This is a genomic window from Mucilaginibacter sp. P2_A5, from assembly GCF_056404995.1.
In genome coordinates, this window is sequence record NZ_JBFUCY010000034.1 from 1 (window position 1) to 57671 (window position 57671).

General features: G+C 44.2%; 37 protein-coding genes and 1 pseudogene (1 of these 38 running past the window's edge). 21 read left to right on the forward strand and 17 right to left on the reverse strand.

Annotated elements, in window-relative coordinates:
* Positions 1-274: pseudogene (locus AC1DXF_RS24110) on the forward strand (hypothetical protein); the annotation flags it as partial.
* Positions 275-538: 264 nt separating this feature from the next.
* On the opposite strand, the gene AC1DXF_RS24115 reads toward AC1DXF_RS24110, so the two are convergent.
* From AC1DXF_RS24115 to AC1DXF_RS24130, 4 genes are all read right to left on the reverse strand, one after another.
* Positions 539-1393 (reverse strand): universal stress protein, encoded by an 855-nt coding sequence (locus AC1DXF_RS24115; RefSeq protein ID WP_477451261.1) that lies wholly within the window; start codon positions 1391-1393, stop codon positions 539-541.
* Between the two features lie 157 nt (positions 1394-1550).
* Positions 1551-3497 (reverse strand): amylosucrase, encoded by a 1947-nt coding sequence (locus AC1DXF_RS24120; RefSeq protein ID WP_477451262.1) that lies wholly within the window; start codon positions 3495-3497, stop codon positions 1551-1553.
* A gap of 51 nt (positions 3498-3548) precedes the next feature.
* On the reverse strand, positions 3549-4901 hold the full coding sequence (locus AC1DXF_RS24125) for an MFS transporter (RefSeq protein ID WP_477451263.1): 1353 nt from the start codon (positions 4899-4901) through the stop codon (positions 3549-3551).
* Positions 4902-4944: 43 nt separating this feature from the next.
* Positions 4945-5715: a DUF6377 domain-containing protein gene (locus AC1DXF_RS24130; protein WP_477451264.1), complete on the reverse strand. Its 771-nt coding sequence runs from the start codon at positions 5713-5715 to the stop codon at positions 4945-4947.
* 270 nt (positions 5716-5985) lie between these two features.
* Between AC1DXF_RS24130 and AC1DXF_RS24135 the strand changes: the two genes are divergently transcribed.
* The 6 genes from AC1DXF_RS24135 to AC1DXF_RS24160 all read left to right on the forward strand — a co-directional run bounded on the left by AC1DXF_RS24135 (position 5986) and on the right by AC1DXF_RS24160 (position 20679).
* Positions 5986-7029: a LacI family DNA-binding transcriptional regulator gene (locus AC1DXF_RS24135; RefSeq protein WP_477451265.1), complete on the forward strand. Its 1044-nt coding sequence runs from the start codon at positions 5986-5988 to the stop codon at positions 7027-7029.
* 250 nt (positions 7030-7279) lie between these two features.
* Complete coding sequence (locus tag AC1DXF_RS24140; RefSeq protein ID WP_477451266.1) at positions 7280-8890, forward strand: DUF6377 domain-containing protein; 1611 nt, start codon at positions 7280-7282, stop codon at positions 8888-8890.
* A 500-nt stretch (positions 8891-9390) separates the two neighbouring features.
* Positions 9391-12405 (forward strand): SusC/RagA family TonB-linked outer membrane protein, encoded by a 3015-nt coding sequence (locus AC1DXF_RS24145; RefSeq protein WP_477451267.1) that lies wholly within the window; start codon positions 9391-9393, stop codon positions 12403-12405.
* A 12-nt stretch (positions 12406-12417) separates the two neighbouring features.
* Positions 12418-13956: a RagB/SusD family nutrient uptake outer membrane protein gene (locus tag AC1DXF_RS24150; protein WP_477451268.1), complete on the forward strand. Its 1539-nt coding sequence runs from the start codon at positions 12418-12420 to the stop codon at positions 13954-13956.
* Between the two features lie 73 nt (positions 13957-14029).
* Complete coding sequence (locus tag AC1DXF_RS24155; RefSeq protein WP_477451269.1) at positions 14030-17332, forward strand: VCBS repeat-containing protein; 3303 nt, start codon at positions 14030-14032, stop codon at positions 17330-17332.
* A gap of 41 nt (positions 17333-17373) precedes the next feature.
* Positions 17374-20679 (forward strand): FG-GAP repeat domain-containing protein, encoded by a 3306-nt coding sequence (locus tag AC1DXF_RS24160; RefSeq protein WP_477451270.1) that lies wholly within the window; start codon positions 17374-17376, stop codon positions 20677-20679.
* Between the two features lie 7 nt (positions 20680-20686).
* On the opposite strand, the gene AC1DXF_RS24165 is transcribed toward AC1DXF_RS24160, so the two are convergent.
* The gene (locus AC1DXF_RS24165; RefSeq protein WP_477451271.1) at positions 20687-21616 is read right to left on the reverse strand and encodes a GyrI-like domain-containing protein; all 930 of its coding nucleotides are present in this window, start codon (positions 21614-21616) and stop codon (positions 20687-20689) included.
* Between the two features lie 233 nt (positions 21617-21849).
* On the opposite strand from AC1DXF_RS24165, the gene AC1DXF_RS24170 reads away from it, so the two are divergent.
* Together AC1DXF_RS24170 and AC1DXF_RS24175 are read left to right on the forward strand one after the other, a co-directional pair.
* Positions 21850-23175, forward strand: coding sequence for a vanadium-dependent haloperoxidase (locus AC1DXF_RS24170; RefSeq protein ID WP_477451272.1), 1326 nt, complete (start codon positions 21850-21852; stop codon positions 23173-23175).
* Between the two features lie 17 nt (positions 23176-23192).
* On the forward strand, positions 23193-25232 hold the full coding sequence (locus AC1DXF_RS24175; RefSeq protein ID WP_477451273.1) for a glycosyl hydrolase family 95 catalytic domain-containing protein: 2040 nt from the start codon (positions 23193-23195) through the stop codon (positions 25230-25232).
* 292 nt (positions 25233-25524) lie between these two features.
* On the opposite strand, the gene treA is transcribed toward AC1DXF_RS24175, so the two are convergent.
* Positions 25525-27117, reverse strand: a complete 1593-nt coding sequence (gene treA / locus AC1DXF_RS24180; protein WP_477451274.1) for an alpha,alpha-trehalase TreA — start codon at positions 27115-27117, stop codon at positions 25525-25527.
* A 210-nt stretch (positions 27118-27327) separates the two neighbouring features.
* Between treA and AC1DXF_RS24185 the strand changes: the two genes are divergently transcribed.
* The 4 genes from AC1DXF_RS24185 (at position 27328) to AC1DXF_RS24200 (ending at position 31517) form a co-directional block, all read left to right on the forward strand.
* A complete protein-coding gene (locus tag AC1DXF_RS24185; protein WP_477451275.1) occupies positions 27328-29061 on the forward strand; it encodes a glycoside hydrolase family 13 protein in 1734 nt (577 codons plus the stop codon).
* A gap of 296 nt (positions 29062-29357) precedes the next feature.
* Positions 29358-29828, forward strand: coding sequence for a carboxymuconolactone decarboxylase family protein (locus AC1DXF_RS24190; protein ID WP_477451276.1), 471 nt, complete (start codon positions 29358-29360; stop codon positions 29826-29828).
* Positions 29829-29883: 55 nt separating this feature from the next.
* Positions 29884-30225, forward strand: a complete 342-nt coding sequence (locus AC1DXF_RS24195; RefSeq protein ID WP_477451277.1) for a YciI family protein — start codon at positions 29884-29886, stop codon at positions 30223-30225.
* Positions 30226-30281: 56 nt separating this feature from the next.
* Positions 30282-31517 (forward strand): RNA polymerase sigma factor, encoded by a 1236-nt coding sequence (locus tag AC1DXF_RS24200; RefSeq protein ID WP_477451278.1) that lies wholly within the window; start codon positions 30282-30284, stop codon positions 31515-31517.
* A gap of 292 nt (positions 31518-31809) precedes the next feature.
* Here the strand turns inward: AC1DXF_RS24200 and AC1DXF_RS24205 are convergent, their stop codons facing one another.
* The 5 genes from AC1DXF_RS24205 to AC1DXF_RS24225 all read right to left on the reverse strand — a co-directional run bounded on the left by AC1DXF_RS24205 (position 31810) and on the right by AC1DXF_RS24225 (position 35539).
* The gene (locus tag AC1DXF_RS24205; protein ID WP_477451279.1) at positions 31810-32421 is read right to left on the reverse strand and encodes a hypothetical protein; all 612 of its coding nucleotides are present in this window, start codon (positions 32419-32421) and stop codon (positions 31810-31812) included.
* Positions 32422-32496: 75 nt separating this feature from the next.
* Positions 32497-32853 carry a VOC family protein gene (locus AC1DXF_RS24210; protein WP_477451280.1) on the reverse strand — a complete coding sequence of 119 codons (357 nt, stop codon included), beginning with the start codon at positions 32851-32853 and terminating at the stop codon, positions 32497-32499.
* Positions 32854-32919: 66 nt separating this feature from the next.
* Positions 32920-33381, reverse strand: coding sequence for a VOC family protein (locus AC1DXF_RS24215; RefSeq protein ID WP_477451281.1), 462 nt, complete (start codon positions 33379-33381; stop codon positions 32920-32922).
* Positions 33382-33674: 293 nt separating this feature from the next.
* Positions 33675-34361 (reverse strand): DUF2461 domain-containing protein, encoded by a 687-nt coding sequence (locus AC1DXF_RS24220; RefSeq protein WP_477451282.1) that lies wholly within the window; start codon positions 34359-34361, stop codon positions 33675-33677.
* 14 nt (positions 34362-34375) lie between these two features.
* Complete coding sequence (locus tag AC1DXF_RS24225; RefSeq protein ID WP_477451283.1) at positions 34376-35539, reverse strand: metallophosphoesterase; 1164 nt, start codon at positions 35537-35539, stop codon at positions 34376-34378.
* A gap of 597 nt (positions 35540-36136) precedes the next feature.
* On the opposite strand from AC1DXF_RS24225, the gene AC1DXF_RS24230 reads away from it, so the two are divergent.
* Both AC1DXF_RS24230 and AC1DXF_RS24235 read left to right on the forward strand, forming a co-directional pair.
* A complete protein-coding gene (locus AC1DXF_RS24230) occupies positions 36137-36658 on the forward strand; it encodes a hypothetical protein (RefSeq protein ID WP_477451284.1) in 522 nt (173 codons plus the stop codon).
* A 3-nt stretch (positions 36659-36661) separates the two neighbouring features.
* Positions 36662-37015 carry a hypothetical protein gene (locus tag AC1DXF_RS24235; RefSeq protein ID WP_477451285.1) on the forward strand — a complete coding sequence of 118 codons (354 nt, stop codon included), beginning with the start codon at positions 36662-36664 and terminating at the stop codon, positions 37013-37015.
* Between the two features lie 154 nt (positions 37016-37169).
* Here AC1DXF_RS24235 and AC1DXF_RS24240 read toward each other — a convergent pair whose 3' ends face one another.
* The gene (locus tag AC1DXF_RS24240; RefSeq protein WP_477451286.1) at positions 37170-37778 is read right to left on the reverse strand and encodes an alpha-ketoglutarate-dependent dioxygenase AlkB family protein; all 609 of its coding nucleotides are present in this window, start codon (positions 37776-37778) and stop codon (positions 37170-37172) included.
* 102 nt (positions 37779-37880) lie between these two features.
* Between AC1DXF_RS24240 and AC1DXF_RS24245 the strand changes: the two genes are divergently transcribed.
* From AC1DXF_RS24245 to AC1DXF_RS24270, 6 genes are all read left to right on the forward strand, one after another.
* Complete coding sequence (locus AC1DXF_RS24245; protein WP_477451287.1) at positions 37881-38258, forward strand: hypothetical protein; 378 nt, start codon at positions 37881-37883, stop codon at positions 38256-38258.
* A 5-nt stretch (positions 38259-38263) separates the two neighbouring features.
* Positions 38264-38992: an ImuA family protein gene (locus AC1DXF_RS24250; RefSeq protein WP_477451288.1), complete on the forward strand. Its 729-nt coding sequence runs from the start codon at positions 38264-38266 to the stop codon at positions 38990-38992.
* On the forward strand, positions 38985-40487 hold the full coding sequence (locus AC1DXF_RS24255; RefSeq protein ID WP_477451289.1) for a Y-family DNA polymerase: 1503 nt from the start codon (positions 38985-38987) through the stop codon (positions 40485-40487). Before AC1DXF_RS24250 ends, AC1DXF_RS24255 begins: the two co-directional genes overlap by 8 nt.
* Positions 40488-40489: 2 nt before the next feature.
* The gene (locus tag AC1DXF_RS24260) at positions 40490-43672 is read left to right on the forward strand and encodes an error-prone DNA polymerase (protein WP_477451290.1); all 3183 of its coding nucleotides are present in this window, start codon (positions 40490-40492) and stop codon (positions 43670-43672) included.
* A gap of 162 nt (positions 43673-43834) precedes the next feature.
* Positions 43835-45856, forward strand: coding sequence for an HRDC domain-containing protein (locus AC1DXF_RS24265; RefSeq protein ID WP_477451291.1), 2022 nt, complete (start codon positions 43835-43837; stop codon positions 45854-45856).
* A 517-nt stretch (positions 45857-46373) separates the two neighbouring features.
* Positions 46374-48683, forward strand: coding sequence for a glycoside hydrolase family 3 N-terminal domain-containing protein (locus AC1DXF_RS24270; protein WP_477451292.1), 2310 nt, complete (start codon positions 46374-46376; stop codon positions 48681-48683).
* A 349-nt stretch (positions 48684-49032) separates the two neighbouring features.
* On the opposite strand, the gene AC1DXF_RS24275 is transcribed toward AC1DXF_RS24270, so the two are convergent.
* From AC1DXF_RS24275 to AC1DXF_RS24295, 5 genes are all read right to left on the reverse strand, one after another.
* Positions 49033-50424: a Gfo/Idh/MocA family protein gene (locus tag AC1DXF_RS24275; RefSeq protein WP_477451293.1), complete on the reverse strand. Its 1392-nt coding sequence runs from the start codon at positions 50422-50424 to the stop codon at positions 49033-49035.
* A 299-nt stretch (positions 50425-50723) separates the two neighbouring features.
* Positions 50724-51539 carry a glycerophosphodiester phosphodiesterase family protein gene (locus AC1DXF_RS24280; RefSeq protein ID WP_477451294.1) on the reverse strand — a complete coding sequence of 272 codons (816 nt, stop codon included), beginning with the start codon at positions 51537-51539 and terminating at the stop codon, positions 50724-50726.
* Positions 51540-51601: 62 nt separating this feature from the next.
* The gene (locus tag AC1DXF_RS24285) at positions 51602-54349 is read right to left on the reverse strand and encodes a hypothetical protein (RefSeq protein ID WP_477451295.1); all 2748 of its coding nucleotides are present in this window, start codon (positions 54347-54349) and stop codon (positions 51602-51604) included.
* 71 nt (positions 54350-54420) lie between these two features.
* On the reverse strand, positions 54421-55995 hold the full coding sequence (locus AC1DXF_RS24290) for a SusD/RagB family nutrient-binding outer membrane lipoprotein (RefSeq protein ID WP_477451296.1): 1575 nt from the start codon (positions 55993-55995) through the stop codon (positions 54421-54423).
* Between the two features lie 13 nt (positions 55996-56008).
* Positions 56009-57671, reverse strand: the 3' portion of a protein-coding gene (locus AC1DXF_RS24295) for a carboxypeptidase-like regulatory domain-containing protein (protein ID WP_477451297.1). 1652 nt of this gene lie beyond the right edge of the window; only the last 1663 of its 3315 coding nucleotides appear in the window; its start codon lies off the right edge, out of view — the gene reads right to left on this strand; its stop codon occupies positions 56009-56011.

Genomic DNA, 57671 nt, shown 5'->3' on the forward strand with positions numbered 1-57671 from the left:
CCAGTGCGCTCAATCACTATTGAAAAGTAAAGATAGTGCCATCGGTAGTTTTATGAGAAAGCTTCGCGGCCGGAAAGATTCGGGAATAGCCATAAAAGCAGGTGCCAGAAAGCTGGCTATAGCCTATTACAATACATTAACCAAAGGAACCGCGTACGTGGAGGAGGGAACTAAGCGTTATGAAGAGCAACTAAAGAAAAGAGAGATGGCATCATTGAAAAGATTAGCTAAAAAGCACAATGTGCAACTGATTGAAAATCAAACTGCTGCATAATGTGTCAATGGCAGTAAGTTTTATTTGCGCACAAATAATGGCATTGCAGATGACAAATTTTGGCATTGATAATCAGTTAGTTATAAATGTGTCAATGGCAGGAACGAAGGATCTATCAGCAGTGCATGACCGATAGAAAAGTTCGCGAATAGATACTTCGTTCCTCAGCATGACAACCCCTTTTTTCGATGTCATTCCTTATAAGATACGGACAATCCCCGCCTTACAGGGTGGCAAGCATAAAACCAAATAGCCCCATCCCAATTATGCCTGGAAAACCAGTAAAGGAACAGACAGGTGGGCAACCATTTTTTTTGTATGACTTAAGTTAAGAATATCGCTGATAACGCTATAAGGGCCATGGTTCATGGCCAGGATATCTACCTGCCCATGCTCACATAGCCAGGCAAGGCCTTTTTCGGCATTGGTGTCCTCCAGCGCACGGTAATAAATGTGGGGATAATCGGCTTTGTTAGATAGCTCGGTCATCAACAGGTCTGTCAATGGTTGCATAACTGCAGTATCGTGCTTGCCGGTATAAACATGCGTCAGCAGAATCTCGGCTTTGAGCGGCCTGGCCAATGCTATTAATTCATATATTGATTTAAGGTCTTTCCCGATTTTGTTAAAATCAGTAGCAAAGGCAATCTTTTTCACCATTTGCACAGGCGCCTGCGGCGGCACGATTAACAGTGGTTTTTTGGCAGCGTCAATTAGGGCACCGGAATGATTTCCTAACAAAAAACTACTTAAAGAGCTGTTACTATGTTGCCCTATCACAACCAGGCCAACATTGGCAGATGCGCTGTGGGTGTTCACTACATTGGTAACAAGGCCTGCTTCATTTACATAACCCACTTCGGGCCTGAAGCTATCGGTTTGGTCAGTAAGTTCGAGATGGGCTTTCAGGCGTTGTAACTCATCGGTACTGTCATCTATCAGCAATTCGCTTTCTTCCGCCATGCAGCTTGTAAACCCGGTTTGCGGCATTTCTGCCGGTACAATTACCGCATTGCACAGTAATACTTTAGCTCTCATCTGTTTGGCCAGGTAATAGCCGTATTTGACAGCATGCCTTGCATTGGCCGAAAAATCGGTAGGAATTAATAATGTTTTCATTTTTTGCCGTTTTAACCGGGAGTAAAATTGGCTAAAATAGCCGGCCAAAAGTATGACGATGGTCACGGCACAAAATGATATGCGCTACAAAATCAAAAGGAGTAACGGGTGAAACATGGTTCACCCAATAACTATCAAAAATATTGATGGATCGGGGTTATAAAACCTCCATTAAATGAAAACCAAAGGGCTCGATGATCAGGTATCCGCCACTACCGGCTATGTCGTATTCATTGCCGGTCCAATGGTCGGTTAACGGTGTTGTAGTACCCTCATTTAACCCGAAAGCCGCCCATGCAAGATAGCACACCTCGTTACTGAAATTAAATACCCCGTAAAAGGTTTTGTTTTCATAAGTCCTGGCGTAGCCTGCCACATGAATGTTATATGGCTTAAACCAATGCAGGTTATTATGATCGGCCACGGCGGATATTTTTTTGCGGATGGTGATTAACTTTTGGGTGCCCGAAAAAATAATATTTTCAACTGTTCCTGGGGTGTTTATAAGCTCGTTTTTGTGCCAGTCAATTACCGGGCGGTGCATCCACCGGTTATCGTAACTTTTAGCTTCATCGGTTAAATAGGAGTAGTCGTTAGTATAGCCGGCCTCATCGCCATAAAAAATCATGGGTATGCCGCCAAGAAAAAAGCTGTGCGCCTGCATCAGTAAAATTTTTTGAATGGCCGTGTTTATTGCACCTGCATCGTTACGTTGTATGGCCTTTTCAAGGCCGCATAATGAAGCCAGCGAACCGCTGATGCGGGCATCGCCTGTTTGGGGGTTAGCCGAAAATAAAGCACCTGCCGACGGGCTCGACACAAAATTGCCTGTATAATAATCCTGCAAAAACCGGCGATGGCGATAGGGATCGTAGCCCGCCTTCCTGATCATTTCATCATCGTAACCTAAGCCAATATCGTCATGGCACCTGGTATAGGTAATCCATGAGGCGCCGTATGGTTTTTGTAACAACTGGTTTTGGGCGGCAAGCATTACACGGGTATCGCCGGTGGCCAGCATATCCCATTGCAGCGCCATTTGGGTGGCGTTGTAGGCAAAGTCGCACTCTTTAGCGGCAAACCGGCCATTGCCAAAGTATTTCATGATCTCGCCGGGGGCCACAATGGCTTCACCAAGCAGGGCCATCCCCGGCGAGGCTACCAATACGCATTGCTTAATAAGGCGCAATAATACATGGGCCTGCGGCAGGTTTTGGCAATTGGTGCCCAATTGCTTCCAGATAAAAGCGGGCGCGTCAATCCGCAGGAGATCTACACCCAGGTTTGCGTAAAAAAGTACGATATCAAGCATCTCCAGGAACACAGCGGGGTTGGTATAATTTAAATCCCACTGGTAGTGATGGAAAACGGTCATTACCCATTTATTACACTCCGGTACGTAAGTAAAGTTCCCGGGCGAACTTTCCGGGAAAATTTCGGGCATGCTTTGGTCGTATTGATCGGGAATTGCCCTGTCATCAAACATGTAAAAATAGTCCTGGTATTTGGGATCACCATTTTTTGCCTTTAACGCCCATTCATGTTGGTTGGATGTATGGTTAAGCACAATATCCGTCATGAGGTACATTTGTTTGGCGTCCATTTGTTTGCGCAGCCGTTTTAAATCGGCTAATGACCCAAACCGCTCATCTATCTTTCTGAAATCGGATACCGCGTACCCGCCATCACTTGCGGCGGGCGGGCTTTCAAATAGGGGCATCAGGTGCAAAAAGTTTACGCCGAGTTTTTCAAAATAGGCCAGTTTACCGCCCAGGTTGCTCAATGTGCCGCAAAACCTATCTACATACAGGCTCATCCCGGTAATTTGGTTACTTAAAAACCAGTTGCCCTTTGCAGCTTTTGCCTCGTCTTTATTTTTAAACGCCGCCGGTCTTTTTGAATAGGCTTTGATGATATTTAAGAACAGTTGTTCAAATACAGGTGCAGCGGCCGCGTGGCTGCCGTAAATCTCCTGATAAAGATCTTGTATGGTATCGGCGCTGGTCATCAGCCGTATGTAAAATGCATTGTCGGTACCGGCAATGTCAATATTGTATTGGCTTAAAATGCTGTTAACCCGCTGATGTAATTGATGGTTGTACACGATTATAAATTTTTATCCAAAAATGAGTTGATAAAACAGGTTATTCACTAGTTAATGTACTGCTCCTGCGGGTACTATTACCTCGTCTGTTATTCTATCTTTTTTAATGCGTATGGTTGCTGCGGCTGCAATTAATAACAATACCCCCGCAAAAGTGATGGCATTTAAGGGGTTATCGCCCAGGAAATTTTTATAAATAAAACCAAAACTGATGGTTTGTAATATCATAGGCACAACAATCATCATGTTGATGATGCCCATGTAAACGCCATACCGCTCTTTGGGGATGCTGCCTATTACCATAATGTAGGGTACGCCCATCATACTGGCCCAGGCTATACCAAAGCCTACCATTGGTGCAAATAGCAAATTTCTGTCGGTAAGGTGCGGGAATATCAGCAAGGCGGCACCGGCCATGAGCAGGCAGCCAATATGCACATATTTTGCGCTGAACTTGTGCGCGAGCCAAACCAGGCCGAATGCCGAACAAAAGGTAACTATATTATAAAATCCGTTTACTTTACCGGCCCATACTACGGCCTGCTCATACAATTCTTTGTTACCATCGGGCGTGGTATGAAATACCGATTTAGCTATGCTTAACGATACAAACTGCCAGTAACAAAACATGGCATACCATTGAAACAGGTATACCAATGCCAGTTTCCACATAATGCCGGGCATATCTTTAATGGCCGCAAAAATTTCTTTTACGGGTTCAAAAAGGCCTTTCTTTCTACCCCTTAGCTCGGCCAGCTCAGCTTCGGTAGGAGGGATCTCGGGCGTAGTGGTAACCGACCAGACAACTGAAACAATAGAACAGATGGCGCCAATAAAAAACGACCCGAAAACCCAGTAGGGAATGCCCGATTGCCCATCACTGGTTTTTGTACTGCCCTGGATGATATTTTTGAAAAAGCCAAGCGATAAGTTGGCCAGGGTAATCCCAAGGCCGGTAAAAAAGCTTTGCGTTAAAAAGCCAAAGGCCCGTTGTTTTTCGGGCAGTTTATCGGCTATAAAAGCCCGGTAAGGTTCCATGGCGGTATTATTGGCGGCATCTAATATCCACAGTAAACCAACGGCCATCCATAGCGCCCGGCTAAAGGGGAACGCAAACAGGCAAAGGCTGCAAAAAATGGCGCCTATTAAAAAGAAAGGCTTACGGCGGCCCCAGCGCGGGTGCCATGTTCTGTCGCTCAGTGCGCCAATAAGCGGCTGGATGAGCAAACCGGTCATTGGCCCTGCTAAATTCAGCAGCGGGAGGTCTTCGGGCCTGGCGTGCAGAAACGTATATAATGGATTTATAGCAGTTTGCTGAAGCCCGAAGCTATACTGGATGCCAAAAAAACCGACATTCATGTTAATGATTTGCCAGAAACTTAAACGGGGCTTTAAAATGGACATGGATGGTTGTTAAATTGTGATAAGTTAAGAAAGTATAGCATATTTAAGCTGATTTCACATAACGGCCGGCTTCATCAAATGAAGCTTTAAACAAAGTAACCCCATCCGCGTCATCGGCAGGTATATTAAGCCGGGCCTTAACGCGCATTTTATAAACATAGATGGTATTGGCCGAGTATTCTAAAATGCCGGCTATGGTTTCGCAATCGGTAATGCCGAGTTTCATGAGGGCAAAAATTCGGAGTTCGGTATTTAACTGCCCGATGCGTTTGGGCCATATCTGGTCTTCCTTTTTCAGCATCGCGTTAAATTCCATAACAAAATTAGGGAAGGCTTTTAAAAAATACTTGTCAAAGTCGCGGCAAAGCGATTTGCGTTCGTATTTAACGTCTATGTCATCAAAACAGGGAAGTATATCGCGGTAGTTTTTTACAGCTAAGTGGCGTTTTACGCTCCTGTGCAGTTTTTCAAATTTGGTAATATAGTTTGATACCAGGCAAACAAAGTGCCCTATATGATCGGCCTTGCTTTGCCCGTTCTGCTCTATTATTTCATTTAAACTAAGCAAGCGCGATTGCTGCTCCGTTATAATATTCTGCTGAAACTTTATTTGTTTTGATAATGCATAAGCTCTTAGTATACAGGCAGCCGATACCAATACCGATATTGCCAGGGCTATAGCGATGCCGGCATTTATTTGCGGCACATGAAACATAAGTTTTGGAATATCTTTTAAAAAAGATGTTCCGCTTATCTCTAAAAGATGCGTGTAGCAAAAAAATACAAAAACGGCGGCAGTATGGTGTATGCTCATCTCTTTGGTAATTTTGACTGGCAAAAAAGGAAACCGGGTTATAATTGGTAATACTTTTTAAAAGTAGGCTTTAGCTTTCATGTTTTATACGCACTACAAGCAAAATAAGATTTGCAACTGCCTGCAAACGTTTGCGATAATGTTTGTTGTTGAAAAATAGTTAAGTAACACCTGGCTTAAGCGTTGGCTAAATAGAGCGATAAACTGAATATGGTTATTGTTTAACAGGATATTAGCAATAAGCAGCACTGTTTAAAAGCAGGCGCATGAATGGTAACAAAAAAATATACTACTTTTAATAACCGATTACCAACAACCAATGCCATGCCCGATATAACTTTAAAAAAACTTGCCGAAATGCTTAATTTAAGTATCTCAACGGTTTCGCGGGCACTTAAAGACCATCCTGACATCTCAAAAGAAACCAGGCAGAAGGTTAAAGAACTTGCTGCCGTTGCCGAATATGAACCTAACACCTACGCAATTAACCTTAGGACCAACCAAAGCAGGGAATTGGCGGTAATTATACCAACAATAGCCAACGATTTTTATCAATCGTTCATCAGCTCGCTCGAAGAGGAGGCGCGGTTGTATGGGTATTCGTTAATTATGCTGCAATCTGGCGACGATCCGCTTATTGAGCAGCAAAATCTTAAAAGGTGCAGGCAGGGGAGGGTTTCGGGTATATTTATTTCGATAACTACTAAAACTACAGATATCAGTAGCTTTTTTAAACAAGGCGACCATCCAATCCCCATTATTTTTTTTGATAAGGTGCCCGCGGTTGAAAATTGTATTAAAATATGTGTTGATGATATGATGGCAGCAACCATAGCTGCCAAAACACTGGCGATTAAAAATAAAGAGAATATTTTGGGCATTTTTGGAAACGTGGAATTGTCTATTACCAAAAAAAGGCTGAATGCGTTTACCAAAACATTGCAGGAGGTTAACCCAGAAGCCAGGTTAACCATTCATCACGCGGGCTCAATAAATGAGGCTTTTGATGTTGTAATGAATACTTTACCCCAGCAACAGCCAGATGCTGTTTTTTGCATGAGCGATGAGGTGCTGATAGGGGTAATGAAGGCTATACAAACGTTGCAGTTACGTGTACCCGGCGATATAGGTATTATAGCTATAAGCGAGGGCCAGGTACCTACATTTTATTATCCGCAAATTACCTTTATTGAAACTAGTGGCTTTAAGCTGGCAAAAAGCGCTTTTGTAAAAATGATGGCCTGCATAGCCGGAAGTACCGGTATGCAGGAGATGAAAATTAACTCCATCCTTGTAGAAGGCGGCTCGCTTTAATATAATACCCAACAGTTCCCCCATTGTTTAATTATGTTAATAAAGTAAGCCATAAAGACTGCTCCTTTATATATCTTTGAGATATAAACCCGTAATTTCAAACTCTTAGCAGTAAAATTTAAAACGCTTCTTTAAATGGAAGCCAACCGGCTCTTTTAATTGGTTAATGATTAATATAAGCATGGAGTTTACCAGGGTATTGTTTATAAACGGTTCGCCAATTTGTTTTAAACCTTTGAATTATATAAGCATGAAGTATTTTTTCTGTTTTTTATTGTTATTAGCGTCTTTTTCAACATTTGCATCTGATACAACAAATAATTTACTTGAAGAATTAAAAACGGAGATAGGGAAAAAGGGTACTTATGAACATACAAAACAACTGCGGATTAACAGGCTGAAATTATACAGGTCAAGGCTGTCCCAGGACGATTATGACAGACAGTTTTCTGCATTGAACAGCATTTATAGCGAATACAAAGGGTACCAGTTTGATTCGGCCTATGTTTATGTTGATAAGATGATAGCTTTAAGTAAGCAACGGGGCGATAAGCAGGGAGAATATTACAGCTATGTAAAAATGGCATTTATCCTGCTGTCATCGGGCATGTTTCATGAAGCTTTTGATTATCTGCATAAGGTTGATGTTAAGGTTTTGGAGAACCCGGCCAAAATTGATTATTATTTTTTTTTGGGCAGGTGTTATTACGATATAGCTAACTATAGCAACGACAAGTATTTTACGCCTGGTTACATTACAGTGGGCAATAAATCTATCGATTCGGCAATATCCTTCTGCGGCGATGACTTTGTGAGCCGTAATTACCTGCTGGGTTTACAAAAACTGCAGGAACGTAACTACGTTCAGGGTAAAGTTTGGTTTGGTAAACTGCTCGAAAAAGATATGGTGATAACCATGCACTTAAGGGCAATGGTTTCCTGCTCCCTGGGGATGATTTATTTACAGGAAAATCAAAAAGAGGAGGGTATTAACCTGATGATCCAATCGGCCATAGCCGATATTAAATCTTCTACCCGTGAAACGGTTGCGCTTTATACCCTGGCCGATCTTTTATATAAGGAAGGAAATATAAAAGACGCTTATAGTTTTATACAATTGGCCAAAGGAGATGCTGATTTTTATGGTGCAAGGCAACGAAAAATACAAATAGGATCAATACTGCCAATTATTGCCGCGGCCGAACTCAACAATTCCGAACATCAAAAGAACCGCTTCCTGATCCTGCTGCTTACATTAACTGCCCTGGCATTGTTGGTGGTATTTTTCCTGGTGATGATTGTAAAACAGCTTAAAAAACTAAAAACTAAGGAAAAGATAATTGAAGGAAAAAATGCACAGCTTAACGATATAAACGGCAAGCTCCTGGTAGACGCCAAAATTAAGGAAGAATACATCGGGCAGTTTTTTAAAGCCATATCCGGTTATATATTAAAACTCGAAAACCTGAAGGTATCTATAGAAGCTAAAATTTCGATGAAAAAGTATGACGCCATCACGCCGATCATCCATCATATAGATATTAAAAAAGAGCGCGAAAATTTATATTATAGTTTCGATCACATTTTTGTGAAGATATTTCCAAACTTTATCAACGTATTTAATAGCCTTTTTGACGAGAAAGACCAGATTTGGCCCCAGGAGGATGAATTATTGAATACCGATTTAAGAATATTTGCACTTATCAGAATGGGCATTTCTGATAACGATACTATTGCCAAAATATTAGAATATTCTGTTAATACCATCTACGTTTACAAAATGCGTATCAAGGCGAAATCGTTGCACCCCGAGCAATTTGAGCAACGCATCATGAATATCAAAGCATTTGACCTTAATTAAATTGGGGGCGCCGGAATTGGCGTTTGCAAAGTTTAGAAAGCATTTTCCAGATAATTTAGTATCACAAATTGTTAAAATAAGGGTAATAAAAGCTTTATATTTTTATCGATGTCGTTTTTTTTAAATAGCTGATAATTAGTATTTTAATTTATAAAGGCATCGTTTTTTTTTATATAAATTTAAAATTATCCACATTTTACCATTCTTATGTCCTGCATCACTTTTTTCTACTGCTTTAATAACTAAATTGCATAAGATTTTTAGGTGTAATATCATAAACCATTACATTTTCAGTAGCCAGTATTGTTAGTTAAGTTCTTCGGTAAGCCGTTTTTTTGGTGTTTTGACCCAGGTGATTTAACTTTTATTTAAGTATTTTTTTCGTTAAATTTCATGAAAAAATATTTAAGATACGCTGGCTGCTGCGAACGTGGAAGGTTATTTTATCTGCCAAAGTCTAAACCAGTTAATTAAACCAATTCAACTAAATCTCAGTAATTATGCAATTTAAACACTTACTCAAAGTATGTTTCTTTGCTGTTGTGGTATTTTTTTCAGTGCCTGTTCTGGCGCAGAACAAAACTATTACCGGTAAAGTAACCGACAAAAAAGACGGCTCCTCGCTAATTGGAGTCTCGGTAGTGGCAGCCACAGGAACAGCCGGAGGCACGGTAACCGATGTGGATGGTAATTATCGCATTACAGTTGCCGGTAACGTTACCGCGCTGAAATTCACTTATGTAGGGTATATCACCCAAACGGTAAATATTGACGGCCGTACAGTCATTAATATGAGCCTGGATGGCTCAAGCAAGGCCTTAAATGAAGTAGTGGTAATAGGCTACGGAAGTCAAAAGGTGAAAGATGCGACAGGCTCGGTGGCATCATTAGGCACCAAGGATTTTAACAAGGGCGTTATTGCAACTCCGGAGCAGTTGCTGCAAGGCCGCGTAGCCGGCGTACAGGTGACACCCGCAAGCGGCGAGCCCGGTGCCGGTGCTACCATTAACATCCGTGGTGCAAGTTCCATTCGTTCAAGTAACAATCCTTTATATGTGGTAGACGGTGTACCGCTTGATAACGGTGGAACCGCCGGCGGTTATGATAGTGGTGCAGGTAGTTCTTCGGCACGTAACCCGCTGGCATTTATTAATCCTGCCGATATTGAAAACATCAGTATATTAAAAGACGCTTCTGCCGCAGCGATTTACGGTGCTCGTGGTGCAAATGGTGTTATTTTGATTACCACCCGTAAGGGGCGCAAAGGTTCGGGCATTCAGTTCGGGGCAAGCACCAGTTTGGCAAATGCAGCTAAACGTTATGATTTGCTTGGCCGTGACGCGTTCCTGAAAGCGGTAGCCGCTGTAGGCGCCGATGCTACTGCTGTTGATTTCAAGGGTAGTACAGATTGGCAGGACCAGATATTAAGAACTGCCGTATCTCAAAATTATAATATTGCCTTTGGCGGCGCTAACAATACCGGGAATTACAGATTTTCTGCCGGGTACGACGATCAGCAGGGTATTGTTAAGAACACAGATCTTAAGCGTTTTAATGCACGCATCAACGCTTCGCAATCTGTTTTTAGTGGCAGGGTTAAATTTGATCTGCAATCATCGTATTCAAATGTAAAAGATCAGTTTGCACCCATTACCAACAATGCAGGTTTTAACGGTAGCTTGATAGGTGCGGCCCTTCAAACCAATCCAACCATGCCGGTTTATGATGATCAGGGCAGGTATTTTAACCTGAACGGATATGATGGCAATGGTTTTCCTAACGGTAATAGCTTCAGAAATCCGGTTTCGATGTTAAACCAGATCGACGATAAGGACAATATTAACCGTTTCCTGAACAACTTAACGCTTACCATTAAATTATTTGAAGGCCTTTCATATAAGGGAAACATTGGTGTCGACGTATCAAGGGGTTTAAGAAAAACATTCTATGATCCACGAATAGTTGGCTTTACTGATCAATCAAATATCAGGGACTTTAATGTTCCATCGGCAACAGGCAATGGCCGGGGTATTTTGCAGCACACCGAGTTGACGAGTGCCACCACAGAACATACCTTAAATTATGATAAGAAATTTGCAGATAACAGCAGTTTAACTGCTTTGGTAGCCTATTCGTACTCTAATTATAAAAATTATAGCCGGAATGATTTGGGATGGGGCACCGCTACGCCAGGTCAGTATGTGAAAAACTATAACGAATTTAAAAATCATTTGGCTTATCCGGTAGGCGATAGCAGCAGCTATAAATTGCAATCTATTTTCGCCCGTGTCAATTACTCTTATAAAGACAAATACATTTTCTCTGGTATTATCAGGAGGGATGGATCAAGTCGCTTTGGTAATAATAATAAATACGGTAATTTTCCGGCTGGAGGCTTTAAATGGCGTATCAGCAATGAAAGTTTCGCGCCGAAAAATTTATTTGATGATTTAAGCTTAAGGTTAAACTACGGGCAAACAGGTAACCAGGAGTTTCCGTCATATGCTTCGCTTGCATTAAGGCAGCTTAACTACTACGGCACCTCAAGCACTCCGCTTAACGCAGCAAATCCTGATTTGAAATGGGAAACTCAGACAGCTTATGGCGCGGGTATCGACTTTACCATGTTAAACGGCAGATTAAGCGGTACAATTGACTATTTCAATAAATCGCAAAAAAATCTGTTGTTCCTGCAGGATTTGGCTCAACCGGCAGCAAATACCCGGTATTGGGTTAACCTTCCCGGTAACGTGCGTAACACAGGTTTGGAAGTTGGCTTACTGTTCCAGGCTATCCAGGGTAAAAAGTTTAGCTGGGATATTAATTATAACATGACTTTTGTTAAAAACCGCATCGAGAATTTCGGAAACCGTAACGTAATTACCGGTAACATTGACGGCCAGGGTTTATCAGGCGCTTACGCACAATTCTTTGGAAATGGTTATCCACTGTATGAATTTAATGTAGCGCAATACAACGGCTTAGATGCCAACGGCTTTGGTATATACCCTGACGGTATTGACGCTGCTACCCCGCATGGTAGCCCGCTTCCAACATTCCTTGCCGGTATCAATAACACGTTTAACTATGGCAACTGGAGTTTAAGCTTTTTCATAAACGCACAAACCGGCTTTTATATCTACAATAACACAGCCAACGCCTTCTTTTACAAAGGCAACCTGGTTAGTGGCCGTAACGTGACCACAGCGGTTGCTGCAACAAACGAAAATCCGCTAAACTCTGGCGAGGTGTCATCCCGTTTCCTTGAAAAAGGCGATTTCATTAGGATGAGCAACGCATCTTTAGGTTACACCTTTCCTGTAAAAGGAATGGCAATCAAAACCTTGCGTGTAGGACTAACCGGCCAAAACATATTCCTGATTACCGGTTACAGCGGTCTTGATCCGGAGATTAACACCAATAAAGAAAGAAACGGTGTGCCGTCACGTGGTATAGATTACACATCATATCCAAGCGCACGTACGTTCACATTAAGTTTAAATGCGAGTTTTTAATATAAAATTAGTATGAAAAAAATTACATCAATAGCAGTTACCTGTAGTATCCTACTTTTGAGTACTATGGGCTGCAAAAAGTTAGACGAGACCGTTTACGGTTCAAAGTCTATTGACAATGGCGGAGCGGCAAGTGCTGCCGACCTTAACGGCGTTTATTCACAGTTATTTGGGCAAGCGGATCAGGCAAATACATATGCCCTGCAAGAGCACCCGACAGATGAAATGATGGGGCCTACACGTGGCACAGATTGGGGTGACTTTGGTACATGGCGTAAACTGCATACCCATACCTGGACACCTTCACACAACCAGGTTAATGATACCTGGGACCAATTGAATATTGGCGTGTTTCGTGCTACACAGGTTTTTTCGAGAGCAACAACAGATCAAATAAAAGCTGAAGCAAGCTTTCTGCGCGCCTATTTTATGTTCCAGATAGTGGATTTGTATGGTCAGGCTCCATTTCGCGATCCCGATGCATCAAATTCATCTATCCCTAAAGTTTATACTCGTTCTCAGGCAACAGATTTCATCATAGCCGATCTTGTGTTCGCTGAGTCGAAATTAGGTGCATCTGCAAATATTGGTATAGCAAGTAAAGCCGCTGCTGACGCTCTTTTAGCTAAGGTTTATCTAAATAAAGCGGTATACACAGCCACTACAGTTGGCGGGCCTTTTACTTTTGCAAAGGCCGATATGGATAAAGTTATTGAGTATGCAAACAAAGTTACTGCTGCCGGTTATTCATTGGAACCAGCCGGTAAGTATTTCCAGGATTTTGCCTGGGATAATACTACCCAGTCGCACGAAAATATCTTTGGTATCTATAACACAGCAGACAAAGTACAAGGCTCGGCCAAAAATCGTTGGAAGATGGGCTTGCATTATAACCAAACACCCGATGGATGGAATGGGTTTACTACGCTGGCCGATTTTTACAAATCATTTGAAACCACAGACGAGCGCAGAGGTGTTGATTACCCCGGCCTTACCGACAAAGTTGGTTTAAAGGCAGGGTTTGCTGTTGGTCAGCAATACGGACCTAAAGGCGTAGCCTTGAAACAACGTGGTGGTAAACCGCTTGTTTTTACACCTGATGTCAATCTTAACTTTTCAACAGAAGCACAAGGTATTAGGGTATTTAAATATTTCCCACATCCAAATGCTGATGGAACGGTAACTGATAGCGGCGAAGACAATGACTATGTAATATTGCGTTATGCCGATGTTATGCTTGAAAAAGCAGAAGCCATTATGCGCGGCGGTTCCGATCCAAACGCGCAAACAGCCTTGGCTATTGTAAATGCTATTCGCCTTCCACGTGGTGCTTCTCCATTGGCCAGCGTTGATGCTGCGGCTATGCTGGCCGAACGCGGCCGTGAACTTTATTACGAAGGCTGGAGAAGGAATGACCTGATCCGCTTTGAAAAATTCAATGATCCGGTTGATCAGCGTCCTTTAAAGACTGATAAATCACGGACTTTATACCCTATCCCTCAGCGTGCTGTGGATACCAACCCTAACCTTAAACAAAATCCAGGTTATTAATATATTGGGGTTTATTTGATTTATAACAGAACGTAGCGGAAATTTTCCGCTACGTTTGTTTTTTGTTGATGATATGATGCTATTAAAAAAGTGGTCCTTTGTTTTTGCCGGAATTGCATTATTATGGAGTTGTAATGGTGGCAAAAAAAATACGTTGTTTTCTTTACAACCCAACGATGAAACAGGCATAACTTTTATAAACCAGTTAACCGACCAGGACCGTACCAATGTGTTTAGCTACCGCAATTATTATAACGGCGGCGGGGTTGCCATTGGCGATGTTAATAACGATGGACTTAATGATGTTTACCTCACCTCAAATATGGGCGGTAACCAGCTTTTTATAAACAAGGGCAACTGGAAATTTGAAAACGTTACGGCTAAAGCAGGGGTAAAGGGCACCAAATACTGGAGCACCGGCGCAACCATGGTTGATATTAATGGCGATGGCTGGCTGGATATTTATGTTTGCCATAGCGGCAATGCCCGCGGTAATGAAAAAGGGAACGAATTATTCATTAACCAGCACGATGGTACGTTTAAAGAAGAGGCCGAAAAATATGGCCTGGTAGATAATGGTTTATCAACCCAGGCCATATTTTTTGACTATGATAACGATGGCGACCTGGATTGCTTTGTACTGAATAACTCGTTCAGGCCAATTGGCTCTTTCGATTTTAGCAAAAACCTGCGCGAGGTGGTTGACCCACTGGGTGGCGCGCGTTTGTACCGCAATGATGGCGGCCATTTTATCAATGTAACACAACAAGCCGGTATATTTTCAAGCGATATAGGTTTTGGCCTTGGGGTATCCGTGGCCGATGTTAACCAGGATGGCTACCCGGATATTTATGTATCAAACGATTTTTTTGAACGTGATTACCTCTATATCAACCAAAAAAACGGAACTTTTAAAGAAGATATCCAGAACGAGATGGGCCACCTGAGCGTGGCATCAATGGGGTCGGACATTGCCGATATTAATAACGATGGGCAGTATGATATTTTTACCACCGAGATGCTACCCGAAGGCGATAAACGCCTCAAACAAATGACCTCGTTTGAATCGTACGATGTGATTAAGGCCAAACAGCACGATGGCTATTATAACCAGTACATGCAAAACTGCCTGCAGGTAAATAATGGCGATGGCACCTTTTCCGAAACCGCATTTTACTCGGGCATAGCCGCTACCGACTGGAGCTGGGGCGCGTTGATGTTTGATATGGATAACGACGGCTGGAAAGATATTTTTATCTCCAACGGAATTTACAAAGACCTTACCGACCAGGATTATATCGAATTTTTGGGCAACCGCGATAACATGGCCAAGATAGCCGAAGGGCGTGAAAAGTTTGATTTTAAGGGTTTTACCGATAAAATGGTATCAACGCCTTTGTCGAATTACGCTTATCTTAATAACCATAACCTCACATTCAGCAATAAAGCTGCCGATTTTGGTTTGGATAAACCTTCCTTCAGCAACGGTGCCGCCTATGCCGACCTGGATAACGATGGCGATAATGACCTGGTGGTTAATAACGTAAACATGCCCGTATATGTTTATAAAAGTAATGCCGAAAAAAACGGCAATCACCGTATTCAACTAAAGCTAAAAGGTACCGGGTTAAATACCTTTGGTGTGGGCACAACCATCAAAGCCTTTATGAGAGGCAGCGCACTTATTTATTACAACCAGCCCACCCGTGGTTTTCAAAGCTGTATATCGCCCAATTTGCTTACTATTGGTATAGGTAAGTATAAACAGGTCGATTCGCTCCAGGTAATCTGGCCGGGCGGTAAATATCAGCTCATTAAAAATGTTAAAGGCGATAGCGTTTATACCTGCAAACAGTCCGATGCAAATCTAAATTATAACTGGAACAAGCCGGTAATCAAATCATTATTATCCGATGTAACCAAAGCCGTGTTTGATAGCATCCCCAAACACAAGGAAGATGATTTTATCGATTTTGATAACGAGCGGCTGATGCTGCAAATGCTATCTACCCCAAACCCTTACATGGCAAGCGCCGATGTAAATGGCGATGGCTTGACTGATTTTTATTTTGGGAGTTCCAAAAACGGAGCAGCGGCCCTCTACATACAACAAAAAAACGGCAGCTTTAAACAAACCATCCCCGGTGATTTGGCTAAACAAAGCTACCTTGAAAATGCTGGTGCCGTATTTGCTGATTTTGATGGTGATGGCGATCAGGACCTCATCATAGGGGTAGGGGGCAATGCCGATGAAGCAGGTACGCCTATATATTTCCCCCGGTTTTATGAAAACGATGGTAAAGGGAACTTTCACCATGATTTCGGCCGTACATTACATGCAGCGGTTAATGCGTCAATGATCGTATCGGCAGATTATGATGGCGATGGCCACCCCGATTTGTTTATTGGCGGCAGGAGTGTGCCCGGGCTTTACGGCTGTTCGCCACCATCGTATGTTTTTCATAACGACGGTAAGGGGCACTTTACCGATGTATCTGCTTCGGTATTAGGCAAGGATACCAAACTGGGCATGGTTACATCGGCCAAATGGGCCGACCTGGATAAAGATGGCTATCCCGACCTTGTTGTAGCCGGTAACTGGATGGGTATCCGCATTTTCAGGAACAACAAGGGCAAGTTTACCGAAGATACCCAATTAGCCAATTACAAGGGCTGGTGGAGTAGCCTGGAAGTAGCCGATGTAGATGGCGATGGCCATTTGGATATTATCGGCGGCAACATCGGGTTAAACTCCAAATTCAGGGCATCGTTTACCGGGCCAATGAAGATTTATATTAAAGATTTTGATAACAATGGTACAAAGGAATGTGTGACATCTATGTACCGGAGTGATGATATCAGCTACGTTTTTCATATGAAGCCCGATTTGGTTGGCCAGTTGCCAATATTAAAAAAACGCTTTTTACAATACGTTGATTATGCCGGAAAACCGTTTAACGAGGTATTTACCCCCGAAATGCTGGATGGCGCCGAAACCCATGAAATGAATTTTTTAGCATCAGCAGTATTTTTAAATGATGGTAAAAAGTTTACCTGTAAATTGCTTCCTGCCGATGCGCAACTATCTATGGTGAACACTATTTTGTGCGATGATATTGGTAATACCGGCGCTACTAAAATAGTTTTAGCCGGCAATTTTTATGGCTTTAAACCCGAGGTGGGGCGGCTTGATGCCAACCGCGGCCTGGTTTACCAATACACAAAAAACGGGTTTATTTATTTGCCGCCATCAAAAACGGGATTTGATTTACGCGGGCAGGTTCGCTCGTCATTAATGATCAAAAACCCGCAGGGAGGTAAATATTACCTGTTTGGTATCAATGATGAGGCGCTTAAGGCCTATAAACTACCTTAATATCCGAAATGTCGTTACGTACAATATTCATATCCTTGCCGATGAGGTTTTTTTTATTAAGCTGTTTTATTGGTATCGTTTTTTTACCTGCCTGCAAACCCAAAAAGGCGGGCGAGAGCGTTTTTAAATTATTACCTGCTAATGAAACCGGGTTGAATTTTGTAAACAAAAATATCGTTTCCGATTCTGTTAACATTCTTGATTACCTGTATTTCTACAACGGTGCGGGGGTAGCAGCAGCCGATTTTAACAATGACGGTTTGCAGGATCTGTATTTTGTATCTAACCAGGGCTCCGATAAACTCTACCTGAACAAAGGCGGTTTAAAGTTTGAAGACATTACTGCAAAAGCGGGAGTTACCGGTACGGGCAACTGGAAAACCGGGGTAACGGTTGTTGATATCAACGGCGATGGACTGAAAGATATTTATGTATCAGTAGTTTCGGGCTATAAAGGGTTTAAAGGTAAAAATCAGCTTTACATCAACAACGGCAACCTTACGTTTACCGAAAGTGCCGCCAAATACGGGCTCGATTTTGCGGGCTTTTCAACCCAGGTTTCTTTTTTTGATTATGATAAGGATGGCGACCTGGATATGTTCCTGCTCACCTCATCGGTACATAGTAATGATACCTATGGCGATTCTACCTTAAGGTTTAAATACAGCCATGACGCGGGCGACCATCTTTTCAGGAATGATAACGGCCACTTTACCGATGTTACTACCAAATCGGGTATTTACAGCGCGCCCATAGGCTACGGCCTGGGTTTAAGTGTTGGCGATTTGAACAATGACGGCTGGGACGATATTTATGTAAGCAACGATTTTTTTGAACAGGATTATTACTACATCAACCAGCACAACGGTACTTTTAAAGAACAGCTGAAAAGCGCGTTTGGCCATACCAGCCTGTTCTCGATGGGTAACACCATTAGCGACATTAATAAAGACGGTCACCTGGATGTGCTTACCACTGATATGTTGCCCGAAGATTTAAAAGCCCTGCGGTCGACTATTAATGATGAGCCACTGGATATCTATAACCAGGAAGTTAATGCCGGCTATTACTACCAGTATTCAAAAAACTGCCTGCAGCTTAATGTTGGCAACGGCAATAAGTTTGTTGATATGGGTTTGTACAGTGGCGTATCGGCTACGGATTGGACGTGGTCGCCCCTGGTGCAGGATTTTGATATGGACGGCCGCAAGGATATGTTTTTTAGCAACGGGATAAAAAAACGGCTTAACGATATGGATTACCTGAAATACCTGGGCAATCCTGAAGTGATGCAGGAATACAAAACCAGCCGTGTATTTGATAAGGATAAAATAAATATGATGCCTGATGGCGCCGTGCACAACTTTTTTTACCACGGCGATGACCTGCTGAAATTTACCGATGCATCTTTTACCAACGATATGCAAAAGCCGTCTATCTCGGCAGGCTCGGTAGCCGTGGATCTGGATAATGACGGCGACCTGGAGATTGTAACCAACAACATGGATGAACAGGCTTACATTTACAATAATACCACCATGGAAGGTAGTGGGAAAGATAAACCGGCATATTTAAAATATGCGGTTAAATATACCAAAGCCAATCCGGATGGCATTGGTACCAGGTTTTTCTTGAAATCGGGTAAGCAACTGGATCACCAGGAAATACAAACCAGCAATGCCTATACCAGTAACCTGAGCAGCGAATTACTTTTTACTTTTTTACCCGGCGATAGTCCCAAAGAATTATTGTTGATATGGCCGGATAACAGCTGGCAGGTGATACGGAATTTTAAACCCGGAGCTAAAACGATAATCAAATATGATGGAGACCAAACACAATCAACCGGCGATGTGTCGTCGGTAATAAATACATTTATCAGTAATAAGCAACCCTTTGATTATACGCCGGTTCAGGCTAAGTTGCTTGCACAGTTAAAGCCTTTTGATACCCCCGACTTTAATTATTATTCGTTATTGCCTCATACCTATTTGCCTCACACACCTGCTGTTGCCGTGGCCGATGTAAACGGCGATGGCATTGATGATATTTATGTAGGCGGTTTTCCCGGCGAGGAAAAGTACCTGCTGGCCGGCGATAAAAACGGAGGCTATAACAAAATAGTGGTACCCCAGTTTAACCAGGTTAAAGATTATGGCGATGGACAGGCAATTTGGGCCGATGTTAATAATGATGGTAAACCCGATTTGCTGGTGATTAGCACCAATCACCCCTTACAGGAAAGTGATAAACTGCTGCCGCCGCGATTGTATATCAACAAAGGGGATTTTCAGTTTGAATATAAGGCATTGCCCAAAATAGTTAACCAAACTGCTAAAATATTCGCGTTTGATTTTAATGGCGATGGATTAAATGATGTTTTATTAACGGGCAGCATTTCTTATACCAACTATACTGCACAGCGACCGTCGACCATTTTGATCAATAAAGGCAATGGAAATTTCGAGGTAAGTCATGATAAACAATACAACGATATTACTGCCATTCAGTACATAACGGATATTGTTACGGCAGATATTGATCATAATGGTAAGGCCGATTTGGTAATTACCGCCGAGTGGCAGCCCATACAGCTATTTTTGAATGATGGTAAAAAGCTTAATAAGTTTTCATCGTCGGTGCTGGATAACCAAAAAGGCTGGTGGCAATCGGCAATGGTAGCCGATGTGGATGGCGATGGCAAAGCCGACCTGGTAGCCGGCAATTGGGGAACTAACAATAAATACAATGTATCGGCAGACCAGCCTTTGTATGCCTACAATAGCGATTTGGATAAAGACGGCAAAAACGATTTGATACTATCCTATTGTGTAAAAGGACAATACTATCCTTTCCGCCCTAAGAACGATTTGGAGCAAGAACTACCGTACCTTAAAAAAGAATGGCTGAGCTACCAAAAAATGGCCGATAAAACCACCGCCGAAATATTTAAAGATAAACTGGACGAAGAAAGCCGTTTATCCGCCAATCAGTTCAGCAGTATTTTTGTGAGCGATGTGCTGCATGCTACCAAATTTGAGCCCTTGCCTTATCAATACCAGCAGGCGCCCATCCGTTCAATTATGCGTACGAATAATAAAGCCGGGGATCTGCTATTGAATGGCAACTTTTGGGGTGTGGTACCATACGAAGGTAAATACGATGCTTTAGGCCTTGTCGGCCTGCATTATGATAAAAATCAAAAACGGTTTTCGGCGCCCGGCTATATGGTAAACGCGGCCTTTAATTTCCAGGAACTTCCGTGCATCAGTACTATAAAAAGGGCTACGTCCACCAATTACCTTATAGTAACTTATGATGGCAGGCTGATGCTGGTTACTCAATAATTATCCCCTAAAATATGGGGTAGTATATTTTGGTAACCCATTTTGAAGTGTCCTTTTCAAGATACCTATCGGTCACCATCGATTCAAAAGGCATGGCGGGGGCTACCAGTTTATGATCCTTCATATACATCCTTACTTCTTCAAAGGCATCGTTTACCGTATTGGGGCCGCCCTTTACATCGGCTATCAGCAAGTTGCCACCCATCACCAGGTTGTTGATAACCGATCCTTTACCCGGCGTTATTTTTTTATCAATAGGGATAGCAAAACTTACCTGGTATTCTTTACTGTCCACCTGGGTTACGTTCAACATTGGGAAATTGGTTAATTTTGCCCCTTTTGCTATAGCTTCCTTTTTCAGGTTTTCGATACTGCTATATATGTTTTGCATTTCGGGGTAGGTGGCTGTGCTTGCAGTTTTGGTTAGTAAAAATGGATCTGTTACTTTATTTATGTAAATTTTATAACCGTAGGCATTTTTCTGATCTTCTAAAAATGCTTTAAAACGGGTTAAAACCTGCCCTGTTTTGTTTTGAAGCTCTCGCGCTGCAAAATAATCTATCACTCTTTTTACCGGGTTCATGCTGCTGTGCTTTTGGGCCCCTAAAGTTATTTTTGCCGAAAAATCTCCGGCTAAATAATTAATATCAGCATTCATTTTAAAATCGCCCTGCTGTAAACCGGCATTTACACCGCCGTTGGTGGATTTATTGATGGTGAGCTGTACCCCATCATAGGCAAACTGGTTTTCGTTGATTTTTGTACCGGGCCACCATTGGTCCCAGCGTTGTTGATGGGTAAGGAATTTGGCCACTACGCCATCCGATGCCTCGATGGTTAACTGGTTGCTTACGGTTAGGGTAGATGGGATTATAAAATATATAGGGGCTGCAATAATTACAATCGCAGCTAAAATTATCAGTACGGTTTTCTTCATTTGGGTTATAAAGGGGCGTCCAAATTTAAAGATAAAGGGCCAATTGTTCTGCATTTGAAATGCAAATACCGATGTATCATTTCATAATTTATATTGATGTTATTTGCTATAAAAAACACATGTTTTTATAGCAAAGGATAGGATATAAAAGCCTATATTAGCTGTCAATCAATGCAAAAAACAGCAGGATTGTACTCTCTGTCCGGTTTGTTTTTTAACCTATTTTATAATTTATGAGATCCTTTCTATTTTGTATTGCAGGCGGGCTATTTTTACTCTCTTCCTGCAAAAAGCCCGAGTACCAAAAAATAATACATGATCCTGAGCTATACCGTGTTACGGTAAAGAAGCTGAACGATATAGTGCTGGAAAATAACTTTCCGCCGGTTACTGCTTCACGTAATTATGTGTATGCCAATATCGCGGCCTACCAGGTTATTGCGGCCGGCGATCCGGCGCATTTCAGGTCGCTATCCGGCCAAATCAAACATTTGCCGCCAACACCAAAGCCCTCAAAAGATACCACGGTTGATTACCAGTTTGCATCGCTGCTGGCATTTTGCTTTGTGGGTAATGCGGTAACGTTTCCGGAAGGCAGTATGGACCAGTATGTAGATGGGCTTAAACAGAAGGCAAAAGATGCCGGCATGCCCGATGATCTGTTTGAAGGATCGGTGAATTATGCCAATAAAGTAGCCAAGTCTATCATGAAATGGAGCAAGGGCGATAATTATTTAAAAACCCGGTCGGCAAGTAAATTTACGGTGAAACAGCAGGATGGCCGCTGGATCCCGACGCCGCCTATGTATGCCCAGGCACTGGAAGCACACTGGGGCGAGATAAGGCCAATGGTTTTGGATTCTGCTTCGCAATTAATCCCGCCAGATCCTCCGGCTTTTGACATTAAAAACAAAAACGGAAGGTTTTACCTGCAGGCGCTTGAAGTGAAGAATATTGTTGACAGCCTTACCACCGAACAAAAGCACCAGGCCGATTTTTGGGACGACAACGCATTTAAGCTGAACGTAGTGGGCCACGCCTCATTTGCCACCAAAAAGTTTTCGCCGGGAGGCCACTGGATGAATATTACCGGAACAGTTACCCGTGCCAAAAAGCTTGATTTTAACACCACAGTGAGTGTTTACACCGAAACTGCCATTGCCTTATTTGATGGTTTTATCAATTGCTGGTATTTAAAATACCGCTCAAACTACGTACGCCCCGAAACTATCATCACCAAATACATCGACCCCGATTGGCGGCCGTATATCCAAACACCGCCGTTCCCGGAATACAGCAGCGGGCACGCGGTAATCTCATCGGCTGCTGCCGAGGTTTTGACCAGCAAGTTTGGCGATAATTTTGCCTATACCGATTCGTCGGAGATGGAATTTGGGATAGCGCCGCTCTCGTTCAAGTCATTCAGGGAAGCCGCGAAGTCTGCAGCCATGTCGCGGGTGCTGGGTGGTATCCACTTTAAAAACGCCTGTGTTGTGGGCAATGAACAAGGTGCGGAAATTGGACAGTTGGTGGTAAAGAAACTGCAATTGAAAAAATAATTTATAAAATACTGAGAATGAATAAGCTATTAAAATGGGCGATGTCGCTTGTTTTTGTTGTCCCCGTGTTGGCAAATGCCCAGGGCACAGATCCATGGACGGTTAAAGCAGATAAAATAGATCCGGCAAATTATTACGGCATCACCGTTGCCAACGGGATGATAGGTATTGTATCGGCCCCCGAACCTTTTAAGGTAAAAAATGTGGTGCTGGCAGGCGCGTACGACCTTTACGGCCGGGGCAGGGTGAGCAATTTTTTGAACAGCTTTAACCTGCTGAATATGTACCTGGAGATTGATGGCCGACGTATTGATGCCAAAAATATCAGCAATTTTAAGCAGGAACTGGATATGCAGCATGCCGCCTTTACTACCACGTTTGATTATGGTGATAAAGCTACCATCAAATATACTTACTACTCCCTGCGCCAACTGCCATTTACCGTATTGATGGACGTGGCCGTTATCGCCAAAAAGGCCATCAACATTACATCGGCCAGCGTAATGGAAGCGCCGGATGCCTTAAAGGAAGTTCAAAACTATTATAACGAGATTGACAGGCCGCATGTAACTATCAGCCTGTTAACATCTACGGCCAAAAGCCCCACAGGCAAAATGCAGCTATGCGCATCCACTTCGTTTTTATTTAACGAGGCGCATGGCCAGGAGCCGCGTATTATTCACGAAATGTGGGATAATAACATGCACCTGATGAAATTCAGCAAAGCCATTGCCGCAGGCGAAGCTTATAAATACGCGGTTACCGGTTCGTCCATAACGTCGGCACACCACGCCGATCCGTTGAACGAGGCCGAACGCCTTACTATTTTTGCCAAACTGGAAGGCCGCGACCGCCTGATCAAATTCCACAACAAGGCCTGGGACGACCTTTGGGCCAGCGATATCCAGGTAGAAGGCGATGCGCAGGCGCAGCAGGATGTACATAGCATGCTGTATCACCTGTATTCGTTTTCGCGTGCGGGTACCGCTTACTCGCCGTCGCCAATGGGGCTTTCGGGTTTAGGTTATAACGGCCACATTTTTTGGGATAGCGATATCTGGATGTATCCCGCGATGCTGGTACTGCATCCCGAGATTGCCAAATCTATGATCGAATATCGTTTTGAACGTTTGGATGCCGCCCGTAAAAATGCTTTTTCGCATGGTTATAAAGGGGCTATGTTCCCCTGGGAAAGTGCCGATAGCGGGGTAGAGGAAACCCCGGTTTGGGCCTTGAGCGGTCCGTTTGAGCACCATATTACTGCCGACGTTGCGCTGGCTGCCTGGAATTATTATTGCGTAACCCAGGACAAGCAATGGCTGCGCGAAAAAGGCTGGCCCATACTATCGGCAACTGCCGATTTTTGGGCAAGCCGGGTTGAACGTAATGGGCCCGGGCATTATGATATCAAAAACGTGGTAGCTGCCGATGAGTGGGCCGAAAATATTGATAACAATGCCTTTACCAATGCCGCCGCCATTGCCAACCTGCAAAACGCCGCCGCCGCCGCCAAAATATTAGGCGAAAAAGCGGATGCCGACTGGCAACTGGTAGCGCAAAATATCCCCATCCTGAAAATGGATAACGGTGTAACCCGCGAACATGCCACATATAACGGCGAAGGTATTAAACAGGCAGATGTTAACCTGCTGGCCTACCCGCTAAAAACAATAACCGATGCCGGCCAGATTAAAAAAGACCTGGAATACTACGAAACCCGTGTACCCAACGAAGGAACCCCGGCCATGACCCAGGCTGTTTTTGCCCTGCTATATGCCCGCCTGGGTAACGGCGATAAAGCATATCATTTTTTTAAGGACGCTTATGAGCCAAACCTTAACCCGCCATTCCGCGTAATTGCCGAAACCAAGGGCGGTACCAATCCCTATTTTGCAACAGGCGCGGGCGGTATTATCCAAAGTTTACTCATGGGTTTTGGCGGGTTGGATATAACCCCCGCAGGTATTACACAGTTAAAAAGCAAGCTGCCATCCAACTGGAAATCGCTAAAGATAACCGGTGTTGGGATGGATAAGCGGACTTATGTTATTAAATAATTGCTTCAATCGCTTTTAAAGGAGGCACCTACGGAGCCAATAAAAGCATTTGGCTATCTATAAACACGTGACTCCGCTGGAGCCCCGTCTTAATATCTATAGCTTATCGGGATAGCTTTCTGATACCTGGTTTGTTAATATTCCTAATAATAACAAATGCACTTTTTTAGGCTACAGCGTAGCCCCGTGTTTATAGTAAACGGACAGGTAAGGTAGGCTCCGTAGGTGCCTCCTTTTTGTCTGTTATCCCTTGAACCGGGCTTTCTTTTTATCGACTTAAGTTAATGCTCTTTCAATTCTGATTTTCAGGCAAATCTTTGCTTTCATGTTCAGTATCAATATGGTACCGGTTAATCAGGTGGAGCAGCACGCCGTTGGTCCAGCCGAAGCCATCCTGCAGGGGATACTCGCCGCCGCCGGCGGTAAGTTTGGTGTCAACCACGTTATATTTTTCCAATAGCTTTCCGGTCTGCTTAAACACCCTGATGTTTAGCCTTAACCAGCGTGTGGCAATTTCTTTGGCCAGGGCGTTGTAATGGTAGTTCTCTAAACCATCAATGGCCATATACTGTAATGGCGCCCAGCCATTTGGGGCATCCCATTGCTGGCCCGAAAAGTTGAGCGTAGTAACCAGGCCACCGGCTTTCAGGAAATTTTTCTTCAATCCCTCGGCTACCAGGCGGGCTTGTTCAACAGTTGCAATCTTAAATTCCAGCGGGAACTCGGCAGCCAGGGTAGGTACGGTTGATAGCTGGTTTAGCTGCCAGTTATAGTCATCAAACCAGCCTGTCTTCTGGTTCCAACAGTACTTTAAAATGGCAGCCTTACGGCGGGCGGCCCTTGCGCGGTATAGCTTGGCCAGCTTGGCATTTTGAATTTGGTTAAGGCTGCGGGCTATGGTAAGTTCAAGGTTATACAGCAAACAGTTAAGGTCAACAGGTACCAGGCTGGTGGTTTGTATGGTTGGCAGCTTGCCCGATGCATCAAACCAGCGCGTGCTGAAATCCCAACCCGAGGCTGCTGCCGCCCTGATGTTATGGTAAAATTGTGGCAGCGGTTGTTGGGTTTCTTTACCGGCGGTTACATCCTGCACAAATGATTCCTCGCGCGGCTGGTCGCTTTCGTCCCAGTAACGGTTCAAAAGTTCGCCATCTGCCATTTTCACAACTCTGTGCGAGGCCTGGTTGGGTTTTAAATTTCCTGCCCCTTGCATCCAGTATTCATACTCTTTAATTAATTGCGGCCTGAAATGGACCAACATTTTTTCGCCCTCGTTTTTTGCCAGCAGGTTTATCATCATGGCAAAAAATGGCGGCTGTGACCGGGTGAGGTAATAAGCCCGGTTACCATTGGGTATAAAGCCATATTTATCAATCAGGTATGCAAAATTCTCAACCATATTGTGAATCACCTTTACCTGGTGGCTTTCCTGCAGGCCCAGCATGGTAAAGTACGAATCCCAATAGTAAATTTCCCTAAACCTGCCACCCGGCACTATATAGGGGTTTGGCAAAGCCAGTGATGACGAGAATGGTTTGGCCTCATCAGGCCGGCGCTGTAAAACATGCCATAAGGTATCAATATGCTTGCGGATACCCGCCTCAATATCTGTTTGAAACGAGTTGTGCGATACCGGCATGTCAAAATGTGCCAGTACAAATATTTTAATATCAAAGCCGGGTTTATCCTTTTCATTCTGGTAGGCTTTTATTATCATGGCCGGATCCTGTTTGGGTACAGCATCTACAAAAGTCTTATTATCCGGAAAAATCTGGCCAAGCTGAACGGCTTCAAACAAGCCCGGAAATTGTTGCCGCGGTGTTAGCGTTTGTGCTTTAACGCTAATGGTAAAAAATAAAAACGCGAGTAAAAAAAGTCTTCTCATTTAACGTATAAATATGCCTTTTTAAGGATAAGGCAGTGGGTTTATAATAGTGTATAAATTTAATGTTTTTAAGTATAAATGTGTATCATTAACACTATTAATTTGCGGCGTTTTTTAAACATATTTTGCAGCATGCCTAAAATGTCATAACTTGAACATTATTACCAGGAACGCCAATTTAACCTGCTGTTTTTTAGTTGTTTGTTAACCATGAAGATTTTTAACCCGCTTATCATAAGTGCTGCCTTTTTGCTATTGGGCAGTAATTACAGCTGTGCCCAAAACAGCCTGCCCCATAAAGATAGCCTTGATCGTAAATGGTGGAAAGAGGCTGTAGTTTACCAGCTTTATCCCCGCAGTTTTAATGATGTAGATGGCGATGGCATTGGCGATTTAAAGGGAATAATTGCCAGGCTTGATTACATCAAAAGTTTAGGGGTTGATGCGGTTTGGCTAAACCCGATATATGGGTCGCCAAATGACGATAACGGTTACGATGTGAGCGACTACCGCGACATTATGAAAGATTTTGGCACCATGGCCGATTTTGATGCCATGCTTAAAGGCATGCATGCCCGCGGCATAAAACTGGTGATGGACCTGGTGGTAAACCATAGCAGCGATGAACACGAATGGTTTAAAAAAAGCCGCAGCTCGCGCAACAGCCCTTACCGAGAATATTACCATTGGTGGAATGCCGAAAAAGGCAAGCCGCCTTACCGTTACAGCCTTTTTGATGTGAACCATGATGCGTGGCGGTACGATTCGCTTACCAACGCCTATTACCTGCATTATTTTTCGCGCAAGCAGCCCGATCTTAACTGGGAAAATCCTAAGCTAAGGCAGGAAGTATACGATATCATGAAGTTTTGGGGCGATAAAGGGATTGATGGTTTTAGGCTGGATGCTTTCCAGTTTGCGGCAAAAGATACCACCTTCCCGGCTTTCCCGAATGGGTTTGAAAAAAACTTTACCCAGTATTACGGTATGCAGGGCAACCTGCATGGTTACCTGCAGGAAATGAACCAGCAGGTGTTAAGCAAATACAATGTAATGAGCGTAGCCGAAGGGGCCGGCAATACTTTTGAAGATGCACACAATTTGGTTGATGCCGACAGGAATGAACTGAACATGGCTTACGCATTTGAAGCAGTAGACATAGCCAAACCCGAGGGTTATAGCCTGCTGCGTTTAAAGCAGATATTTACCAAATGGGATAGCGCTTTTGCTGCAAAAGGATGGCTATCCATTTTCCTGGCCAATCATGACCAGGCAAGGCTGGTTACTCGGTTTGGCAACGATAGCCCGGAGTTTAGGGCGGTATCGTCAAAAATGCTGACCACCTTTTTAATGACCATGCGCGGTACCCCTTATTACTATAACGGCGACGAACTGGGAATGACCAACGCCGGATTTAGTAAAGCTGAAGATTATCGTGATGTGCAAACCCTAAACGAATACCAGCGCCAGAAAAACCTGGGCACCGATATGCAAAAGTATTTACAGCGCATGAGTTTTGAAAGCAGGGACAATAGCCGCACACCCTTTCAGTGGAACAATAGTAAAAATGCAGGCTTTTCGACAGGAAAACCATGGATTGCTATAAACCCCAATTATACCATCATTAATGTAGCTGCCGAAGAAAAAGACGCCAATAGTACCCTTAACTATTTCAGGAAAGTTGTAAAACTGCGCAAAGACAACCTGGTACTGGTATATGGCAAATACACTTTGCTTGATGGCCAAAACGACGATACTTACAGCTATACCAGGGAACTGGATGGTAAAAGATTGCTGGTATTATTAAATTTCAAAAGCAAGGCCGCCACAACCAACACCGGGGTAGATTTTAGCAAAGCCAATGTTTTATTGGGTAATTACCCCCAATCTTCCAAAAACGGAACGCTTAAGCCCTATGAAGCAGTAGTTTACGAATTGAAATAAGGCCTGTTTTGTTTAGGCTTTTCCCGCGCCGGGCTGCGATTATTGTGGCCATACATTTAATGCGTTCATACCTAATGACCAAATCTCCGCTGTGGTTTTTAAAAAACCTTTCGATAAATATTTTTATTCCCCTGTCCAATTGCTGCTATCCCGATCATTATTGAGGTATAAAATCAATAATTGCTAAACGGAAAACAGTGACGGATATAATTGAAATTTTTTTTTAACAATGTCCAATTCTAAATATCCCAGGCATTATTGAGGTATAAGTAAAACATCAATAAATAAAAAACAACATGAAACAACGAATCAATGTTTTTGAAAAAGGCCAGGGCGCTATGAAAGCTATGTACGGCCTGGGCATTTACCTGGCTAAATCGCCGGTTGAGCAACCGCTTTTAAATTTAATTTATTTCAGGGTATCGCAGGTTAATGGCTGTGCCTATTGCCTGGATATGCACTCGAAAGATTTACGTGCTAACGGCGAAACCGAACAACGCCTGTATATGTTAAATGCCTGGCGCGAGGCCCCGTTTTATACAGATCGTGAACGTGCCGCATTGGCCTGGGCCGAAGCGCTGACAAAACTTGCCGGCGGCCCGGTACCCGACGAGATTTACGCGGCAGCCCGCGAACAGTTTACCGAGGAAGAATTGGTTGATTTAACGATGGCGGTTATCACCATTAACAGTTACAACCGTGTTAACCTTGCTTTCCCCAACGTGGCGGCCGTTGGTACGTACAAAGTTGGCGCACATGCCGTTTAATAAATTATATTTCCGGAAGACCGGGATAAAACGTAAATTCAATTATAGATAAAAGATGAAAGATTTCGCATTATTATTCAGGCAGCCCAGCTATGATTACAGTAAAACATCCGCCGAAGAGATGCAGGCCATTGGTAAAAAGTGGGCCGATTGGGTAGGCGGCATAGCCGCGCAAGGGCGCATAGCAAACGGCGGTACCCGCCTTGATCTGCAGGGCAAAGTACTTAAAGCCGGCGGTGTTGTTACCGATGGCCCTTTTGTAGAGATCAGGGAGATATTGGGCAGCTTCATTGTAGTAAAAGCCGATAGTTTAGAAGATGCCACCACATTGGCCCACGGTTGCCCCGCGCTGGATAGCGGCGGCAGTGTAGAGATACGGCCAATTTTTGTTGTATAAACAGATAAATAGTAAACGTAAAACCCGCCGGCAACCGGCGGGTTTTATTAACTGGTATGGAGAAAGAGCACGTTCAACTTAAGCAGCTATTTCAGCAGGAGTTTTCAAAAATGGTTGCTGTTATCAGCAAGATATTTGGATTACAGCACATAGAGATAGCAGAAGATATTGTAAGCGAAACTTTTTTGCTGGCTACAGAAACCTGGGCTGCAAAAGGTATCCCGCCAAACCCGGCTGCATGGTTATATACCGTTGCCAAGCAAAAAACGCTGTATCATTTCAGGCGGAACAAAATTTTTGAAGAGAAGGTGCTTCCGGCAATAGCCAGGCAAGAAGAAACATACCAGGAGGCGCCCGGATTGGATTTTTCGGCACAAAATATAAAAGACAGCCAGCTGCAAATGCTTTTTGCCATTTGCGACCCGGCAATTGCCAGCGAAGCCCAGATTGGCCTGGCACTGCGCATTCTGTGCGGTTTTGGCATTGATGAAATAGCCGAGGCTTTTTTATCCAACAAAGAGACCATCAACAAAAGGCTGTTCAGGGCCAAAGAAAAGCTGCGGGCCGAAAAGGTAACGATGGAGCTGCCACCCCAACAGGAAATACCCGGCCGGCTTAATAACGTACTGCACATTATTTACCTGCTTTTTAGCGAAGGCTACTACTCGAAAACCCAAAATGAAATTTTACGCCATGACCTCTGCTTAGAAGCATTACGGCTGGGTATTATGCTCACCGAATATGAAAAGACCAATGGCCCAAAAACAAATGCGCTGCTGGCGCTGATGTGTTTTCATGCATCGCGTTTTAACGCCAGGCAAACGGCCGATGATAATTTTGTACCTTATGAGCAACAAAACCAGGAGTTATGGGATGCCGGGCTGATAAGCCAGGGCCTGCATTTTTTAAACCTTTCGGCGCAGGGTAACGAGATCAGCTCCTATCATTTAGAAGCGCGGATTGCTTACTGGCATTGTTTAAAGGAGGATACGCCCGAGAAATGGGAAGATATTTTGCAGTTGTACAACCAGTTGCTGCTGGTTAATTACTCGCCGTCGGTTGCGCTTAACCGCACCTTTGCCTTATACAAAGCCAACGGCTGGCAGGTGGCGTTGCCCGAGGCTGAAAAGCTGAAACTTGAAAACAATCATTTTTATTTTATCCTGCTTGGCGAACTCTATAAAAATACAGACAAAAGTAAAGCTAAATCCAATTTTCAAAAAGCTTACGACTTAGCTAAAACGCAAACAGAAAAACAACGTATCCGGGAAAAGATGGAAGAGCTTAACTAAATAAGAGCCTTAAACCCACCGTCATTGCTTCGTGCTTTGTAATGGCGTGTTTGTATATAATTGATTTTCAGAGTTGTATTTTTAAGTAGTTTATGTCATTGCGAGGAACGAAGCAATCGCGAACTATGTATGGTGGACCTGCACAGCCCGCGATTGCCACGCTATCGCTCGCAATGACATGGTTGTTGTGATGCTCTAAAGCCAATACGTCATTCTCATTTTTTCGCTTCTCCGGTTATAAAATACGAGGTATCTATAAACCGGGTGTGAAATTGCGTTGGTTATCAAAGGGCTAAAGGGTTATTTGCGGCAGATAGCCGGCACTAAACGCGTTGACCGTCGAACGTGGCGTCAGCACAGTAACCTGCCCCGCCCTTAATGGCAAGCCCGGTTTTTCATACCCGGCGGGCGTCCAATGATAAAGCTGGCTATCGGCTACCAGGTAGGGTTCGCCATTAACTTGTATGAAAGTACCGTTGGGCAGGTCCTGTACATCGGCATCGAAAGTTACTTTGCTGCCGTTTTTATCAATCCTTTCCTGGTGAATGATCTCATCAATTTTCCCGATTGCTGTTTTTTTGTCGAATCCATATCCAGGGTTACCTGCAAGCCAGGCTGTTTTAAACCTGTTGGCATCATCACGGCGGCATTCAAAACAAGGGCGATGACCAGCCGCAAAAGCGGTGGCCTCATCCAAAAAGAACAACTCTGTCCACAAACCCGGCGACATCACCTCGCGGTGCCTGCCTTTAAACTGCAACAGGCAGGTAATCCAGGCTTTTAGCTTAAAGGGCCGCAGTATGGTTTTGGTATTACCATGCAACTGCCCCCGGTTACCTATCCAGGCACCACGTGCACTGGTTTTGATAATATCACCGTATGGATTTACCCTGTTTTGCAGCATACTAAATAATTAAAGTTTACCAAAAAGAGCCTTTTTTTGCTTTCAGCTTTACGCCTTTGGCTTTCAGCTTATTCCCTAATCACAATCGATATTGTGGCCTACCCGCAAAATGTGTCCATCGGGATCTTTTACCAGCATCTCGCGCATAAACCAGGGTTTATCTTCAGGTACCGATAAAATTACAGCGCCTTTTTCTTTAATGGCCTCATAGTATTCGTCTACGTTATCAACATTAATGCAAAGCCACGTTCCCGGATGCCCCTGGTCGCCCCTGCAAAAAAAGATGGTGGTATGGCCAATCAGGACCCCGCCAAATGTAGGCACATCGTCCCATGTCCACTGTTCTTCAAAGCCCAATACCTGGGTATAATAAGCCAGGCTGCGCGAAACATCGTCGGAATAAAGCACGGGGATAACGGATTCTATTTTCATGAGGAAAGGATATTTATATAAATATACTATGTTTTATCGACAGAGCGCCAACCGCATCATACCGTGTTATTGTTCATTTTTCCACTCCGAATATTTAGTTTCCTCCGGTACATCTGTCTGGCTTTCAAAATCCAGGTTATAACCATCGGGGTCCTTTATGGTAACTACCCACATGTTGTTTCCAACAAAAGGCTCATTGGGTTTAAGGCCATGTTCCACAAACTCGTGATACAATGCCAGCGCATCCTGGCACTGAAAGCAAACAGATACTCCCAGGCCGCGCTCCGGCATATCCTTATGCAGGGTTTGCAACATAATGGCCCCGCCGCCCCGCTGAAGCCAGCACCATTCTATTTTATTTTTTGGTACCCACTGGTTAACCAGTGTAAAGCCTAATCCTTCCACATAAAAGTGTAATGATCGCTCCATTTCGGTGATCATAAAAAAAGGTACGGCTTGGGTAATGTTTGAGGCTTTGGGAGTTTGATTGACCATGGCGGGGATGGTTAATTGAGTTGTGTATGACAAAGTTAAGGTGTGAGATTGGTTTCAGCAATAGGTAGTTTTGGGGGAGAATAACGTATATCGTGTGGCGGCTACGACTCACACATGCCAAGTTGAAAAACGGAAGTCATCCCGAACTTGTTTCGGGATCCTACAGGACAGGTGACCCGCATGAAGTATACTTAGCAAGTGGGGTGCCGAAACAAGTTCGGCATGACATCGGGGGCGGCGTTGTCATTCCTGCTTCAGAGTCTTCGGATTTTACAACTCAGCCCAATCTTAAGGATATTATTCAAAGCATAGCCAGGTATCTGACCCTAATCAACCACCCCATTAACATCAGTCACCAGCGCCTCGCTCATATAATCCAAAAACGGCCGCATATCCCGTAATGCCTGGCAAATGCTTTCAAAAAAGCTGGCGCTCAAAAATTCTTCATCGGTAAACCGGTGCACAACCAGGTATTGCTTGTACCGCAACAAATCGATAGCTTCATGGTCGGCAGGGTAACCTTTGGGAGTGGTTTTCACGGTTTCACCACGCAGCGTGCCAAAGCTTTTGATAAAAGCGGCACTGTTGAGGATCTTGCGCAGGGGCTTATCATCAAAAGCAATATCATCCCTGATGCGTTTTAAATCCTGCGGGTTGGGTGCCCAAAAACCACAGGCAATAAAGGTATTTCCGGGCTCAAAATGGTAATAATAGCCGCCGCGCCTGTATTTAGTGGCGCGCGTGAAACTGCCGCTCCAATTGGTTTTATAAGGCGTTTTATCTTTACCAAACCGGGTATCGCGGTAAATGCGGTGCATGCTTTTTTTGCCGGTTGGTGTTTCAATAACATCGTGCAGGTTTAAGTTGGCCAGTATGGCATCTACAAAACCCTCCACAAAACCAAGCTGTTGCTGGTAAAGCTCCTTACGCGCGGTAAACCATTCCCGGTTATTGTTATTTTTCAGGTCGTTTAAAAAGTCGATAGCAGAAACGGGCAATACGGGTTGACTCATGGCGTCAAAAATAACTATTTGCGCCTTAAGGTAAGCACTGCAATTTCGGGCCAGATGCCTATACGGCCCTTCAGCCCAAGAAAACCGAAGCCACGGTTTACATATAAATATTTGCCGCTTTGCTCATAAAGGCCGGCCCATTGTTTGTACACATATTTAATGGGGCTCCACTTAAAGCCAAACAATTCAAAGCCAAATTGTGCACCATGCGTGTGGCCGGATAAAGTAAGGTGAACGTGCTGGTGGTGCCCCATAGTTACCGCATCCCAATGCGATGGATCATGCGACATCAGTACTTTAAAAGCATCGTCGGGTACGCGCGCGGCGGCCTTTTCCAGGTCGCCATATTTGTGGAAACCACCCTTGCCCCAGTTCTCTACGCCGATAAGCGCCAGTGATTCACCATTTTTATCAATAGTTAAAGATTCATTTAAAAGCAGCCGGAAGCCTATTTCCTCATGCACGTTTTTAAGGCGTACAAGGTTGGCTTGCTTATCGTTCACGTTATCCCAGCGCATATAGTCGCCATAATCATGGTTGCCCAATACAGAATATTTGCCATAAGGGGCTTCAAGTTTGGCAAAAGCCGGGATCCAGGGATCCATTTCGGCAGCATGGTTATTTACCAGGTCGCCCGTAAATAGTATCATATCGCTCTGTTGGGCATTCACCAGGTCGAGGCCTTTTTGCACACCTTCGGCATCGCTGAAACTGCCGGAATGAATATCAGATAACTGGGTAATGGTAAAACCATCAAATTCTTCGGGCAGGTCGGGGAAGTATAATGTCTCGCGCCTTACTTTGTAATAGTGGCGGCCGCGGGTAACACCAAACAACAGCAGCAGGAAAAACACTCCGGCTATGATGAGCACAAACTGGCTTACGCCCACGCTATGCGGCGGAAAGCCACGGAACAGGCGGGTAACATCTTCCAGTAATAAAACAATGCTGCCAATAAGTTTGGGCACAAATGATAACAGCATTAATGCCATTAACCACGATATAACTTTGGTTTTACCGGTAAAGGCGCTGAAAACGATAGTGGCTGCCAGCAAGCCGTCAAATAACCAGTATATAAGGTAAATGGTAGTGTTTGCGGTAAGCGTTTGTACGGCCGCAAAAAAATACATATCAATAATTAGCCATAGTAATACAATGGCAGGTACTCTTTTCTTCATACTTAGGTAAGACGAACGAGTGTCAAAAAGATTTTAAGCATTTAGACTTGATTGCGTTAAGATGACAAAAGGGGGGTATTCCTTTAAAAAATTGTAGGGGGACGCAATATTTTGCGTCTCCCACAGGACATTCAGGATTTGCACGGCGATCTGCGAGTCGATTTGCACGGCCGAAATTGTATGTTCGATTTGTACGCGGGAGACGCAAAATGTTGGTAACTATATATTACTTTACACTGAATCAAATTTGAAGTGGTTTTATAAATTTTTTGTAATAAAATTCTAACCTTTTTTAAGCTATGAGTATTATACATATATTTGTGTTAAACTTAAAGCAATAAATGGCTTTTGAATTATTACCAATACACAATTCCAATCTGCGGAGCCGTGTAAATTCAAAATATTTATTGCTTCGATAACTAACTTAATCAAAATTGAGCGTGCAGCGTATCTCACTGTTCATTCCCTTGATAATAGTTAATTACAAAAAAACTTTTTTTAACAAAAACAGTATATTAATAGTCAAATGTTAGTATAACAAACAACTTGCTGTAAGTAACATTCTACAAGTTGTAAACGTAGAAAATCATGAATGCCATGTTAGCTACATTAAATAATGAGCAACTTTTTTTAAGGGAGATTAAGAGAAATTTGTCTCAAGAGGATACCCATGCTAAAAATAATGAAAAATCATTTTGGAAATTATTGTTAGGCTTTGGAAAATCTTTAGTAAAAGTTGCAATGGTAAATATAGAATTACGCAAAGCTTTAAATTCTATTATCTCACAAACAAATAAAGATTACGACACCTTTTTAAAGTCAGACCACACAGCAAAAGAAGATATGCTTATCAAGTGGGAAAAATTAGGCAGGGCGTTAAATACACATATGAAAACCAAGCCAAAGTCGGGTTTTTTATCAAGGGGTATCGTAAAAAAAACCACTAAAATTTTAGACATGGTTAATGATTTTTCAAAGAAATTAGATTCAGAATTGTACCCTGCTGCAAATCAAAAATTCTCTCAAGAATATCTTGAAAAACTTTCTAAGAACTTCGAGCATCTGCCAAAGGATATTATGGACGATCTTACTTCGGAGCAACAATTAGAATGTGTATAACACATGCCTAAATATAAAATAGGAGATGTTGTAATAGCTCCAGTATCATATTTTGATAATAAAGAGGGCTATTGGAAATCTCAAAACAGGTGGTTTGTTATTGTTAAAATAGATGAAGATCCCGACGATATAGATTCCTTAAACATAACAGTAGCTTGTACCGGGCAAGTACACCAATCTCAAAAACATCCAGGTATTATTATAAAAGAAAACTCAAGAGATGGAAGTGAAATGCAGATAGAGATGGACACATTCATTTACTGCGATTATGTTGTGAAGTTTATGGATAATCAGATAATAAGAAAAAAAGGATATTGTCCTAAAATAGAGGATATTTTAAAATTGGTTAAGCTATAATTTATTTATCAGTCTTTTAGCTCTATTTGAAACGACCCGCCTGACAGGATTATATTTCTATAAATACCTAAAACAAGTTGATTTTTTACTCTTTAATTTTGGGGGTTGTAGTTTATCAAATGTAGTGTCTCTACAAAAAAGGGAAAATAAAAAATCATACCACCACCCTAAACGTCAAATTAACCCTCGCCTTCATCGGTTTTACCGATTTTGCTATGCGGTGTTCCCAATGCTCCTGCAACCCGGCTTTCATCAGCAAAAATGAGCCATGCTCCAGCCGTACCGAATATTTTTCATGGTGATGCTGTTTGCTGCGGATATCAAAGCTGCGTACCTGCCCAAAACTTACCGATGCGATGATCGGGTTTTTGCCCAGTACATCTTCGCGGTCGCTGTGCCAGGCTACCGAGTCGTTGCCATCGCGGTAATAATTGAGCAGTACACTGTTAAATTGGATGCCGGCCAATGGCTCTATTTTATTTTTAATCATCAGTAGTTCGGGCGTCCAGTAGTTGGGCTTGCTTTGGGTTAGCGAGGCATAGTCATAAACCTCCGGGTCGCCGTACCAGGCGGTGAGGCGAGGGGTGATGACGTCTTTATCATAAATCCTTTGCATGCGCTGTTTCCAGGGAGTTTCGGCAATAAACTTTTGGAGCAGGCTGTCGCTTTCCTGCTCACTAAAAAGGCTTGGGCGGTAATCTAATAAATGGGTGGGCAAGCCCTTACTTTGCCCGGCATCAGGAAAAAAACATAGCTGTTCCATATCAACCTCCAATTTTTTGCTAAAACAATTTTTTGCTAAATTTTTTTTACAAAGATAGTAAAATGCTAATATTTTTAGTATTAGATTTGTAGTCTGTTTCTGATGGAAGAATTTTATATCGATGTGGAGCTAAGCCGGGGCATCACCCGGATACAGGTGGACGAGGTGCCACCTGAGCAATGGGATTTGCCCTATGCGCCGCAATTTATCATAGAGTTTTATAATGGCAGGGAATTTATTACCATGATGCTGCAACTGGAGCAGGGGGAGTGGTATGATCGTAACGCCCGTGTACAGGATGACGACATTCAGCGTTATTTTGAGCCTGTACCCGACCCGCGTAATGCTGATTATGAAAGCCCGTTAAGTGTACAGGCTATCCAGGAAATTGGGCAGGCTATCAGCAGGCACATGGTAGTGCACCTAACGGTTTATATGGGGTTATTTATACCTGTTTTTCGCGAACCGACTTTAAACTGAACCACATGGAAGCAAAAAAGGATATTATCAGCCAGCTGAAAAAGGATATTTTATTGTGGGAAGGTTTTAAAGCGCCCGTTGCCGGGGCCAGCGATAGTTTTGGCCTGGGGCCTATTGAGGCTGCTTTTCCAAACGGTGTTTTCCCGGTAGGGGTAGTGCATGAGTTTTTAACTACCGAGCCCGAACATGCCGCGGCCACCAGCGGTTTTATTGGGGGCATACTGGCCCAGCTGATGCGTAACAATGGGGTTTGCTTGTGGATAAGCAAAGCGCGCAAGGTTTTCCCGCCTGCGCTTAAAGTATTTGGCGTACCGCCCGAGCGGGTGATATTTATAGACCTGCAGCGCGAAAAAGATTTGCTTTGGGCAACCGAAGAAGCCCTGAAATGCGATGGCCTGGCAGCCGTTATTGCCGAGTTACCGGGCATCAATTTTACCCAATCGCGGCGCCTGCAACTGGCGGTTGAAAGCAGCAAAGTAACCGGGTTTATCCTGCGTACCGATCCTCAAAAACTGGGCACAACCGCTTGTGTGGCCCGCTGGCAAATAACGCACCTGCCAAGTGAACTGGAAAACGGTTTGCCCGGCGTAGGCTTCCCGCGCTGGCAGGTGGAACTTTTAAAGGTGCGTAACGGCAACCCGGGCTGCTGGAAAATAGAGTGGGTGGTCGGCAGGTTTGTACCGGTTGCCGAAGAAAAGGTGGCAACCGTAATAACATTACAGCAATATGCCTAAGCGGTTTATGTCCATATGGTTCCGTCATTTAACTACCGACTGGCTTACCCTAAAGCAGCCCGAACTGAAAGATGTGCCTTTTGTTTTTGCGATAAAAGATCACGGGCGCATGCTAATAACCGCCACCAACCGTGCCGCCGAAGTGCATGGTGTAAAAGCCGGCATGGTGGCTGCCGATGCCAAAGCCATAATAACCGGTTTGCAGGTGATAGATGAGCAACCCGACCGTGCCGCTAAATTATTACATGCCCTAGGCGAGTGGTGTATCCGCTATACGCCCATTATCGCCATTGATTTGCCCGATGGGCTGATCCTTGATGTATCCGGTTGTACCCACCTTTGGGGCGGCGAACGGGAATACCTGAAAACTATTGTGTTGAAATTACGGAGCAAGGGCTATGATGCCCGCGCCGCCATGGCCGATAGCATTGGCGCGGCCTGGGCCATTGCACGCTTTGGCAGGCTAAGCCCCATTATTGAAAGTTATGGACAGGTTACGGCCTTGCTGCCGCTACCGCCGGTGGCCTTGCGGCTGGAGCCTGTGATTACCGAGCGTTTGCAAAAGCTGGGGCTGCGTACCATCGGCAGTTTTATCCGCATGCCACGGTCGGTATTACGCCGGCGGTTTGGGGAGCATCTGCTGCTGCGGCTTAACCAGGCTTTGGGCAACGAGGATGAACCGATGCAATTATTACAGCCCGTTGAGCCCTACCAGGAGCGCCTGCCCTGCATGGAACCCATCAATACCGCCACCGGGATAGAGATAGCAATCAGACGGTTACTGGAAGGTATGTGTAAACGGTTGCAGCAGGATGGCAAAGGGTTACGAACGGGTGTACTGAGGTGTTACCGGGTGGATGGTAAGGTAGAGCAGGTGCAGATAGGCACCAACCGGGCATCGCACCATGTGGAGCACCTTTTTAAATTATTCGAGCTTAAAATAGCCACGATAGAACCTGCCCTGGGGATTGAACTTTTTGTGTTGGATGCCCCTAAAGTAGATGATGCCGACCCTGTACAGGAACGCCTGTGGGGCGAGGTTGGCGGCCTGGATGATACAGGAGTAGCCGAGCTGCTGGACAGGATTGCCGGTAAAATAAATACCAATGTTATTCACCGTTACCTGCCCGACGAGCATTACTGGCCCGAGCGTTCTATCAAAAAAGCTGCTACCATATTGGAGAAACCTGCTACCGCCTGGCGCATCAGCAGGCCACGGCCCACACAGCTTTTGGCCCGGCCAGAACCGGTTAAGGTAACTTCGTTGCTGCCCGATTATCCGCCCATGCTTTTTATCTACCAGGATAAAGTGCACCCCATTAAAAAAGCTGATGGCCCCGAACGCATTGAGCGTGAGTGGTGGCTTGAAAATGGCGAACGCCGTGATTATTACCATGTTGAAGATATGGACGGCAAGCGTTACTGGATCTTTCGCCTGGGGGCCTATGTGGCCGGTGAAACAAATCAATGGTTTATTCATGGTTTTTTTGCGTGAGTATGGAGTATACGGAATTACAGGTTACCAGCAATTTTAGCTTCCTGCGCGGCGGCTCGCATCCTGCCGAGCTGGTGGAGGCCGCAGTTAAGCTGGGTTATACAGCCATTGCCATTACCGACCGTAATACCGTTGCCGGTGTAGTACGTGCCCATGCCGCTGCAAAAAGTGCCGGCATCCGTTTTATCCCGGCCTGTCGGCTTGATCTGTTGGACGGCCCTAGTTTGCTGGCTTATCCTACCGATATTACAGCCTGGGGGCGTTTGTGCGCTATGCTTACCAAAGGTAACCTGCGTACCGAAAAAGGCAAATGCGATCTGTATAAAAACGATGTATTTGAACATGCCGAAGGCATAAAATTTATTGTTATTCCCCCCGATGAATTAAACACCTGGTTTGATTTTGATGATTCATTTAAGCAGGATTTAAAGGAGTACCAGGCAGCTTTAGGCCATGATTTGTATATAGCCGCAACCCGCTCATATCATGGCGATGATGCTAAACGCTTTTACCGGCTTTCGCAATTAACCATCCCTATGGTGGCTACCAATGATGTGCATTATCATGAGGCGGAAAGGCGCGAGTTACAGGATATAGTAACCTGCGTACGCGAAAAGTGCACTATCCACAATGCTGGTTTCCGGCTGCACGCCAATGCCGAAAGGTATTTGAAGCCGATTGAAGAAATGGAACGCCTGTTTCAACAATACCCAGATGCCCTGGCACGTAGCCGGGAAATTGCTGAAGCCTGTAAATTTTCATTAGATACTTTAAAATACCTGGAGCCGGAGTGGATTAGCCCTGATGGGCGGACGGCAGATGAACACCTGGCATCCCATACCTGGGCCGGTGCCAAAAAAATGTTTACTGATGCCGAATTTGAATTACAAAAGAAACAGATCCAGTTCGAACTTGATTTTTTTAAGAAGCGAAAACTGGCCCCTTATTTTTTACGGATTTTTGAATACACCCAAAAGGCTGAAGAGTTAAAAATCCTGCACCAGGGGCGGGGATCGGCCGCTAATTGTGCGGTTTGTTTTTGTTTGGGGATTACCCCTGTTAATCCGGCCAAATCAAACCTGCTATTTTCGCGCTTCATGTCCGATTCGCGGGAGGAATGGCCCGATGTTGATGTTGATTTTGAGCACGAGCGCCGGGAAGAAATTATCCAATGGATATATGAAACCTACGGCCGTGGGCATGCGGCTATTGTTGCCACGGTTACCCAGGAGCGGCATAAAGGCGCAATCCGCGATGTGGGTAAGGCAATGGGCATTTCTGTAGATACTATTAACCGGCTTTCGGGTGCTATCTGGGATTTTTCGGAAGAAGCTTTCGATAGGGGGCGCATCATTGCGCAGGGATTGAATCCCGATGATCCGTTATTGAAAAAGGTGCTGCAACTAACCGAAGAACTGATGGGCTTTCCACGGCAGTTAGGGCAGCATACCGGCGGTTTTGTGATTACCCAATGCAAGCTTTCAGATTTGTGTCCCGTAATGAATGCCCGTATGGAAGATCGCACCCAATTGGAATGGAATAAAGACGACCTGGAAGATTTGGGTATTTTAAAGGTAGATGTGCTGGCTTTAGGCATGCTCACCTGCATCCGCAAAGGTTTTGACCTGGTTAAGCAGCATTACGGGGAAGAACTGACGCTGGCAAACGTGCCACAGGACGACCCCGCAGTATATGAAATGATTTGCCATGCCGATACGCTTGGCGTTTTCCAGATAGAAAGCCGCGCGCAGATGTCTATGCTGCCGCGATTGAAACCAAGGGTATTTTATGACCTTGTGATAGAAGTAGCCATTGTACGCCCCGGCCCCATACAGGGCGATATGGTGCACCCTTATTTACGCAGGCGCGATGGGATAGACAAAGTTGAATATCCTTCGGAAGAATTAAAAAAAATATTGGAACGAACAAAAGGTGTGCCTTTATTCCAGGAGCAAGCTATGGAGATTGCCATGGTAGCGGCAAATTTCACCGCTGCCGAAGCTGACCAGTTACGCAGAAGTATGGCTACGTTTAAGGCCAAAGGATTGGTAAGTAACTTTCGTGATAAACTGGTGGCCGGTATGATGGGCAAAGGCTATACCGAAGAATTTGCCAGTCGTATTTTTAAGCAATTGGAAGGCTTTGGCAGCTATGGTTTCCCTGAAAGTCATGCTACTTCATTTGCGCACTTGGTTTATATCTCATCATGGCTTAAGTGGTATTATCCTGATGTTTTTGCTGTGGCTTTACTCAACAGCCAGCCAATGGGCTTTTACCAGCCGGCGCAGATAGTGATTGATGCCGAAAGGCATGGTGTAGTTGTGCGCCCGGCAGATGTAAACCACTCCATGTGGGATAACACACTGGAAGAAAAAGATGGTAAGTTTTGCGCGGTGCGTTTAGGCTTCAGGCAGGTGAACGGCCTGCGCGAGGATGATATGCAGGCGCTGATAACAGGGCGGGGAACAGGTTATACCAGCATCAGTCGGTTAAGCGATGCCGAAGTGCCGCAGGCCGCCATTGAAAAACTTACCGATGCCGATGCATTCCGTTCCCTGAAACTGGATAGGCGCGAAGCTTTATGGGAAGTACCCGCACTTAATGATAAGCCTATCGGCCTGTTCGCCGGCCGGCCATCCGAAAGTGCTATGGAGGCACAGGTTACGCTGCCATTAATGACCCAGGCCGAGCATGTGGTGCAGGATTATGCCTCCACAGGTTTGTCGCTAAAGGCACACCCTGTTAGTTTTGTGCGCGAAAAACTGGATCTGTTAAAAGTAACAGCTACCGGCCGGCTGGCACAGCTAAAAGATGGCGACCCCGTTAAAGTTACCGGCCTGGTAACAGTACGGCAACGCCCCGGTACAGCCAAGGGCATTTTATTTATTACCATTGAAGACGAAACCGGCTTTGCCAATCTGGTAGCTTTTGAAAAGGTATTTGATAAATATCGTAAAGAGATATTGCAATCGCGCTTGTTAATGGTGGAGGGCAAATTGCAGATAGAGGGGGAGGTAATCCATGTGATAGCACACCGCTTTTTTAACCTATCAACCTTATTACGGGGGCTTACCGCAGCCCACACCGAAGATTTGCCGGTATTAACTTTATCGCGCAGCGATGAAACAACCTCGCCGGTTACACAGGTTAAAGAGGTTTTTCACAAAGGCAGAAACTTTAAATAGTAAGAGTCAAGATGCAAGAATCAAGAGTTAAGACAAAAAATGCCTAAGTATGAAAAATATTGCTTTACAAACTGTAATCAGGCTGTTATTATTTTCTTTCTTGATTCCCGACTCCAATATCTTGACTCACATAAAATTTATATTAACATTGCAACCGAAAAGATGAAAGAGACAAACCCGGCAATGCAGATGGCTTTTGATTACCTGGAAACAACCAATACGGTTGTTTTTTTAACGGGTAAGGCAGGCACGGGTAAAACCACCTTTTTGCAGCGTGTAAGGCAGGAATCAAATAAGAAAATGGCTGTTGTAGCCCCAACGGGCGTAGCTGCTATTAATGCGGGCGGCATGACTATTCATTCGCTGTTCCAGATAGCCTTTGGGCCCATTATCCCGGCAGGAAATGCCCGGCCCGATATGCATTATAGCCCGGAAAAAAAGGAATTACTTTCCAGCCTGGAGCTGCTCATCATTGATGAGGTAAGTATGGTACGGCCCGATGTGCTTGACCAGATAGACCTGATATTACGAAACCTGAAAGGCACAAGTCAGCCTTTTGGCGGCGTACAGCTTTTACTCATAGGCGATCTGTCTCAACTTAGCCCCATCATTAAGGATGAAGAGTGGATGCTGCTGGGCCGCTATTACACTACCCCATATTTTTTCAGTAGCCTGGTGATGCAAAAAGCACCGTATGTAAAAATCGAACTCGATCATGTATACAGACAAAAGGAACAAGCCTTTGTTGATATTTTGAACGAGGTGCGTAACCAAACCATTAGCCCCGATAACCTGGAGTTGCTGAATGCCCGGCACCAGCCCGGTTTTCGCCCCACGGCCGAAGAACCGTATATCACCCTTACCACACATAACTCCATTGCCCAGCAGTTGAATAACGAATTTGTAGAGGCATTGGAAGGGCAGGAGTTTGAATTTGCGGCCACCATCCGGGGGGAGTTCCCGAAAGATGCGTACCCTACAGAAACCAACCTGAAGCTTAAAATAGGTGCACAGGTAATGTTTGTTAAAAATGATAGCTCGGCCGAAAAGCTTTTTTATAATGGCAAAATAGGTGTAATCACCCGGATAGAACCCGACACTGTTTTTGTGCGCTGCGGGCAGGAAGAACGCGAAATTGCCGTACAGGCTTTAGAATGGACCAATATTAAATACCAGTTGGAGGAGCAGCAGATCAGCGAGACCAATGCCGGCAGCTTTGCCCAGATCCCGCTTAAACTGGCCTGGTCTATCACCATTCATAAAAGCCAGGGCCTTAGTTTTGATAAAGCCATTATTGATGTAAGCGAGGCTTTTGCCCACGGGCAGGCGTACGTGGCGCTTAGTCGATGTCGAACCCTGTCGGGTATGGTATTGCGTAACCCAATTGCTGCCCATAATATTATCGGCGATCCTGCCGTTGCCTATTTTAATGAGCAGGCAAAATCCCTTAAACCTGATGCAAACAGGTTGGAACGCGACCGGGAGCTTTACCGTCAATCGTTGCTTGCCGAACTATTTAATTTCAGTGGCTTGCAAAACAGGATTATTGGGTTTGAAGAGCCGGTACCGGATATGGAGAAAGATATTTTTAATGTGGCCGAGAAACTTGCCCCCCAACTGGCCAATTATCAGCCCGAGCGGATCCAAAAAGCTGCCGCCTACTTTAAGGATAAACTAACGGTGGCCACAGAAAACCTGCATCAGCAAATTCCTGGGCTCATGGGCCTGGCGAAAGATAAAGAAACCAAAGCGGCCAAGGCAGATAAACTGATCCAGTGGATGATGGCCCGCATTATGCTCATGGAGTATTTTTCGAAAGTTGATTTTACGGGTACGGCATATCTTGAAGAAAAACAAAAGGCGCAGGGTGCGGCCAATACAGATCAATCCAATTCTTACGTTAAAGCCCTGAATGAAAAGCCCAACCAACGGCTTTTTGACCAGATGATGGACTGGCGCGAGGCTGCTGCCGAAAAAGATGGGATAATGCCCAACATGATTTTGTCAGAAAAAACAGTTGCTGCTATTGCCGAGAAACTCCCCCCGACGATTAAAGCGCTGGGTGGCATAAAAGGGGTGGGGCCGCAGAAAGCGACACAATACGGTCCGCAACTGATCGCAATGATCCGGTCTTATCTGCAGGAAGCATTGGGTGCCGAAATAGAGCAGGGGAACTTGTTTTAGAAAGAAGGTCTTAAGGTCGACATAAATATAACGCCTTATGGCTTTGCAAAAGCCGGTATATCCAGGTTTGCTTTATCGCCCACAAATTGTCATTTCGACGAACCGAGGTGGGGATGAGCGCTGGAGTGAGGAGAAACTATCTCTTGAGCGTAGCGAAAAATCTTGAACGCCCTGCATTCCATCAAGCTGATCAGGATGCAATGCGTCTAAGATTTCTCGCTCGTACCTCGTTTCGAAATGACATTTTTTATTTTAAAAGATTCAGGTACATCGGAGCCTTAAAAGAGGAAAAAATGAATCGATGAATAATTGGTTTTCATTACCGTTCGGCTTTAGCCAACAGTAATGAAATAGATCAGGTGGCTTTATCAAAATTTATTCTACGAAGCACTATACTTGAAAATCCAACAAAAAAACTTCCCCATTTACAAACTTGAAGTATCTTAGGCATATGGAACCTGGTGCGATAAACACCATCTTTCAATACTACATCTATAAAAACAAATTTCTTTAAAAGATGGTCAGCAAAAAGATATTTGCCATTATTCTGGTTGCTTTAATTTTATCTGCCGGTGTTCAGGCACAGCTTTATAAAAATTCAAAAGCGCCGGTTGCGCAACGCGTGGCCGATTTGTTAAAACGGATGACCCTGGAAGAAAAAGTTGGTCAGATGAGCATGTCGTCGCTAAGCGAAGCAAGTAAAAGCAAGATTGCTTTTGGTGTATTGGAAAGCCCTTTTACCAATGTTTATGATATTGCCAAACAATCAATTGCCGCCAAAAAATACTCGCGCGAGCATACCCGGCTTGGCATCCCACCTATACAAATTGGCGAATGCCTGCATGGGCAATTGTCGGCCGGTGCTACTACATTCCCGCAAGCGATAGCGCAGGGAAGCACCTGGAACCCGGCGCTGATTGAGCAGATGGGGGCTACCATTGCTTACGAGGCATCCACATCGGGCGTTGATGAAGCCCTTTCGCCACTTTTTGATTTGATCAGGGATGCACGTTATGGCCGGGTAGAGGAATGCTTTGCCGAAGATCCATACCTGGTTGGCCAGTTAGGTTCGGCCTTTGTACGTGGTATGCAGGGCGATCCGGCTAAAACAAGAACAAGCTTTGCTTTTGATAAAGTAATGTGTACCGCAAAACATTTTGCAGCTTATAGCAAGCCAATTGCCGGTATTAACCTTGCCCCATCCGAACTTGGCGAGCGTGAGCTGCGATCAATGTTTTTGCCACCGTTTAAAGCAGCGGTACAAGAGGCCAATATAGCGGCTATTATGCAATCATATAACGAGATTGACGGCATCCCGGCCCACAGTAACGAGTTTTTGTTAAAACAGATTTTGCGTAAGGAATGGGATTTTAAAGGTTATGTTTTTTCGGATTACGGCGGCTTAAGTCAACTGTATAATTTCCATAAAGTCGCCAAAACTGCCTCAGATGCGGCACTGTTGGGGATCAAAGCCGGGGTAGACCTGGAAGCATCGCGCCCGGACGTATACAGCCATTTGATTGAATTGGTAAAGGCAGGTAAAGTTAAGGAAGCACAGATAGATACTGCTGTAGCCCGTATCCTGACTATGAAATTTAAGGCAGGCCTTTTTGAAAAACCGCTGCCGGATACAGCACGCATTAAAAGCAGACTGCACACAGAAGAGCATATCAAACTATCGCAGCAAATAGCCGAAGAATCTATCATCCTGTTAAAAAATGAAAAAAGCCTGTTGCCCTTAAATATCAGCAAATTGAAATCGATAGCCGTTATTGGCCCCAATGCCAATAAGGTTCAATATGGCGATTATAGTTTTACCCGCGATAACCTATCGGGTGTAACTGTTTTAGAAGGTATCAAACAATTTGCGGGCAGCAACTTAAAAGTAAATTATGCCAAAGGCTGCGAGTTATCTGGGCTGGACAAAAGTGGATTTGACGAAGCTGTAAAAACCGCCAATGAAAGCGACGCGGTAGTTGTTGTATTGGGTACGACCAGTGTAGTATGGTCGGGTGTGGGATGGAACGGGCAGGCGCCGGGTAATGAGCCTAAAGACCCGTTTACCTGTGGCGAGGGATATGATGTAACTGATATTAACCCGCAAGGCGTTCAGCGTGAGTTGTTGCAGGCTGTATATAAAACCGGCAAGCCGGTAATATTGGTGTTGGTGCACGGCCGCCCCTGGAGTATCAGTTGGGAAAAGGAAAATATCCCGGCTATTTTAGAAGCCTGGTACCCCGGCGAAAAAGGCGGAACTGCCATTGCCAATATTCTTTTCGGAAAAATAAACCCATCGGGCAGGTTAAACATGAGCGTGCCCCAATCAACAGGGCATATTCCGGTATTTTATAATTATGTTAATTCGGCTAAAGGCATCAACCGCCAGCACGGAACTATCGAAAAACCGGGACAGGATTATGTGTATTCGTCAACCGATCCTTTATTTGCTTTCGGGTATGGCTTAAGTTATACCACTTTTCAATACGAAAACTTAAAGGTATCTCAACCGGTATTTAACAAAAATGAACAGGTAACCGTTTCTGTAGATGTTAAAAATACGGGAAGTGTTGCCGGTAAAGAGGTTGTACAGCTATACCTTGGCAATAAAATTAACTCGGTAAGCACACCTGTAATGAGCTTAACACGATTTAGCAAAATAACCCTTGGCCCGGGTGAGGTAAAAACGGTGAGTTTTACCATCAGCTATAAGGATTTAGCAATTTGGAACAGACAAATGAAACTGGTTACTGAGCCGGGTACTTTTGATGTTATGATTGCAAAGGCTGCCGATAATGTGGTGCTAAAAAAGCAGCTGGAATATAGATAGGCTTAATTGCCGGTTGTTGATTGGTACAAAAAGCTATAAGTGTTTAAACTGAAATGAGGTATAGTAAACACCTATCGCCTTAACCAGGCAGGGAAATCGCTTTTAAAAGTTGATCCTGAAGAAAGGTAGCTCCTAAGGAGCAAAAAAGGTTGGGCTATTTGTCTTTCTACAAACAGGTAGCCTCTACGAGGCAGCTTAAAAGTGTATTATTTTGTAAAGGTCAACCGTTTGTAGCAGAAAAAGTTTAAAAGCGATTTACCTGCTTAACCAGTTAGATTACCATGAAATATTAAAACTTAAGTTTAATATTTCATGGTAAAATTTAATCATTCGATAGACAAAATTATACCTACACTATCTTCATCTCTTCCGCATTCCACTTAATTACCTTGTTTTCAAAATAGCTATCGTTGCAAGCCAGGCAAGGCGCCGCGGCCCTGAAGCCAAATACAGCGTCTTCTACAACCGGTTTACCTGTACGTATTGAATCAAAGAAGTTGGCAAAGTGATCGTTTGATGCATTATACCCTTCCGGGGCGCGGTAACTCTCGCCCGGGAGAGTAGGCTGCTGCTGGTCGGCCTGCGAGAAGCGTTTGTTATAATCGTCCATTAATGCTTTTTGCTGAGCATCGGTAAAGGTTGATAACGAATCCCAGCCTCCTATACCCGTAGCTACCGGCATTTTGTTTTTGCGGATAGAAAAGCTATCATCGCCCATCAGGTCCATCACGCCTTCCGAACCTACTATTTTGGTTGTGCTGTGATCGCCCTCGCCGCTGATGAAGTTTACCCGTAGCGTTACCTGGAACGCGGGATGTTCTTTCGTTTCGCCGTAATGGATCACTGCGCTCATTACATCGGGCACGTTGCGGCCATCTTTCCAGTACGCAAGGTCGCCGATGGAATAGATCCTTTCGGGGCCTTTGGAGCCAGTTATAAAGTGTATGCCGCTTAGCAGGTGAACAAAAAGGTCGCCTGCAACCCCGGTACCATACTCGCGGTAATTACGCCACCTGAAAAAGCGCTTGCTGTCATAATTATATTTCGATTTGGCGTTTGATTGAAACCTTGCCCAATCTACAGTTTGTGGCGATGCATCAAAGGGAATAGTGTATTGCCAGGCCCCAAGCGCGCTTTGCCTGTTAAAAGATGCCTCGATAGAGTTGATTTTACCAATGGCACCAGCTTCATATAACTCCTTTGCTTTTTTATAGGCAATGCTGCTTACCCGCTGGCTGCCGACCTGGAAAACCATTTTTGTTTCCTGCTGGGCCTTTATCTCGGCCAGGCCCTGGCTTATCTGGTGTACCATGGGTTTTTCGCTATACACGGCTTTGCCGCTGCGCATGGCATCAATGGCTATCTGGCTGTGCCAGTTATCGCTGGTGGCAATAATAACAGCGTCTATATCCTTACGGGCCAGTATTTCGCGATGATCGCCGGTGGTGAACAGGGTAGATCCGTAAAGTTCTTTAGCCCTGTCAAGGCGGCCTTTGTAAAGGTCGCAGCAGCCTACCAACTCCACGCCCGGCACGGTTAAGGCAGCCTTGGTATCGGCAAAACCCATAATGCCCATACCAACGGTGGCAATCCTGATCTTATCGTTGGGGCTGATGCGCTTTTCGGCATTCAGAATGCGGGTTTCATGTTCTTCTTTGGCGGCCAGGCTGTTAAGCGTAGCCGAAGTAAGCAAAACGGAAGCACCAAGGTGCTTAATGAATTTTCTGCGGTCGGTTGACATGGTGGTAAATAAAGTTTAATAATGTTGGTACAAACCGCAAGGGGTGGTTACATAGGTTTGCGAGAGGCAATTTAGCAAACCAAAACTAAAATGCAACCAAAATTTATTAATACTTAAATTACAGGAATCAATCGCGCTTGGTGTTTTTAACACGCTATTAAGTTAAGGCGAAAACAAAGGTATAGTAATATCAAATAATCAATTTTGAATGTCCAATGCCGAAGCTTTCCCTTCATTATTCGATATTGGACGTTCAGTGTTCGATATTTAATCTTTCTTAACTTAATGGCATTTGACTTTTACCTCAGCCCTTTCTCTTTCAAAAATTTTACTAATAAGGCAGGATGATCTGTCTGCAGTCCTTTTAAGCCTTTATCCAGCGCCTTGTTCCAGTCGTTCGGCCCTTCGCCTGCGCTTTGGATATCGGGCCAGGCTGGGATGTTGTATTTGGCTGCAAGGGCTACCATCTCATTGGTATATTGGTTGTATGAGCCATCCAGGATATCGGGCTGATATTTATTGATAAAACTTTCCATTGCCGCCACGGTTTTAACACTATCGGGCATGCTCAGCATCAGGGGCATTTTTGGGGCGGCCTTGCGCCAGCCGGTAAACTGGGCAGCACTGTTAATGTATACCAGCACTTGTTTTTCCATGCCATATTTTTTTATCATTTGATAGGCTTGTTCCGGGTCGGCAGCTTTAAAATCAAGGTAAATATTGATCTTGTTTTTGCAGGCTATGAGAATTTGCTTAAAGGTAGGTATGCGGTATACGGTTTTATCTGTGGTATCCTTGCTTTTTACTTTTAGCTGTTCCAGTTCATCAAGGGTAAAATCTTTAACGTTGCCTTTGCCATCGGTCATGCGGTTGATGGTGCCGTCGTGCATGCTCACCAGCTCGCCGTCTTTAGTTGTGCGCAGGTCAATCTCTACATAATCAGCCTCGTTTTTGATGGCTTCCTCATAGGCTGTTAAAGTGTTTTCGGGATAGATGACATGATCTCCGCGGTGGGCCGCTACTATAAATTGATGTTTTGATTTTGGGGCCGTGTTAGGCGTAAACGAAGTTAGGCCTGCTATGAAGGCTATAATGGTGATAGACGAAAAATTCATAATTATTGATTTAGTAAAATAGCAAAGCCCGGTTTTAAATCGGACTTTGTGGCTAATAAAGGTTAGTTAACTATTGTGCCCGATGTTTTTTTACCTTTTTGCTTGTAATGATCGTTGCGCTCCCGGTCCTCATCATCCATATCAACACCTTTTTTAATTTTGCGCCAGTTGATGTTTTTGCTGTAACGCGCCATCGCCTTTTTTGTATCAAATATGCGTGTATCGCTTGGTACAAAAGTATATGGGGTATAGTCGGGCTTATCGGTAAAAAAATCCTGTAATAACGATGCTGTAACATCGTACTGGTTTACATAAGGCACATTCAGCACGTTATAAATGGTTTTTAATATCGACCCAAAATTGGCATGGGTGTGACTAACATAGCCTTTTTTAACATATGGACCAGCCAGCATCAGGATAGAGCGGTGGGCATCCACATGATCGACGCCGCCTTGCGGATCATCCTCGGTAATAATCACCAGCATGTTTTTCCAGTATTTGGTGTGCGACAAAAAATCGAGCATGCGGCCAACAGCCAGGTCGTTATCGGCCATGTAAGATTGCCGGTAGGGGTAACCATCCTTTGGCCTTACATCTGCTCCGTGGTCATTAGGTACCTGCATGGTAATTAATGAAGGCATTTTCTTTTTACCGGTAATCCACATTTTAGTAAACTCGCTTTTAAACTGCTCTACACGGAATTGATCAGGAATGTTGGTGTTAAAGCCGGCGTAGTTATGGCTGGTGCGTGTGTATAGCGCTTTTTGCATCGGCACCATAACAATATGAGCTGCACCGGTGTTGGTATCTTCCCATTCTTCGCGCACGTGCGCGGTTTCATTGGCCTCGCCAAAATTGTAAAACGCTACATGCCTGCGTTCAAGGGCTTCCCAAAGGCCGCCAGTTTCGGCATAATCTTCCGGGTCCATACTGCCTGTTGAGCCAGGAAAGCGGCGGCCAGGTGCATTTGAAAACAGCTTGGCGGTTTTACTAACGTTGGAGTTGGCTTCTACCCATTCGTTGGGGATAACGCCCATCATCCAGTGGTGGCCATGGATAGATGCGTCGCTGTCGCAATAATAGTTATCCGAGAATGCGAACTGCGTGGCAACCTTAATATGATTTGGCGATACATTAAGGTTAGAGAACTGCATCCGGGTAGCATCGGGCAAAGTATACTCGCAATTTACACCAAAGCGGGCCAGGGTACTATCGCCTTTGGCGTTTTTCATTTGCCCCAAAACTTCATCATAAGTGCGGTTTTCTTTGGTAATGTAAACAATGTATTTGATGGGGGTGGGCGATGTTCCCGGTAGTACCGGTAATGGGTTGCTGGTAGCAACATCAACCGTTTTACTTATAAAAGTATTGCTGATTACTTGTTGAGTGTACGCAGCCAGTTGCGCGTTATCCGGCATGGTAACTTTTTGAAAGGTGCCTAACTGAATATCGCCGATGTAGGTACCTTGTGGCGGGGCAACAAAGCCATGGCCGCCGTTGGGCCCGGCGCCGTAACCACGGCACGATGTAATATAAAGTTCTTTTTCATCGGCCGATAACTTTACCCTTGATGTTCCCCAGCCCGTAGGGATAAGGCCTTTGGTGGTTTGGGTTGGGATATCAATTACTGCAACAGCGTTAAAACCTAAAAGCGCTACGTACAGCGTTTTTTCATCTTTACTTAAGCTGATGCCAAAAGGTAATAGTCCGCGGAATTTATCAATACGGGCGTCAACTTTAATTGGGATATCGCCCAGCAGCTTATGGTTTTTGTAATCGATAATGGTGATATTATCATTTGTGGCATTGGTAACATAGGCATATTGGCTGCCAACGGCTATTGAATTTGGGCTTGCACCGCCGGTTACTTCGGCATCTTCCAGCATCTGGCCAACCTGGTGGCCGGTTTTAAATTTATTGATCACCCGGTTGGTGGCCAGATCGATAGTGAAAACGCTCATGGCTTCGGGAGAGGAGGGACTACCAACGCCGGGAATCTTTCGGCCTTCAACAACGGTGCCCTCGCGCGATTCTTTGGTGTTATCGCCATAAGGATGACGTGAGATCATGATCGAATCGGCATTTTTAGGGGTGGCACCTGTTATCAGGGGGTAGGAATACATACCCACGTTGGCCACAAAGGCTGTTTTTTTATCAGGGCTTAAAGCCAGGCCAAAGGGTTGGCGGCCTACATTGATGGATGCGGTTATTTTCTTTGTAGCCAGGTCAATCCGCACCATGCGAAAGTTTCCCCTATCCAGCACCAATAATTCGTTTTTACCGGCATTAAACAATAGGTCGGATGTAAAGCTATCGTCGTATTCTTTATGGCCGGTTTTGCCATTTAGCGACAGCGAATCGGTTTTTATAAACTTTTCGGCATCGTAAACAATCACAGCGCCGTTATCGCCGCCGCTCAGGTAAAGTGTTTTTGAATCGGGCGAAAATGCTACACCCAAAAATGAACCGTTAGATAAAGGGGAAGCTATCTTTTTGTCGTATGATGGTACCCTTAAGCTGCCCATGGTGGCGATATCAATAAGGGTAATAACACCATTATGCAGCGTTACCGCCTTTTTGCCATCGGGCGATACGGATAAACCAAAAGGATCATGCGTAATGCGAATGGTTTGGCCGGCCGGTGTTATTAACCTGCCGCTGGGCAAAACCGAAGCTCCGGCGGTATCTATTTTACAATATTGATCAAAGCCCGGCACCTGTAAAATGTTCACCTGTTTTTGGGCAAAGGCGGCTGGCATAAGCCCAATGCCGATAGCGAATGCTAAAAGAAACTTGTTTTTCACTGGCATAGATAAATTGTTTTTAACCAAACAAAGGCCCCCGTTTATGAGGGCCTTTGTAAAGTTCAAGTTAATGATTTTTATTTAAGTATGTACATGATGCCATTAATATCGTCATTACCACCATATTGGCTGGCCAATGCTTTATTATAATTAACAGCATTTGAAGTACGCTCTGATCCCGGATACTGGAAACGTGATGCTATACGACCGCTATTGCCTGTACCTGGGCCGGTTGTAAATGTCGGCACGCCGGTACGGCGGTAAGTAAAGTACGACTCCAAACCTGAGTGACGGAATAACGCCAGGTACTTTTGTGTTAATATTTTGGTAAGACCAGCTGCATCCGCAGTATACTTAACACCTGATTGTGCATAGTAGGTAGCCCAATCAACGTTAATAGTGTAATTATCATAATTAGCAGGAATTTTAGTGCTTGTAGAGCCAGGGCGGTAAAACGAGGCTGTAAAAGTACCTGTACCTGTTGGGATACCGTAATATGCAAAAGATGCCTGGATGCCTTTGATGTAATAATCTTCGGCGTTACCTGTTACCCAGCCACGGTTAATACCTTCGGCAATGTTAAACATTAGTTCTGGATAACCAATCTGGATGCTTGGCTCACCGGTGTAGGTTGAGTAATAGCGTTTCCTGTTCAGGAACGAATATTTCTGTAAACCTGCGTTGTTATACATCACACCTAAATCCAACCCTGGATCGGCGCCGATAAATGATGAAAATGCAGTAGGACTTTCATGCAGGTTATCAACATTATAACGGGCCGGTTCGGCCGTTACAAAAACACGTGGGTCTTTTAAACCGGTTAGCAAACCAATATAAGTAGCCGAAGTGTTTTGCCTTGAACCGTTTTGACCAAAGTTATCAGGAGTTTGCGGATAGTAATTGGTTGGGTCAAGAAAAGTATATTGCATGTTATCGGCAGCGCTGGTCATGATGGGGTATTTAGTTGGGTTGCCAACAACTGTAGCAAACTGGCTTGCAACATCAATATCGCCGGCCTTTTTACTTAGTTGTACCAATAATCTTATCCGGAACGAATTCACCACTTTTTGCCATGCGGCTAAGTTGTTGCCCAGGTAAATATCACCTGCAATAGTAGTATTGCCCGATGCAATCAGGGCGTTCATATCAGTATTTGCGCTTTCAAGCCAAGCTAATGATTGCGTCATGACCGTTTTCTGCGTGTCATAAACAGGAGTAAGATTTGTTGTACCCTGTAAAGCCTGGGTCATTGGGATATCTCCTTCTTCCATACTCATTTTGCTGAAAAGGTAAGCCCTGAAAAATTTACCCAAAGCGCTGTATGGGTTAACTGCCGGTGCCCCTGCCTTAACAGCCTGGTCTTCCATAGACACTACGTTTTTTAATGTAGTGTAATAGTTATCGCCACTTCCGAAATCATAACGATTGTTACCGTAATAATCGTAGTTATAAATATAGTACTGGGCATAAATTTCTTTTGAGCCATCCGGAAATTCAGCAATGTTATTTAATATACCGTTTAAAAGAAGCGAAGCAGGCACGGCGTTTGGCACATTTTGGTTAACCGTTAAATCCTGAAAACTCTTTTTACAGCTGGTCACTGTCAGTATCATGAATACCGGCAGCAAGTAAATTTTAAATATCTTTTTCATATTCATCTGCAGTTTAGAATGATAAATTTAAGTTGAAGCCGTAGCTGCGTACAGTTGGCGATTGCAATGAAGTTTGTGAAGCAGTACCATTGTATTGGTCAAGATCCACATCTTTAAAGCGTTTATCTTTATAGAAGTACAACAAGTTACGACCATATATTGAAGCAGAAATCTTCTGGATAAAGCTCTTTTGCAGCCATGCTTTAGGGAAATCGTAGCTGAAGGTTACCTCGCGTAATTTGGTAAAGGTTTTACTCATCAGATTTGACTCATCAACACCATAATATTTGCTCGCATAATCCTGAACTAAAGCAGTTTGCTTGTTGCCCGAGAATTGTAACGCGCTGTAGTTTAATATAGCGCCGGTTTTTGAATCCAGGTTAATTGGAACCGGTTTGCCATCAGCACCCTTGTTTGATACATAAACACCTTCGCCTACATAGCTGCCATTGTAGCCAGCTTTACCAAAGTTTTGCCAGTCTTTATAACGTGCATCGCCAAGCGCACCAGTAGCCGTTTCAATGTTAGCACCGCCACGCATGGTTTTGTTATGCATGTAATCGATGATAACACCACCAACAGAACCGTCAAACTGGAAACCCATGCTTAAGCTTTTGTAACGAATCTTGTTAGCAATACTCCATGCGTATTTGGCATTTGCATTACCTAATGCCTGGTCGCCAACTGATAGCGGTTTACCGGCTGCGTCATTGATGATCTGGCCTTGTGTAGTTCGTAAAAACTTGCTGCCGCGTACTATATCTGTACGATCGCCTACGCCGTAGTGACCTAAGTACGTCCCATTTTGTCCCGGAGGCAATTCTTTGTAAACCTCTTTGTTATTTGCAACGTTTACTAAAACATTCCAGGTGAACCCGCCCAGATTTTTAATAGGTGTACCTTCTAACGATCCCTCATAACCTGTCCTTTTAGTTTTTAAGGCATTCAAAAATAAAATGCTGTAACCTGACGCGGTAGAGATGGCACTTTTAAAGATTCGCGGTCCATCAATGTACTGGAATGTGCTGGCGCTTAAACCTAACCGGTTTTGTAAAAATTTAATGTCGAAACCTTCTTCGTAGTTTACACGGGTAGATGTTTTGATACCGTTGGCATACAAATAGTCGGTTGCATAACCGGCTGTTTGACTGTTGTAGGGTTTACCTGTTTGATATGATGTATTTAATGAAAAATCGGGGCCGTTATAAGGGGAGCTATAGGTAGATCCGTAACCCAGCGGGTTTAAGAATAACGGATTCGTGTTGGGACTATTGCTAACGGTTGAACCTCCATAAGCAGTTATGGAGTTAAAAGGGGCAGGGCCAATTGTCGAGCTTGAAGCATCCGCTTTTACGTTGGCATATGAAGCACGTAATTTCAGAAATGAAACCACCTCTGGCAGCTTAATGTAATCAGAAACTACAGTTGCTACCGATACACTTGGATAGGTATAAGTGGTTGGCACCTGGAACGCGCTGGTATGATCACTACGATAGGTTGCAGATAAAGTAGCGTATTTACCAAAAGATGCATCTATCGAAGCATAGTAGCTGAATGTGCGTGATGACGACTGGAAGCTGGTTGCCTGGATCGCATTTTTTGAGTTGCTGAAAGCATAAACCTCGGGCACGTTCAAATAATCTGTGGATACCCAGCTTGAATTGTAGGTCAGGTTA

What these genes read in the sequence shown, in the direction of transcription:
- AC1DXF_RS24145 (WP_477451267.1), top strand. Translation starts at nt 9,391, where the DNA reads ATGCAATTTAAACACTTACTCAAAGTATGTTTCTTTGCTGTTGTGGTA.
- AC1DXF_RS24280 (WP_477451294.1), bottom strand. Translation starts at nt 51,539, where the DNA reads ATGAATTTTTCGTCTATCACCATTATAGCCTTCATAGCAGGCCTAACT.
- AC1DXF_RS24210 (WP_477451280.1), bottom strand. Translation starts at nt 32,853, where the DNA reads ATGAAAATAGAATCCGTTATCCCCGTGCTTTATTCCGACGATGTTTCG.
- AC1DXF_RS24155 (WP_477451269.1), top strand. Translation starts at nt 14,030, where the DNA reads ATGATGCTATTAAAAAAGTGGTCCTTTGTTTTTGCCGGAATTGCATTA.
- AC1DXF_RS24240 (WP_477451286.1), bottom strand. Translation starts at nt 37,778, where the DNA reads ATGGAACAGCTATGTTTTTTTCCTGATGCCGGGCAAAGTAAGGGCTTG.
- AC1DXF_RS24290 (WP_477451296.1), bottom strand. Translation starts at nt 55,995, where the DNA reads ATGAAAAAGATATTTAAAATTTACTTGCTGCCGGTATTCATGATACTG.
- AC1DXF_RS24150 (WP_477451268.1), top strand. Translation starts at nt 12,418, where the DNA reads ATGAAAAAAATTACATCAATAGCAGTTACCTGTAGTATCCTACTTTTG.
- AC1DXF_RS24220 (WP_477451282.1), bottom strand. Translation starts at nt 34,361, where the DNA reads ATGAGTCAACCCGTATTGCCCGTTTCTGCTATCGACTTTTTAAACGAC.
- AC1DXF_RS24260 (WP_477451290.1), top strand. Translation starts at nt 40,490, where the DNA reads ATGGAGTATACGGAATTACAGGTTACCAGCAATTTTAGCTTCCTGCGC.
- AC1DXF_RS24135 (WP_477451265.1), top strand. Translation starts at nt 5,986, where the DNA reads ATGGTAACAAAAAAATATACTACTTTTAATAACCGATTACCAACAACC.
- AC1DXF_RS24245 (WP_477451287.1), top strand. Translation starts at nt 37,881, where the DNA reads ATGGAAGAATTTTATATCGATGTGGAGCTAAGCCGGGGCATCACCCGG.
- AC1DXF_RS24115 (WP_477451261.1), bottom strand. Translation starts at nt 1,393, where the DNA reads ATGAAAACATTATTAATTCCTACCGATTTTTCGGCCAATGCAAGGCAT.
- AC1DXF_RS24200 (WP_477451278.1), top strand. Translation starts at nt 30,282, where the DNA reads ATGGAGAAAGAGCACGTTCAACTTAAGCAGCTATTTCAGCAGGAGTTT.
- AC1DXF_RS24270 (WP_477451292.1), top strand. Translation starts at nt 46,374, where the DNA reads ATGGTCAGCAAAAAGATATTTGCCATTATTCTGGTTGCTTTAATTTTA.
- AC1DXF_RS24195 (WP_477451277.1), top strand. Translation starts at nt 29,884, where the DNA reads ATGAAAGATTTCGCATTATTATTCAGGCAGCCCAGCTATGATTACAGT.
- AC1DXF_RS24250 (WP_477451288.1), top strand. Translation starts at nt 38,264, where the DNA reads ATGGAAGCAAAAAAGGATATTATCAGCCAGCTGAAAAAGGATATTTTA.
- AC1DXF_RS24175 (WP_477451273.1), top strand. Translation starts at nt 23,193, where the DNA reads ATGAATAAGCTATTAAAATGGGCGATGTCGCTTGTTTTTGTTGTCCCC.
- AC1DXF_RS24230 (WP_477451284.1), top strand. Translation starts at nt 36,137, where the DNA reads ATGTTAGCTACATTAAATAATGAGCAACTTTTTTTAAGGGAGATTAAG.
- AC1DXF_RS24235 (WP_477451285.1), top strand. Translation starts at nt 36,662, where the DNA reads ATGCCTAAATATAAAATAGGAGATGTTGTAATAGCTCCAGTATCATAT.
- AC1DXF_RS24185 (WP_477451275.1), top strand. Translation starts at nt 27,328, where the DNA reads ATGAAGATTTTTAACCCGCTTATCATAAGTGCTGCCTTTTTGCTATTG.
- AC1DXF_RS24275 (WP_477451293.1), bottom strand. Translation starts at nt 50,424, where the DNA reads ATGTCAACCGACCGCAGAAAATTCATTAAGCACCTTGGTGCTTCCGTT.
- AC1DXF_RS24125 (WP_477451263.1), bottom strand. Translation starts at nt 4,901, where the DNA reads ATGTCCATTTTAAAGCCCCGTTTAAGTTTCTGGCAAATCATTAACATG.
- AC1DXF_RS24170 (WP_477451272.1), top strand. Translation starts at nt 21,850, where the DNA reads ATGAGATCCTTTCTATTTTGTATTGCAGGCGGGCTATTTTTACTCTCT.
- AC1DXF_RS24190 (WP_477451276.1), top strand. Translation starts at nt 29,358, where the DNA reads ATGAAACAACGAATCAATGTTTTTGAAAAAGGCCAGGGCGCTATGAAA.
- AC1DXF_RS24160 (WP_477451270.1), top strand. Translation starts at nt 17,374, where the DNA reads ATGAGGTTTTTTTTATTAAGCTGTTTTATTGGTATCGTTTTTTTACCT.
- AC1DXF_RS24265 (WP_477451291.1), top strand. Translation starts at nt 43,835, where the DNA reads ATGAAAGAGACAAACCCGGCAATGCAGATGGCTTTTGATTACCTGGAA.
- AC1DXF_RS24285 (WP_477451295.1), bottom strand. Translation starts at nt 54,349, where the DNA reads ATGCCAGTGAAAAACAAGTTTCTTTTAGCATTCGCTATCGGCATTGGG.
- AC1DXF_RS24140 (WP_477451266.1), top strand. Translation starts at nt 7,280, where the DNA reads ATGAAGTATTTTTTCTGTTTTTTATTGTTATTAGCGTCTTTTTCAACA.
- AC1DXF_RS24205 (WP_477451279.1), bottom strand. Translation starts at nt 32,421, where the DNA reads ATGCTGCAAAACAGGGTAAATCCATACGGTGATATTATCAAAACCAGT.
- AC1DXF_RS24130 (WP_477451264.1), bottom strand. Translation starts at nt 5,715, where the DNA reads ATGAGCATACACCATACTGCCGCCGTTTTTGTATTTTTTTGCTACACG.
- treA (WP_477451274.1), bottom strand. Translation starts at nt 27,117, where the DNA reads ATGAGAAGACTTTTTTTACTCGCGTTTTTATTTTTTACCATTAGCGTT.
- AC1DXF_RS24165 (WP_477451271.1), bottom strand. Translation starts at nt 21,616, where the DNA reads ATGAAGAAAACCGTACTGATAATTTTAGCTGCGATTGTAATTATTGCA.
- AC1DXF_RS24225 (WP_477451283.1), bottom strand. Translation starts at nt 35,539, where the DNA reads ATGAAGAAAAGAGTACCTGCCATTGTATTACTATGGCTAATTATTGAT.
- AC1DXF_RS24255 (WP_477451289.1), top strand. Translation starts at nt 38,985, where the DNA reads ATGCCTAAGCGGTTTATGTCCATATGGTTCCGTCATTTAACTACCGAC.